Annotated in this window: 49 protein-coding genes and 1 other RNA gene (1 of these 50 only partly in view); 35 read left to right on the forward strand and 15 right to left on the reverse strand. The window is 34.6% G+C overall.

Annotated features, from left to right (window positions below; translation table 11 throughout):
• Positions 1–1,215: the 5' portion of a M23 family metallopeptidase gene (locus tag ACFQ1K_RS09035; protein ID WP_320555256.1), read on the reverse strand. 471 nt of this gene lie to the left of the window's left edge; the window shows 1,215 of its 1,686 coding nt (coding positions 1–1,215); its start codon is at positions 1,213–1,215; its stop codon lies off the left edge, out of view.
• Between the two features lie 178 nt (positions 1,216–1,393).
• Here ACFQ1K_RS09035 and ACFQ1K_RS09040 point away from each other — a divergent pair, with 178 nt between their 5' ends.
• The 4 genes from ACFQ1K_RS09040 to rny all read left to right on the forward strand — a co-directional run bounded on the left by ACFQ1K_RS09040 (position 1,394) and on the right by rny (position 3,804).
• Positions 1,394–1,684: a hypothetical protein gene (locus tag ACFQ1K_RS09040; protein ID WP_320555257.1), complete on the forward strand. Its 291-nt coding sequence runs from the start codon at positions 1,394–1,396 to the stop codon at positions 1,682–1,684.
• A gap of 19 nt (positions 1,685–1,703) precedes the next feature.
• Positions 1,704–1,991, forward strand: a complete 288-nt coding sequence (locus ACFQ1K_RS09045) for a cell division protein ZapA (RefSeq protein WP_320555258.1) — start codon at positions 1,704–1,706, stop codon at positions 1,989–1,991.
• Between the two features lie 60 nt (positions 1,992–2,051).
• Positions 2,052–2,171: non-coding RNA, 6S RNA (gene ssrS / locus ACFQ1K_RS09050), on the forward strand.
• A gap of 55 nt (positions 2,172–2,226) precedes the next feature.
• The gene (rny, locus tag ACFQ1K_RS09055; RefSeq protein WP_320555259.1) at positions 2,227–3,804 is read left to right on the forward strand and encodes a ribonuclease Y; all 1,578 of its coding nucleotides are present in this window, start codon (positions 2,227–2,229) and stop codon (positions 3,802–3,804) included.
• A gap of 55 nt (positions 3,805–3,859) precedes the next feature.
• Here the strand turns inward: rny and xerA are convergent, their stop codons facing one another.
• A complete protein-coding gene (gene xerA, locus ACFQ1K_RS09060; protein ID WP_320555260.1) occupies positions 3,860–4,768 on the reverse strand; it encodes a site-specific tyrosine recombinase/integron integrase in 909 nt (302 codons plus the stop codon).
• A gap of 68 nt (positions 4,769–4,836) precedes the next feature.
• The gene (locus ACFQ1K_RS09065) at positions 4,837–5,211 is read right to left on the reverse strand and encodes a TM2 domain-containing protein (RefSeq protein WP_320555261.1); all 375 of its coding nucleotides are present in this window, start codon (positions 5,209–5,211) and stop codon (positions 4,837–4,839) included.
• 108 nt (positions 5,212–5,319) lie between these two features.
• Here ACFQ1K_RS09065 and ACFQ1K_RS09070 point away from each other — a divergent pair, with 108 nt between their 5' ends.
• From ACFQ1K_RS09070 to ACFQ1K_RS09100, 7 genes are all read left to right on the forward strand, one after another.
• Positions 5,320–6,213, forward strand: coding sequence for a hypothetical protein (locus tag ACFQ1K_RS09070; protein WP_320555262.1), 894 nt, complete (start codon positions 5,320–5,322; stop codon positions 6,211–6,213).
• Between the two features lie 206 nt (positions 6,214–6,419).
• On the forward strand, positions 6,420–6,965 hold the full coding sequence (locus ACFQ1K_RS09075) for a hypothetical protein (RefSeq protein ID WP_320555263.1): 546 nt from the start codon (positions 6,420–6,422) through the stop codon (positions 6,963–6,965).
• A 182-nt stretch (positions 6,966–7,147) separates the two neighbouring features.
• On the forward strand, positions 7,148–7,756 hold the full coding sequence (locus ACFQ1K_RS09080; RefSeq protein WP_320555264.1) for a porin family protein: 609 nt from the start codon (positions 7,148–7,150) through the stop codon (positions 7,754–7,756).
• 269 nt (positions 7,757–8,025) lie between these two features.
• The gene (locus tag ACFQ1K_RS09085) at positions 8,026–8,688 is read left to right on the forward strand and encodes a porin family protein (protein ID WP_320555265.1); all 663 of its coding nucleotides are present in this window, start codon (positions 8,026–8,028) and stop codon (positions 8,686–8,688) included.
• Positions 8,689–8,807: 119 nt separating this feature from the next.
• Positions 8,808–9,302 (forward strand): hypothetical protein, encoded by a 495-nt coding sequence (locus ACFQ1K_RS09090; protein WP_320555266.1) that lies wholly within the window; start codon positions 8,808–8,810, stop codon positions 9,300–9,302.
• Positions 9,303–9,403: 101 nt separating this feature from the next.
• Positions 9,404–9,829, forward strand: a complete 426-nt coding sequence (aroQ, locus tag ACFQ1K_RS09095; protein ID WP_320555267.1) for a type II 3-dehydroquinate dehydratase — start codon at positions 9,404–9,406, stop codon at positions 9,827–9,829.
• The gene (locus tag ACFQ1K_RS09100; RefSeq protein WP_320555268.1) at positions 9,826–10,299 is read left to right on the forward strand and encodes an outer membrane beta-barrel protein; all 474 of its coding nucleotides are present in this window, start codon (positions 9,826–9,828) and stop codon (positions 10,297–10,299) included. The genes aroQ and ACFQ1K_RS09100 overlap by 4 nt, the downstream gene beginning before the upstream one ends.
• A gap of 54 nt (positions 10,300–10,353) precedes the next feature.
• Here ACFQ1K_RS09100 and lpdA read toward each other — a convergent pair whose 3' ends face one another.
• Entirely contained in the window at positions 10,354–11,730 is a 1,377-nt protein-coding gene (lpdA, locus tag ACFQ1K_RS09105; protein WP_320555269.1) for a dihydrolipoyl dehydrogenase, read from the reverse strand.
• Positions 11,731–12,049: 319 nt separating this feature from the next.
• On the opposite strand from lpdA, the gene ACFQ1K_RS09110 reads away from it, so the two are divergent.
• The gene (locus ACFQ1K_RS09110; protein WP_320555270.1) at positions 12,050–12,976 is read left to right on the forward strand and encodes a nuclear transport factor 2 family protein; all 927 of its coding nucleotides are present in this window, start codon (positions 12,050–12,052) and stop codon (positions 12,974–12,976) included.
• Positions 12,977–13,027: 51 nt separating this feature from the next.
• Here the strand turns inward: ACFQ1K_RS09110 and msrB are convergent, their stop codons facing one another.
• On the reverse strand, positions 13,028–13,507 hold the full coding sequence (gene msrB, locus ACFQ1K_RS09115; RefSeq protein WP_320555271.1) for a peptide-methionine (R)-S-oxide reductase MsrB: 480 nt from the start codon (positions 13,505–13,507) through the stop codon (positions 13,028–13,030).
• A gap of 249 nt (positions 13,508–13,756) precedes the next feature.
• On the opposite strand from msrB, the gene glgA reads away from it, so the two are divergent.
• The gene (gene glgA / locus ACFQ1K_RS09120; RefSeq protein ID WP_320555272.1) at positions 13,757–14,962 is read left to right on the forward strand and encodes a glycogen synthase; all 1,206 of its coding nucleotides are present in this window, start codon (positions 13,757–13,759) and stop codon (positions 14,960–14,962) included.
• 5 nt (positions 14,963–14,967) lie between these two features.
• Positions 14,968–16,233, forward strand: a complete 1,266-nt coding sequence (locus ACFQ1K_RS09125) for a glucose-1-phosphate adenylyltransferase (RefSeq protein WP_320555273.1) — start codon at positions 14,968–14,970, stop codon at positions 16,231–16,233.
• A 43-nt stretch (positions 16,234–16,276) separates the two neighbouring features.
• Here the strand turns inward: ACFQ1K_RS09125 and ACFQ1K_RS09130 are convergent, their stop codons facing one another.
• The gene (locus ACFQ1K_RS09130) at positions 16,277–18,463 is read right to left on the reverse strand and encodes a bifunctional alpha,alpha-trehalose-phosphate synthase (UDP-forming)/trehalose-phosphatase (protein WP_320555274.1); all 2,187 of its coding nucleotides are present in this window, start codon (positions 18,461–18,463) and stop codon (positions 16,277–16,279) included.
• Positions 18,464–18,545: 82 nt separating this feature from the next.
• Between ACFQ1K_RS09130 and ACFQ1K_RS09135 the strand changes: the two genes are divergently transcribed.
• From ACFQ1K_RS09135 to ACFQ1K_RS09180, 10 genes are all read left to right on the forward strand, one after another.
• Entirely contained in the window at positions 18,546–20,345 is a 1,800-nt protein-coding gene (locus ACFQ1K_RS09135; protein WP_320555275.1) for a glycoside hydrolase family 15 protein, read from the forward strand.
• A gap of 142 nt (positions 20,346–20,487) precedes the next feature.
• Positions 20,488–22,425 (forward strand): alpha-1,4-glucan--maltose-1-phosphate maltosyltransferase, encoded by a 1,938-nt coding sequence (locus ACFQ1K_RS09140; protein ID WP_320555276.1) that lies wholly within the window; start codon positions 20,488–20,490, stop codon positions 22,423–22,425.
• Between the two features lie 2 nt (positions 22,426–22,427).
• Positions 22,428–24,059 (forward strand): trehalose synthase, encoded by a 1,632-nt coding sequence (locus tag ACFQ1K_RS09145; protein WP_320555277.1) that lies wholly within the window; start codon positions 22,428–22,430, stop codon positions 24,057–24,059.
• A 3-nt stretch (positions 24,060–24,062) separates the two neighbouring features.
• The gene (gene glgB / locus ACFQ1K_RS09150; protein WP_320555278.1) at positions 24,063–25,973 is read left to right on the forward strand and encodes a 1,4-alpha-glucan branching protein GlgB; all 1,911 of its coding nucleotides are present in this window, start codon (positions 24,063–24,065) and stop codon (positions 25,971–25,973) included.
• A 54-nt stretch (positions 25,974–26,027) separates the two neighbouring features.
• A complete protein-coding gene (locus ACFQ1K_RS09155) occupies positions 26,028–26,786 on the forward strand; it encodes a T9SS type A sorting domain-containing protein (RefSeq protein WP_320555279.1) in 759 nt (252 codons plus the stop codon).
• A gap of 188 nt (positions 26,787–26,974) precedes the next feature.
• Positions 26,975–29,398: a glycoside hydrolase family 31 protein gene (locus tag ACFQ1K_RS09160; protein ID WP_320555280.1), complete on the forward strand. Its 2,424-nt coding sequence runs from the start codon at positions 26,975–26,977 to the stop codon at positions 29,396–29,398.
• Between the two features lie 76 nt (positions 29,399–29,474).
• Positions 29,475–30,305 (forward strand): M48 family metallopeptidase, encoded by an 831-nt coding sequence (locus ACFQ1K_RS09165; RefSeq protein WP_320555281.1) that lies wholly within the window; start codon positions 29,475–29,477, stop codon positions 30,303–30,305.
• Positions 30,306–30,374: 69 nt separating this feature from the next.
• The gene (locus tag ACFQ1K_RS09170) at positions 30,375–31,709 is read left to right on the forward strand and encodes an MFS transporter (protein ID WP_320555305.1); all 1,335 of its coding nucleotides are present in this window, start codon (positions 30,375–30,377) and stop codon (positions 31,707–31,709) included.
• A gap of 41 nt (positions 31,710–31,750) precedes the next feature.
• Positions 31,751–32,656, forward strand: coding sequence for a hypothetical protein (locus ACFQ1K_RS09175; protein WP_320555282.1), 906 nt, complete (start codon positions 31,751–31,753; stop codon positions 32,654–32,656).
• 238 nt (positions 32,657–32,894) lie between these two features.
• Positions 32,895–33,491: a DUF4136 domain-containing protein gene (locus tag ACFQ1K_RS09180; protein ID WP_320555283.1), complete on the forward strand. Its 597-nt coding sequence runs from the start codon at positions 32,895–32,897 to the stop codon at positions 33,489–33,491.
• An 84-nt stretch (positions 33,492–33,575) separates the two neighbouring features.
• Here the strand turns inward: ACFQ1K_RS09180 and ACFQ1K_RS09185 are convergent, their stop codons facing one another.
• Genes ACFQ1K_RS09185 through ACFQ1K_RS09200 form a run of 4 tightly spaced genes read right to left on the reverse strand, consistent with a single transcriptional unit; the run spans position 33,576 to position 36,529 of the window.
• Positions 33,576–34,301, reverse strand: a complete 726-nt coding sequence (locus ACFQ1K_RS09185; RefSeq protein WP_320555284.1) for a head GIN domain-containing protein — start codon at positions 34,299–34,301, stop codon at positions 33,576–33,578.
• A gap of 34 nt (positions 34,302–34,335) precedes the next feature.
• Positions 34,336–35,424 carry a hypothetical protein gene (locus tag ACFQ1K_RS09190; RefSeq protein WP_320555285.1) on the reverse strand — a complete coding sequence of 363 codons (1,089 nt, stop codon included), beginning with the start codon at positions 35,422–35,424 and terminating at the stop codon, positions 34,336–34,338.
• Positions 35,402–35,965: a hypothetical protein gene (locus tag ACFQ1K_RS09195; RefSeq protein WP_320555286.1), complete on the reverse strand. Its 564-nt coding sequence runs from the start codon at positions 35,963–35,965 to the stop codon at positions 35,402–35,404. Before ACFQ1K_RS09195 ends, ACFQ1K_RS09190 begins: the two co-directional genes overlap by 23 nt.
• A gap of 12 nt (positions 35,966–35,977) precedes the next feature.
• Positions 35,978–36,529 carry an RNA polymerase sigma factor gene (locus tag ACFQ1K_RS09200; RefSeq protein ID WP_320555287.1) on the reverse strand — a complete coding sequence of 184 codons (552 nt, stop codon included), beginning with the start codon at positions 36,527–36,529 and terminating at the stop codon, positions 35,978–35,980.
• 230 nt (positions 36,530–36,759) lie between these two features.
• Here ACFQ1K_RS09200 and lon point away from each other — a divergent pair, with 230 nt between their 5' ends.
• The 4 genes from lon (at position 36,760) to cmk (ending at position 41,750) form a co-directional block, all read left to right on the forward strand.
• Entirely contained in the window at positions 36,760–39,210 is a 2,451-nt protein-coding gene (gene lon, locus ACFQ1K_RS09205) for an endopeptidase La (RefSeq protein ID WP_320555288.1), read from the forward strand.
• Positions 39,194–39,952, forward strand: coding sequence for a LysM peptidoglycan-binding domain-containing protein (locus ACFQ1K_RS09210; protein WP_320555289.1), 759 nt, complete (start codon positions 39,194–39,196; stop codon positions 39,950–39,952). The genes lon and ACFQ1K_RS09210 overlap by 17 nt, the downstream gene beginning before the upstream one ends.
• A gap of 72 nt (positions 39,953–40,024) precedes the next feature.
• Entirely contained in the window at positions 40,025–41,056 is a 1,032-nt protein-coding gene (gene porQ, locus ACFQ1K_RS09215; RefSeq protein WP_320555290.1) for a type IX secretion system protein PorQ, read from the forward strand.
• A 10-nt stretch (positions 41,057–41,066) separates the two neighbouring features.
• Complete coding sequence (gene cmk, locus ACFQ1K_RS09220) at positions 41,067–41,750, forward strand: (d)CMP kinase (RefSeq protein ID WP_320555306.1); 684 nt, start codon at positions 41,067–41,069, stop codon at positions 41,748–41,750.
• 44 nt (positions 41,751–41,794) lie between these two features.
• Here the strand turns inward: cmk and ACFQ1K_RS09225 are convergent, their stop codons facing one another.
• The gene (locus ACFQ1K_RS09225) at positions 41,795–42,172 is read right to left on the reverse strand and encodes a LysM peptidoglycan-binding domain-containing protein (protein WP_320555291.1); all 378 of its coding nucleotides are present in this window, start codon (positions 42,170–42,172) and stop codon (positions 41,795–41,797) included.
• A gap of 341 nt (positions 42,173–42,513) precedes the next feature.
• On the opposite strand from ACFQ1K_RS09225, the gene rpsA reads away from it, so the two are divergent.
• From rpsA to ACFQ1K_RS09250, 5 genes are all read left to right on the forward strand, one after another.
• Entirely contained in the window at positions 42,514–44,352 is a 1,839-nt protein-coding gene (gene rpsA / locus ACFQ1K_RS09230) for a 30S ribosomal protein S1 (RefSeq protein ID WP_320555292.1), read from the forward strand.
• A 129-nt stretch (positions 44,353–44,481) separates the two neighbouring features.
• Positions 44,482–45,021 carry a bifunctional pyr operon transcriptional regulator/uracil phosphoribosyltransferase PyrR gene (gene pyrR, locus ACFQ1K_RS09235; RefSeq protein ID WP_320555293.1) on the forward strand — a complete coding sequence of 180 codons (540 nt, stop codon included), beginning with the start codon at positions 44,482–44,484 and terminating at the stop codon, positions 45,019–45,021.
• A gap of 14 nt (positions 45,022–45,035) precedes the next feature.
• A complete protein-coding gene (locus tag ACFQ1K_RS09240; RefSeq protein ID WP_320555294.1) occupies positions 45,036–45,965 on the forward strand; it encodes an aspartate carbamoyltransferase catalytic subunit in 930 nt (309 codons plus the stop codon).
• A gap of 3 nt (positions 45,966–45,968) precedes the next feature.
• Positions 45,969–46,301, forward strand: a complete 333-nt coding sequence (locus ACFQ1K_RS09245; protein WP_320555295.1) for a ribonuclease Z — start codon at positions 45,969–45,971, stop codon at positions 46,299–46,301.
• 4 nt (positions 46,302–46,305) lie between these two features.
• On the forward strand, positions 46,306–47,211 hold the full coding sequence (locus ACFQ1K_RS09250) for a ribonuclease Z (protein WP_320555296.1): 906 nt from the start codon (positions 46,306–46,308) through the stop codon (positions 47,209–47,211).
• Here the strand turns inward: ACFQ1K_RS09250 and ACFQ1K_RS09255 are convergent.
• Complete coding sequence (locus ACFQ1K_RS09255) at positions 47,208–47,621, reverse strand: hypothetical protein (protein WP_320555297.1); 414 nt, start codon at positions 47,619–47,621, stop codon at positions 47,208–47,210. The genes ACFQ1K_RS09250 and ACFQ1K_RS09255 overlap by 4 nt on opposite strands.
• A gap of 83 nt (positions 47,622–47,704) precedes the next feature.
• Between ACFQ1K_RS09255 and pdxH the strand changes: the two genes are divergently transcribed.
• Together pdxH and ACFQ1K_RS09265 are read left to right on the forward strand one after the other, a co-directional pair.
• On the forward strand, positions 47,705–48,352 hold the full coding sequence (gene pdxH, locus ACFQ1K_RS09260; RefSeq protein ID WP_320555298.1) for a pyridoxamine 5'-phosphate oxidase: 648 nt from the start codon (positions 47,705–47,707) through the stop codon (positions 48,350–48,352).
• A 189-nt stretch (positions 48,353–48,541) separates the two neighbouring features.
• Complete coding sequence (locus tag ACFQ1K_RS09265) at positions 48,542–49,039, forward strand: CAP domain-containing protein (protein WP_320555299.1); 498 nt, start codon at positions 48,542–48,544, stop codon at positions 49,037–49,039.
• Positions 49,040–49,425: 386 nt separating this feature from the next.
• Here the strand turns inward: ACFQ1K_RS09265 and ACFQ1K_RS09270 are convergent, their stop codons facing one another.
• The 3 genes from ACFQ1K_RS09270 to ACFQ1K_RS09280 form a co-directional block, all read right to left on the reverse strand.
• The gene (locus ACFQ1K_RS09270) at positions 49,426–51,327 is read right to left on the reverse strand and encodes an OmpA family protein (protein ID WP_320555300.1); all 1,902 of its coding nucleotides are present in this window, start codon (positions 51,325–51,327) and stop codon (positions 49,426–49,428) included.
• Positions 51,328–51,339: 12 nt separating this feature from the next.
• Complete coding sequence (locus tag ACFQ1K_RS09275; protein WP_320555301.1) at positions 51,340–52,275, reverse strand: PorP/SprF family type IX secretion system membrane protein; 936 nt, start codon at positions 52,273–52,275, stop codon at positions 51,340–51,342.
• Positions 52,276–52,286: 11 nt separating this feature from the next.
• Positions 52,287–53,376 (reverse strand): gliding motility-associated C-terminal domain-containing protein (locus ACFQ1K_RS09280; protein WP_386134114.1); only part of this gene is annotated, 1,090 nt, incomplete at its 5' end.

Consider the following 53,376-nt stretch of genomic DNA (forward strand, 5'->3'; position numbering starts at 1 on the left):
TATGTGGTCTTCGTGTAAGAAAAGCGTATCGGCACTCACTCTAAAATCTATAGCAACATCTTCATAAACGGTGCTGTCATAAAAGTTAACTGTTACCAAACCAGATTTTAATTCAGTTGGTTGGTTAGCATAAATCAGAGTTTTATTTGATTCGTCTTCAGTACTGGATTCCACAGCTTCATATTTACCTTCAATAGGAATATTTACCCATGTTTCATTACCCTTAAAGTCTCTTATTCTAACTTTATAAACGGAAGAAGTACTGTCTTCAACTGTTATATAACCATTGTCATAGGCGTCTTTGTAAAGACTTAGAGGGTTGTTTTTTTCAATAAATAATTTCTGGATTCTAGATCGTTTAGTTTTTAAGTACTCGTAGTCTATAAGTCTTTTAATGTGTTTTGTTTCATCGAAACTAAAACGTCTAAAATCAATTTCAAGACTTTTATTGCCATTAAAAAAGGTCTGGATGTTATAGACGCCATTATTGTTTGGGGCTAGATCTTGCTTGTCGTAAGACGTCACACCAAAACCAATTTGACCGTAGGCTCTAATTTTTTCAACGTCGTAGTCGCCATTCTTTTGCGGAATAAGACGTAAAGGTACTCGCTCATTTTTGCCATTAATTACAGCATGATTATCCTTGGGATAAGCATAAACAGCTGAAACAAATGGACGCTTCGAGTCTTTAATATCTATACCAAATAGCATAGGGTTTATAGGGCGTTCTTGATTGTCCCTAATTTCAAAGTGCAGATGAGGACCACCTGAGCCACCAGTATTTCCAGAATAGGCAATGACCTCATCCTTTGAGACTAAAAGCTCTTGTGTGCTGGGGAAAACTTCGACCTCGTAACTTTCTTTTTCGTATTGGCATTCCTTGATGTACTTTTCTATACGATCAGAAAATTTTTGCAGATGTGCATAGACGGTCGTGTAGCCATTTGGATGCGTAACATATAAGGCTTTACCATAGCCGTAATGGGAAATTTTTATTCGACTTACATAACCATCTGCAGTTGCATAAACTTTTAATCCTTGTTTTTGTTGAGTTTTTATATCTAGACCCGAATGAAAATGAGCCGATCTAAGTTCGGAAAATGTACCGGAAAGCACTAAAGTGATATCTAGAGGACTTCTGAAATAGTCTTGAGGATATTCAGATTGCGAATAAAGAGAACTGCTAATTAAAAAGAAAAGCAATATTTTTTTCATACGGACTACGATTACGGCTAAAATATCAAATTGCATAAAAAATGCAAACCTTAAATATGTATTATTTTTCTGAACGGTTTAATTTCTAAGTTGTTATGCGAACTAAAAATAATTGTAAAAGAATTGTATTTTTTCAATAGGTATGTTAAATTTGTTTCAACAGTATTGAATTACTTTAATGAGTAAAATAGAAGAAATTGTTGATGCGCTAGAGAATAAAGTCAGCAAGGTTTTGCATAAGCAGGAAGTTTTAAAACAGACCAATGCTAGATTGTCTCAACAGCTTGAAGACCAACAACAAAAACTTCTGGAGCAACAAGAACTTATAGCTTCTTGGGCCGAGAAATATGAAACACTCAAAATAGCAAATTCAATGCTTGGTAGTGACGAAAATAAAAGGGAAACGAAGCTCAAAATAAATGCACTTATTCGAGATATTGATCATTGTATTGCTCAACTCTCGGAATAATGTTGTAAATTTAGACTAGATGTCAGATCAGTTAAAAATTAAACTTTCAATAGCCAATAGAGTGTATCCATTGACTATTAATCCTAAGCAGGAAGAAGGTTTGCGCAAGGCCACAAAAAAGATTGAGGCCATGATTGGTCAGTTTGAGCAAAATTACTCTGTAAGAGATAAGCAAGATGTATTGGCAATGTGTGCCTTGCAGTTTGCAGCTCAGGTAGAGCAAAAGTCGATTGACAAAGAATATGTTAACGAAGAAGTGCAGGAAAAGCTTGAGGCTTTAAATGAGCTTCTGGATCAGCATATCTAGCTCGTACGTTCTTTAAAATACAAAAAGGTTACTGCCTACATTAGTTATATTTTTTGATAAACTCAACGTTAATTCTTTAAAAAGGGTGAGTTTAAATTGTAAAAGCATGCTGCTAATACGTTTGTATTTGGGCAGATCCTTGATCAGTTTGTTAGCCCTAAACTTGTTTTTAAGGAGTTTATACAAAATCAGAGCTGATGTAGGCTTTTTTTATATATTAAACTAAACATAAATCATGGACACTAACACAATACTATATATTGTTGGAGGAGTGGTATTAGGATTAATACTTGGTTATATTATTGCCAAAGCTCTGGAAAAGGGTAAGGCTTCTAAGTTAATTTCTGATGCGGAAAGCGAATCCAAATCAATTTTAAAACAAGCTAAAGCAGACGCTGAGGCTTTAAAGAAAGATAAAATCCTTCAAGCTAAAGAGAAGTTTATTGAGCTCAAAGCTGAGCACGAAAAGGTTATTTTATCGAGAGATAAAAAAATGGCCGAGGCCGAAAAACGAATTCGAGATAAAGAATCTCAGATTTCCAACGAACTATCCAAGGCAAAGAAATCAAATCAGTCCTTAGAAGATAAGATAAAAGATTATGACTTCAGACTTGAGTTTCTGGAGAAAAAGAAGGATGAGATTGAAAAGGCGCATAAAAGCCAAATAAAACAGTTGGAAGTTATTTCCCAATTGTCTGCTGAAGAGGCCAAAGAGCAATTGGTAGAGTCCTTAAAAGAAGAGGCTAAAACGGATGCCATGGCTTTTGTACAAGATCGTATAGAGGAGGCCAAAATGACGGCACAACAAGAAGCAAAAAAAATAATCATCAATACGATCCAGCGTATCGGAACGGAAGAAGCTATTGATAATTGTGTTTCTGTTTTTAACATAGAATCTGATGATGTTAAAGGAAGAATTATTGGAAGAGAAGGTAGAAATATTAGAGCTATTGAGGCCGCAACTGGTGTTGAAATCATTGTTGATGACACTCCAGAAGCCATCATCCTATCTTGTTTTGACTCTGTAAGACGTGAAATCGCTCGATTATCACTTCATAAATTAGTGACTGATGGTAGAATCCACCCAGCTCGTATTGAAGAAGTGGTTAAAAAGACCACCAAACAAATTGAACAGGAAATCATAGAAGTTGGTAAACGTACGGTCATTGATTTAGGAATTCACGGATTACATCCAGAATTAATCAAAATGGTAGGACGTATGAAGTATCGTTCGTCTTACGGACAAAACTTACTACAGCACTCTAGGGAAGTTGCAAAGCTTTGTGGTGTCATGGCTGCCGAATTAGGGTTAAATCCAAAGTTGGCTAAACGTGCAGGTTTACTGCATGATATAGGTAAAGTACCATCTTCAGAAACGGATGTAGAAACACCTCATGCTATTTTAGGTATGCAATGGGCAGAAAAGCATGGTGAGAAACCAGAGGTTTGTAACGCCATTGGTGCGCACCACGACGAGATAGAAATGACGACGTTGTTGTCTCCTATTATTCAGGTTTGTGATGCAATCTCGGGTGCTCGACCAGGTGCAAGACGTCAGGTATTGGATTCCTACATACAGCGTCTCAAAGATCTGGAGGATGTTGCTTTTGGTTTTACAGGTGTTAAAAAAGCATATGCCATTCAAGCTGGTAGAGAATTACGTGTGATTGTAGAGAGTGAAAAGGTATCTGATGAAAAAGCGGCTAGCTTATCTTTTGAGATTTCACAGAAAATTCAAACGGACATGACCTATCCTGGTCAAGTAAAAGTAACAGTGATTAGAGAAACAAGAGCAGTGAATATTGCTAAATAAACGATAACTAACTCAAGTAATGTAAAAGGGTGTTCTAATAACTTAGGACACCTTTTTATTTTCTAGGATGAAACTTATTTAGGACGTCGCTTAAATGCGAGCGGTCTACATGCATATAAACCTCTGTGGTAGTAATACTTTCATGACCAAGCATCATTTGTATGGCTCTAAGATCAGCACCATTTTCTAACAAATGTGTTGCAAAAGAATGCCTAAAGGTGTGAGGAGACACCGTTTTTTTTAAACCAGACTTTGTAACCAAGTTCTTAATAATGGTAAAAATCATGGCGCGGGTGAGCTTATTTCCTTTATAGTTAAGAAACAGAATGTCTTTAGATTTAGGCTGTACATTAATGTGGTTTCTGATGGCTTTCCATATGTCAATATATTTTTTTGTTGACTCACCAATAGGAACAAAACGCTGTTTGTTCCCTTTTCCTGTAACCTTTATAAAGCCTTCATCAAAGAACAAGTCAGAGATTTTCAATTCAATGAGTTCGCTAACACGTAGGCCACAGCTATAGAGGGTTTCTATGATGGCTCTATTGCGTTCACCAAGATTAACTCCTTGGTATTGATAGCTTAAATCAATGGTATTGATTAATAGATCGATATCATCAACAGATAACGTATCTGGAAGTTTTCTACCAATTTTTGGAGACTCAATCAAATCCATTGGATTTGATGTTCTGTGGTTTTCAAAAACCAGATAATCAAAAAAGTTTCTTAAACCAGAAATTAGTCGACCTTGAGAACTAGGGTTTATAGTTTTAGAGATGTTGTAAATAAACTGCTTGATAAGCTCTTTGTCAATCTTCTCTGGTGATACATTAACGTCATGTTCCTCTAAATAGGTAATGAGCTTTTTAATGTCATAGCTATAATTTTCAATGGAGTTATGAGATAATCCACGTTCTATTTGTAGGTAATGTCTATAATCATTGATTGCCTGAGACCATTTCATGGTTAAAAATAAAAAAACACTTTACAATAACAGTAAAGTGTTTTTTTATTTTTTAAGAAATCAGATTTCTAAAAGAATTCGCTTTTAAAATTAGCTCTTGGATAATTCTCAGTGAAGATATCAATAAGATCAATAATCCACCAAATTCCTAATCCACCTAATGTAAGAATAAATAAAATATTCCAACCTATTGGACTTTTAAGGTACCATCTGTGTGCTGCAAATCCACCAAGGAAAAACCAGAGAATTAAGGCAATACCCTTACTTTGTTGACCAGCTCTTGCCACTGGAGTTGTCATTTCTGTAGTTTCGGTCATTTCTTCAGATGAAGTAATATTCTCTGTAGTTGTTGCAGTTACGGCTCTCTTTACAGGGAATGACGCATAAGAAGCACTTAGCGAAAGCATTACAAATAATGCTGAGAAGAATAATTTAATTTTCATAAAATTTTGGTTTAAGTTTAGCCTAAATTAAAAAAAATCTCACAATATTTGATATTTACTTATAAAATGTTAAAAGAAATTCACCTTATCTCATTAAAATTTAAAAGTATGACAAATCGAAAATCAAATCCAAATATCACAAATTTTATAATCACAATATTGTTTGTAGTTGGATTTTGCGGTGGGTCTTGGTCTCAAGAAACATTCATGGGATTTATAAAGATTCAAGATTCACTTTTAATAAAATACAAAGTTGAATTCGAGCAAAAAAACGATAAAATAATTGGTTATAGTCTTACAGATTTTGGTGGAGAACACGAGACAAAGTCAAAAATTGAAGGTTTTTATGACGAAGATAAAAACCTATTATCATTTAAAGAAACAGAACTAATCTATACTAAATCTACATGGGCCGAAGAGGATTTTTGCAATATTCACCTAGAGCCAACGAAATATAGGTGGGGAGGTTCAAAGCTAATGGGAAATTTTAAAGGAAAGTTTAGTGATGGTACTGAATGTATTAATGGTGAAATTGCCATGAATTCAATTGAAAAAATTGATAAAAGAGTTACAAAATTCACAAAGAAACTGAAAAAGTCGCGACGCGTTCCAGATAGTATAAAGCAGAAACTAGATAATATTAAACTTGTAGATACCCTTAATCTAAATATTTTAAAAAAGGATGAAGTCACTTCAATCTTAACCAAAGCCAATTCTGTGAGTTGTACCATTTATGATGGTGGACAAATTGACCAAGATGTTATTACGGTTTATAAGAATGGCAAGATCCTATTGTATAAATACGAAATATCCAATACAAAAAAAGTCATTGAAATCCCATTGGAGGGTAAAACATCTCGAATCACCATAGAATCTAACTCTGTTGGCACAGTTGGTGAAAACACCACTTATATTGAGATTTTTGATGGGATCAATAACATAAAAACCATTACAAACCTCAAAGTTAGTGAAATAACAACAATTGATATTATTAAAAAATGACCCTTAAAGTGGTTTTTTTGGCTCTAATATTAAATATAAAGTCAAATTCAATCAAAAATTGTTAATAACTACTAATTATAAAGTATTAAAATACAGTATTTTAAATATCTATGTTTATAAAATTGTTAATAACTACAGTTAAAATTTTTAATATCTCAAGAAAAAGGTTTTAGTTTGCATTATTCAATTTTAAAACTTAAAAGATTATGAAAAATTTATTCTTAGCTGCTTTTGCAGTTTTCGCTTTTGCAAGTGTTAATGCGCAGGACGAAAGTACTGGTGGTCAAACATCAGAAGGTACTTGGCTTATCGAAGCTAATACTGGTAATGCTATGTTAGGTACTACAGGTATTTACTTTACGTCGTCTGATGGTAATTCTCAATTTAACTTAGGTTTAGATGGAGGATACTTTATCATGGACGATTTAGCCATTAAGGCTGGTTTAGGTTATAATAGTTTTAGCCCAGACGAAGGTGACGGTGTGAGTTCTTTCTCTTATCGTTTAGGTGCAAAATATTATGTGAATAGTATGATTCCTGTTACGTTAGATTTAACAGGCGCTTCAGGTGACGGTGCAGAAAACGGTTTAGGAGAGACACCATTATGGTTAGGAATTGGTGCTGGTTATGCATGGTTTATTGGTGACATGGTTGCAATTGAACCAGGTTTAAGATATAACCATTCTTTAAATGAGGATTTTACTGATGAAGGTGTATTCCAAGTGAATATTGGTTTCACATTGTTCTTTTAAGAATAATTAAATACATAAAAAAACCGAGGCATTAACCTCGGTTTTTTTTGTGCGTTTTGTTTAACGGGTTAATTAAAGTTCTTTTAATCGATAAAATGTAAGAAAATTTAACAACTATAGTTGTTAAGAATGTAAGTAAAAAACTACGTTTGCCATTAATAAACTATTAAAAACAAACACAAATGAAAAAATTATTACTTTCTGCTGCTGTGGCAGTATTTTTTTTAACTAATGTAAATGCACAATCAGATTCAGGTGATTTTACATTAGCACCCCAAGTTGGTTTAAACTTATCAAATTATACAAGTTCTGAGAATTTAAATAATAGAATCAGAACAGCCTTTAATTTTGGTGTAGTGGGCGAATATTACCTTAATGACCGTTGGAGTCTTCGTTCTGGTTTATTTTATGATTCTAAAGGAACTAAAATTAAAGAATCCGGTGAAGAGTATATTGATAAACTCAATTACTTAGCAGTACCAATTCATGCAAACTGGCATTTTGGTTCTAAAAGAAATTGGTTCTTAAATTTTGGACCAACCTTAGGGTTTTTATTAAGTGCTAAGGCAGATACACCTGAGGGTGAGTTTGATGTTAAAGATGAACTTGAAAGTAGTTTTGATATTGGCTTGGGTGTAGGTATAGGTTATAAGTTTAATGTTTCTGAAAACACAGAGCTTTTTATTCAGTACCAAGGCTATAATGGATTTATTGATTTATTTGGTCTTGATGAGTTTAGCGTATTCAATGCAACATCTGCTTTTAACGTTGGAGTAATCTTTCAACCATAGCTTATTCTAAACATTATCAAAAAAACGGTACTGGGTTCTAGTTCCGTTTTTTTTATATCTTATTTTCAGAAAGCAAATAATATTAAAGTTGACTCAAGTATAAATCGTCCCACATAAGAAGTATACTAGAGGTCCAAGGTTTATGACGTCTGAGAGAATTTTTTATATGACTATAACATGTTGTAAAACTGATAGTCGTCATTTCATAGTAATACTAAGGGTTATAGATTTAGTTCATAAATAATATTGAATCAAATACCTAATATATTATGAAAAGACTATTAGTTAGTGCGTTTACGTTCATTTTTGTTTTTGGAACTGTAACTGCACAGGATGAACCTGCTAAACCAATTAGTTTTGGTGCTAAAGCAGGTGTTAATTTTGCGACCATAACTGGTGATGATCTTGGTGATGTAGATGGTAAAACATCATTCCACATTGGAGTCTTAGCGGAGATTCCAATTTCGGACGTATTCTCGATCCAACCAGAATTATTGTACTCTAGACAAGGTGCTAAAGAGTCATATACTGAATCATTTTCTGGTATGACCTTTTCTGAAGATCTTGATATCAAACTAGATTACTTGCTTCTACCGGTAATGGCAAAATACTATGTAACCGATGGATTTAGTATTGAGGCTGGTCCACAAATCGGATTCTTGCTAAATGCCGAAATTGATTATGAATTTTCAGAATCTGGAGATGGAATGTCATTTAACGAATCTGGAACGCTTGATATTAAGGATGCCGTAAAAAGTGTTGATTTTGGATTAAATTTTGGTCTGGGATATAAACTTGATAATGGATTAAACTTCAATGTGCGTTATAACTTAGGTTTAACCGATGGCAACGATGATCCTGAGTTTTTCGATTCAGACGGGGCATTTAAGAATAGTGTAATTCAAATTGGCGTTGGCTATTTCTTTAACTAACAAAATCAAGAAATTTTAAAAAACTGAAGCGAAAGCTCCGGTTTTTTTATGTTTGTAATTATCAGTTGTTTATAATTTTAACTATCTTAGTTATCTATTAATCTTAATCCAAAGAAAATATGAAGAAAATTAAGTTTTTTATTGTATTTGCCATGATGTCAACCTTTGCTCTGCAAGCACAGACGTTTAAAGTGGGTGCAACCATTGGTTTGCCCGCAGCTGATGCAGCGGACATTTCAACACTTGTAGTTGGTCTGGATGCCTATTATTACTTTACTGATATTGACGACACTGTAGAAATAGGTGCTACAGCAGGTTTTAGAAACTTTTTTGGTGATGAAATCGAGGTCTTAGGACAAACTGTTGAGTTTGATGATGCACAATTTGTACCATTAGCAGCAGCAGCTCGTTTAAAATTATTTGGTATTGTTTCTGGAGGAGCTGACATAGGCTATGCTCTTGGAATTACTGATGGTCTTGACGGGGGATTCTATTTTAGACCGGTAGTAGGTATTGATATAGCAGATACAATTGAGTTAAATGCCTCTTACGAGAACATATCGGATGCAGCAAACTGGGGCAATATAAACGTTGGTGTTCTTTTTGAATTCTAACTCTAAAAGATATATTAACTAATAACTAAACCGAAGCATAGTCTTCGGTTTTTTATGTGCTAACCTACCTGACAATAGTCAGGTTTTTCTATCTTTACTTTATGAAGCACATAATCATCATAAATGGCCCCAATCTTAATCTATTGGGTAAAAGAGAACCAGAGATCTACGGTCATCAGACCTTCGAAGACTATTTAGATATCCTTCAATCTAAATACAGTGAATGTAAATTAGAGTATTTTCAATCTAATATTGAAGGGGAACTCATTGATAAACTACATGAGGTGGGTTTTAAATATGATGGTATTATCTTAAATGCTGCAGCCTATACCCATACCTCTGTTGGTATAAGTGATGCCGTAAAAGCTATTGAGACTCCAGTTGTAGAAGTGCATATATCCAATACCTATGCGAGAGAAGACTTTAGGCATGTGTCTTACATTTCGCCCAATGCTAAAGGTGTTATTTTAGGGTTTGGACTCAAAAGTTATGACTTGGCTATAGAAAGTTTTATCTTTTCAGTATGAACAAATTCTACCTTACATTTTTAATAGCTTGTTTTACTGTCTTGGTATCCGCTCAAACGGAATTTGGTGTTAAAGGTGGTTTAAACTTTACCTTTTTTAAGGTTATCGAAGGGGATTTTGGTACCAACCCAGATATAGAAACGGGATATTATGGAGGTGTTTTTGTAGATTTTCCTATAGATAATGGTTTTCATCTACAGCCAGAAGTGTTGTATAAAGGAGTAGGGGATTTTAGATTTTTAAATGCGCCCATATATTTAAAATATGACATTTATGATACGGTTCATATTCTAATTGGACCGAGTTTAAATTATTTTTTTGATTTCTTTTCCAATAAGTTTAAAGTAAGAGCGGACTTAAGTTTAGACTACGACTTTACAACAAAACTAAGCATGCATATGAAATATACTATTGGTTTAGAAGAGTTATCACCTAATGTTTTATTTCTTGGATTAGGTTATAGGTTATAAAAAAAGCGACTCAATCGAATCGCTTTTAAATAATGTATTGTTTATTATTCCCAATTAAAGATGAATTACTTCATCATAGGCATCAGCTACAGCTTCCATAACAGCTTCACTCATTGTTGGGTGCGGATGAACCGCTTTTAAAACTTCATGTCCTGTTGTTTCTAATTTACGACCCAAAACAGCTTCAGCAATCATATCGGTAACACCAGCACCAATCATGTGGCAGCCTAACCATTCACCATATTTGGCATCAAAAATTACCTTCACAAAACCATCTTTATTACCACCTGCACTAGCCTTACCAGATGCCGAGAACGGGAATTTACCGACTTTAATATCGTAACCTTGTTCTTTCGCTTGTGACTCGGTAAGACCAACACTAGCCACCTCTGGTGAGCAGTAGGTACACCCAGGAATGTTACCATAATCTAAAGCTTCAACATGCATGCCTGCTATTTTTTCTACGCAAAGTATACCTTCAGCGGAAGCTACGTGAGCTAACGCTTGACCAGGAGTCACATCACCAATAGCATAATAGCCAGGAATGTTAGTCTGGTAATAATCGTTTACTAATATTTTATCCCTGTCAACAGCAATACCAACATCTTCCAATCCAATATTTTCAATGTTTGATTTAATACCAACTGCAGATAAAACAATGTCCGCCTCTAAAACTTCGTCACCTTTCTTAGTTTTTACTGTAGCTTTAACACCGCTTCCTGAAGTATCAACAGAAGTCACTTCGGCAGATGTCATAATTTTAATCCCAGATTTTTTAAAACTACGCTCTAATTGTTTTGATATTTCGTCATCTTCTACAGGAACAATTTTTGGCATGTATTCTACAATGGTTACTTCGGTGCCCATGGAATTATAGAAATAGGCAAACTCAACACCAATGGCTCCCGAACCCACAACAATCATTTTTTTAGGTTGCTTTTCTAGAGTCATGGCCTGTCTGTATCCAATTACTTTTTTACCATCCTGAGGTAAACTAGGCAACTCACGAGAGCGCGCACCAGTGGCAATTATGATGTGGTCAGCAGAATATTCCTTACCGTCAACGTCAACTTTTTTGCCCGGTTTCACCTTTCCGTAACCTTCAATAACATCAATTTTGTTCTTCTTCATCAAGAACTTTACCCCATTACTCATACCATCAGCAACGCCACGGCTTCGCTTAACAACGGCATCAAAATCGTGTTCAGCATCTTTAACTTTTAATCCATAATCTTCGGCATGTTTAAGGTATTCAAAAACTTGGGCGGACTTTAACAATGCTTTTGTTGGGATACAGCCCCAATTTAAACAAACACCACCAAGACTTTCCTTTTCTACGATGGCCGTCTTAAAACCTAATTGAGATGCTCTAATCGCTGTAACGTAGCCACCAGGACCACTTCCTAATACTATGATATCGTATTTACTCATGAGTAATTTTTTTGTTGAATTTTGAGAGTACGAATTTACGAAACCAAAACGTAATATTAAAGGTTGCTGTAAATTTGTATATCATAATTTACTCTTAACGCTACTTAGGCAATTTCAATTTAAGAATCAAGAATTAAAGACTAAGATTTAAATCGACAATTATTCAACTACAGGAAATGCGTATAATTTGTAAGTAATCATATACAGGACAAAATTATATGTAAGAAAAATAACATATAAAGTGTTGAATATCAGTTTACAAGTGTTAAAATTGGTATTTATTCCATATCTTAAGAGGATAACTAATCAATTATTTATTATGAAAAATTATTTAATCCTTGTCATGATGATGGTGACCTTCATTATGCATCCTCAAAAGAAAAAAAATGGAACAATCTACCAAGATCATCCTGCCATAAAGATGGTAGAAGAAATGCAACAAGCTTTTGTTGAAGGTGATACATTAAAAGTAGCGAGCTATCTTTCAGAAGACTTTAGAGCTTTTAATGGTATGGAAACCGATCCGGATAATGAAGGTATGACCAAAAGTCAATTTGTTAGGTCTTCAAGGGGTTGGAAAAACAACGTAGATTACCTCAGTATTTCCAGGTATGGTGGTTATCCCGATGCACTTGAATATAAAGAATCGGGTCTGTGGGTTCAAACTTGGGACATGCTAAAGGGTGTTCATAAAACTACTGGTGTTAAAATGACTATGCCCATACATCGAATTTTTAAAATTAATGATGACAACAAAATCCAAATGATGATAACCTATGATGATGGAAATGTTTGGACCACCATGCGTGAAGCATTTAATACACGGAAAAATGGGAATTTGTATAACGCACATGAAAATATCAACACTGTAAGAAAAATGGTTCGCGCCTTAGAGCACGGAGATATTGATAAAAGTTTTAGCTATTTCACTGAAAACGCGCGTTTCAGAAACCTAGACATGGAAGAGGGTGAATTTAATACTGTAGAGGAAGAAAAAGAAAATTTTAAAAAAATGGCAGAGGTCTGGGAAATAGAGAGTATTGATGTTGTTGGGTATCCAGACTACTTAGAGTATGAAATTAGCGATACTAAGGTTGTGCAGTCATGGTGGAATATGCGTTTGAAACGTAAGTCAGACGACAAACGTGTTAAAATACCTGTATTACTAATGCATAGATTTGATGATGAAGGTAAAATCTATAACGAAATGGGTTACTATACAACAAGCGCAATGACCGAAGAGTAATAACCTTATTTTGAAATCATAAAAAACCTTCAATCATTGAAGGTTTTTTTATTACTCTGGTTTAAACTTTAGCGCCACTCCATTAATGCAATGTCGTTTGCCAGTCGTGTCTTTTGGACCATCGTTAAAAACATGACCTAAATGGCCACCGCAATTTGCACAATGTTCTTCAGTTCGTGCATATCCAATTTTATAATCTGTAGAGAAAGCAACATTACCTTCAATCTCTCTATCAAAACTTGGCCATCCAGTGCCTGAATCAAATTTATGCTCACTTTTAAATAATGGGGTATCACAAGCAGCACAATGATAAACCCCTTTTTTATAATTTTTGTTAAGAGGGCTCGAAAAGGCACGTTCGGTTCCGGCTTCTCTCAACACGTAATATTCCATTTCGGTAAGCTCGGCTTTCCATTCGGAATCGGTTTTTGTAATTGGAAAGGATTCTTTTTCTTTCGTTTCTTTTTTCTGTGCAGAACCATTACAGTTGCATAAAAACCCTGCAATGACTAATAATAATATCTTTTTCATAGCTTAAAAATACAGTATTTTTACTTTAAGTTGACGTAGAATATGAGCAAACATTACAAAACTTAACTTATTTTTAATATTTAGATAGCAGTTTATGGTATTGCCAAAACCATTATATTTTGTTACTTTACAGAGGCGATTACTTGAGTGCTCTACAGGTTTTGAGTTCTCTAAAAAATGAACTCAAAAAATCAGTTTACATGTTGTTTATCGCCATCATCAGACAATAAAAACTATGAATATTAGCAGATGAAAGCATTATTTCTTACAAGAGAATTTCCTCCTTATGTCTATGGCGGTGCAGGTGTTCATGTAGAATATCTGGCCAAAGAATTGTCGGAATTAATGGAAATTGAGGTTAGGGCTTTTGGCGATCAAGATAAAACCAATGACCATTTACGGATTAAGGGATATCCCTTTGAAGATGGTGTTTTTAAAAATAGTGATAGTAAGCTTAAGTCAATTTTTAAAACTTTGAGTACGGGATTGCACATGAATGCTGATCATGTAGAAGCAGATATTGTACATTGCCATACATGGTATTCTCATTTTGCAGGTATAATGACCAAGTTGTGTTATGGTACTCCATTGGTATTAACCACGCACTCTCTTGAGCCATTAAGACCATGGAAACGGGAACAGTTAGGCAGAGGTTATGATGCGTCGTCTTGGATAGAAAAAACTGCAATTGAAATGGCGGATTGCCTAATTGCTGTATCTGAAGAAACCAAAGAAGATATTATTAAATACTTTGACGTTGACGAAGATAAAATTCAAGTGGTTTACAATGGTATTGACTTAAAAGAGTATGCTGTCGTTAAAGAAACCGATGTCCTTGAAACTTATGGTATCGATAAAGATAAACCATATGTGCTTTTTGTTGGTAGAATAACTAGACAAAAAGGAATTATTCATTTGGTGAATGCCATAAAGTATATAGATCAAGATACACAAATTGTATTATGTGCTGGAGCTCCTGATACAGAGGATATCGCCAAAGAAATGGAAGATGCTGTTGAAGAAGCATCTCAATTGCGTGATAATATATTTTGGATAGATAAGATGCTAGACAAAAAGGATGTTATTCAACTCTATTCGCATGCAGACGTATTTTGTTGCCCTTCAATCTATGAGCCCTTTGGTATTATTAATATAGAGGCTATGGCTTGTGAAACAGCCGTTGTTGCAAGTGCTGTTGGAGGTATAAAAGAGGTTGTAGTAGATGGAGAAACTGGTTTATTAGTTCATTTAGAGCAACAAAAGGAAGCTCCTTTTGAGCCTGTAAATCCAGATCAGTTTTCAAGAGATTTAGCAAAAGGTATTAACCTTGTTATTAGGGATAAAGCGCTTAGGAATAAAATGGCTAAAAACGGTAGACATCGTGTAGAAGAATTTTTCGACTGGAAAGCAATTGCAAAACAAACTAAAGATATATATCAATCATTAATTAAATAATAATAATGTTAAATAATAAAGTCTTAAGTATAATTTTAGGAGGAGGACAAGGTTCCCGATTATATCCCTTAACTGAGAAAAGATCTAAGCCGGCTGTACCTATAGCAGGTAAATATAGATTAGTAGATATACCAATTTCAAACTGCATAAATTCTAGTTTAAAGCGTATTTATGTTTTAACTCAGTTTAATTCAGCGTCTTTGAACAGGCATATAAAGAATACCTATCATTTTAGCTTTTTCAGTTCGGCCTTTGTAGATGTTTTGGCGGCCGAGCAAACTATGAAAAGTGATAAATGGTTTCAAGGAACGGCCGATGCTGTTAGGCAAAGCATGCATCATTTTCTACAACACGATTTTGAATATGCCCTAATATTGTCTGGTGATCAGTTGTATCAAATGGATTACAATGAAATGATTGAGGCCCATATAGAAGCTAAAGCAGATATTTCAGTTGCGACTTATCCGGTTAATGTTAAGGATGGAACTTCATTTGGTATTTTAAAAACGGATGAAAACAATCAAATCACAGCATTTATAGAAAAGCCTTCAGCTGATGTTATTGTAGATTGGAAATCTGATGTCAGTGAGGAAATGAAACAACAGGGTAGGGAATATTTAGGATCTACTGGGATTTACATTTTTAACAAAGATCTTCTTGTTGAATTGATGAAGGATGAAAAAACGGTAGACTTCGGAAAAGAAATTATTCCACAAAATATTGATAAACTCAAGGTAATCAGTTATCCTTTCGAAGGCTATTGGACTGATATTGGTAATATTGATTCTTTCTTTGAAGCTAACTTAGGCTTAACAGACGAAATACCACAATTTAATCTATATGATTTAGATAATAGGGTTTATACCAATGCACGTATACTGCCAACTTCAAAAATATCGGGTACAACCTTAAATAAAGCGGTCATTGCAGAAGGCTGTTTAATTCATGCCGCAACAATTGAACGATCTGTTATTGGAATTAGGTCCAGAATTGGAAAAGAATCGACCGTTATCAATACATACATGATGGGTAGCGATATTTATGAGTCACTGGAGGATATAGAATCCGAAAAGATCGAGATACTAATGGGAATAGGTGAGCGCTGCTTTATTAAAAATGCTATTATTGATAAGAATTGTAGAATAGGGGATGATGTTAGAATAAATGGTGGAACCCACCTAGAAGATACAGAAACAGATACTTATGTGATTAAAGATGGAATTGTCGTCCTTAAAAAGGATGCCGTGATTCCACATGGTACCATCATCTAGCTTGATGTAAACCGTCAAACTAAAATCTATACTTAAAGGGAACTTATATCAATTTTTCAAGTAATTCACGGACGTGTTCTGGATCTTTTATTTGAAATCTAGCTTTGGTTTTCGTAAAACCAACCTTAATGGTGTATGCCCAATCTGGTGCCTCTTCAAACATGTATTCATCTGTCCAGTCATCACCTATTATCGTAATAAAATCATAGTTTTCTTCGGTAAGTAATCGACTAACCACACGGCCTTTGTTAACATTACTGCTCTTGATTTCTATTACCTTATTACCTTGTAAAATCGATAGACCATTGTTGGCCACTAAGCTTGTAAGAACCGTATTTAGCTCCATAGTTCTTATTTTGGCCAATTCTGGATCTGCAGTTCTGTAGTGCCATGCCAAGGAATAATTTTTTGTTTCAATAAATGTACCTGGAGTTCTGTCCACGAAAGTTTCTAGGATTGGCCTAATGTGTTGCATCCAGTCTGTTTTTAACCTTTCTATTGTTTTCCATTCTTTGTTTTCACGTATCCATACTCCATGGTCCGTCACAAGAGTGTAAGGTTTGTCTCCAAACCATCGTTGAAAAGTGGCCTGGTCTCTACCGCTAATTAAAACTAAATCTGTTTTTTCTTGTAATTTATCTAATATTTTGAATAAAGCACTGTCTGGTTTGGCATCCTGCGGGTTATCTTTAAAACCAACCAATGTACCATCATAATCAAGAAGCAAGAGCTTTTTCTTTTTTTCCTTAAAATCTTGGTAAAACTTAGCCTCATAATCACCTGAGAGTTTTTTGGTAACTTTTCCTTGTCTGAGTTTTTTTGTGCCTTCTAAGGCTTTGAAAAATTCAGTAGCCCATTTCTCTACATCGTAACGTTTTAAACGTTTCTGTAGAAATTTTATTCGCGTTTTTTGTTCATCTTGAGGCATGGTTAAGGCTCGTTTTAAAGTTGCTGCAAAATCTTTGTAACTATTAGGGTTAATTAAAAGGGCTTCATTCATCTCTTTCGAGGCACCTGCCATTTCACTGAGTATGAGTACACCGTCACCATTTGTTCTTGTGGCTACATATTCTTTTGCAACAAGGTTCATACCATCTCTAATAGGTGTTATCAGTGCAACATCAGAAGAGATATAAAGATCTATTAAATCATCAAATGGTAAAGACCTGTAGAAGTACCAAATCGGTGTCCAGCTTACGGTGGCAAACTTTCCATTGATTCTTCCAACAAGTTCGTCTGTCTCTCGCTTTAGTTTTTGGTATTGCGGCACATTAGAGCGCGATGGCACAGCAAGCATTACAAGTCTCACATGCTCTTTGTATTCAGGATAATTATCCAAAAAATATTCGAAGGCCTTTATCCTGTTTGGTATGCCTTTGGTATAGTCCATACGATCAATGGACAAAATCAATTTTTTATCTTCCGACATGTGCTCTTCTAGTCGTTTTCTTAGATCAGATTTTTCTATAGAACTTTTTTGGTGTTCTAGAGCAGCATTATAGAATTTGTCATAATCAATACCCATGGGGAACGAATCCACTTTGATTGTACGGTCGTGATAATTAATTTCATTGAATTGAACTTCAAGTCGGAGTATTCGCTTTATTGAACTAAGAAAATGTCGTTCGTAATCATAAGTATGAAAGCCCAATAAATCTGAACCTAGCATACCCTTTAAAATTTCTTCACGCCAAGGAAATGTTCTGAATATTTCGTATGACGGAAAGGGAATGTGTAAAAAGAATCCAATAGTTGTGTTGGGTTTTTGGTCTTTGATGAGTTGTGGTAATAACAATAATTGATAATCGTGTACCCAAACGGTATCACCATCTTCTAGGTTCTCCAAAACTACTTTTGCAAAATTTTCATTTACTCTTTTGTAGGCATCCCATTCATTTTGCTCAAATTCAGTATATTCCATAAAGTAATGAAACAGCGGCCACAAAGCCCTATTACTAAAACCTTCATAGTATTCTTCGATATCCTGCGAGGTAAGTGGAACCGAAACACACTTTTCATTGCGTATTTTGGTTTGTACTTTTTTCGAGAGGTCAGGACTCAAGTCGTTTTCTGGTATACCGGACCAGCCTATCCAAATACCGTTTCCTTCAGAATGAACCGATTTCATTCCAGTAGCTAAGCCACCAACACTAGGGACTATTTCTAATGAGTTCTCTTGTATTGAAACTTGAAGCGGTAAACGATTTGAAACAATTATAGTTTTATTCATAAAGATTATTTGTGCTTATAGATAGGTTTTCGTTAATTTAAGGAGAATAAAAGGTTTTAGAACAAAAAAAACAAAGATTTTGATGAACAATTTGGATTATGGTGTAATTGGCAACTGCAGGAGTGCAGCTTTAGTTTCGAAAAGTGGATCTATAGATTGGTGCTGCTTACCACAGTTTGATTCGCCTTCTGTTTTTGGAAAATTATTGGATGAAAATATAGGTGGTTCTTTTGGGTTTGAGGTTGATGATAGTTATCGTATAAGTCAACAATATATTGAGAATACAGTAGTATTGGTTACTAAATTTAGTAATGGCCTAGACGCATTTGAAGTCAGGGATTTCATGCCTAGATATTATAAGGAAAATGGAGCCTATCACGCACCTCCAGAATTAATACGGTATATTAAGCATATTTCGGGTAAACCAACTGTGAAAGTTATATATAATCCCAAACTTGAATATGCCAAGGGTGAAACCAAAACCTATATAAAGAACGATTTTGTTGTTAGCTTAACCGATAAAGAAACCTATGATACGTTGTTCTTGTATACTGATTTTAATAAAGAGAAATTAGTAAATGGTGAACTATTTGAAATCACATCAGACCACTTTTTATTAGTGGGCTATCATGAAAAACTATTTGTACCAACATTAAAAATGGCATACTTAGAGTATGAGCGTACTAAGGTGTATTGGTTAAATTGGATGGAGCGTACGACGGCTTACAAGAAATACAATCGAGAAATAGCCAGAAGTGTTATGACCTTAAAATTGTTGAGTTATGATAAAACTGGAGCAATTTTAGCAGCGGTAACAACATCTTTACCAGAGACCATTGGTGAGGTAAGAAATTGGGATTATCGATTCTGTTGGATTCGCGATGCTTCAATGGTCATTAAGGTCATGTCAACCTTAGGTCATAAAAATATTGCAAAGCGTTATTTGAAGTTTATCATAAACCTTATGCCAGATAAGGACGAAAAACTTCAAATAATGTATGGTATAAATGGGGAAAAGAAATTGACTGAAGAGTTTCTTGAACATCTATCAGGATATGAAAACTCTAGTCCAGTAAGAATTGGTAATGCAGCTTATAAACAAAAGCAAAACGACATCTATGGTATTCTAATGGATATGATTTACCAATTGCTATTGAATTTTAGTAATGATATAGAGAATGGGGAAGCCTTATGGAATATAACCAAAGGCATTGTTTGGGTGGTTAATAAACACTGGAAAGAACCAGATAAAGGAATATGGGAATTCAGGTCAGAAGACCAGCATTTTACGTTTTCTAAAGTGTTATGTTGGACCGCTGTTGACAAGGCCATTAAAGTTGCCAAATTATTGGGTAAAACTTCAAAATTAGCACGTTGGCAATTACTGGAGGAGTCCATAAGAGAAGATATTATGGTTAACGCATGGAGTGACGACGCTCAAGCCTTTACACAATCCTATGGTTCGGAGGATTTAGATGCCTCTGTATTATTGATGGAGTCCTATGGCTTTATAGATGCCAAGCATCCTAAATATGTGAGTACCGTAAAAGCTATAGAGCGAGAACTGTCCAACGATGGACTTTTATACCGCTACAAAAACAAAGATGATTTCGGATTGCCATCGTCTTCGTTTACGATTTGTACATTTTGGTTTATCAATAGCTTGTATAAAATCGGTGAAGAAAAAAGAGCGGTAAAGCATTTTGAAAAGCTATTATCATATAGTAATCACTTAGGGCTATTTAGTGAGGATTTGGATTTTAAAACCAAACGTTTACTAGGTAATTTCCCTCAAGCTTATTCGCATCTCGCCTTAATAGAAACTGCCATTAATCTTTCTAAGGTTACAAAGGACACAGAAGTTAAGGATGTATTGGCATAAGTTACCTTTTGGTTATCCTTTTTTCAGGTGGAAAATATGTAAAATATGAATTCAAACGATGTAGTTTAATTAACAACATGTAATCTTTTTAAATGTCAATAATGTGTGTTATTTTCGTTATAATTAACCATCAATCCATAGTATGCTAAAACAAGAACGTGTAGTTATAGATGCAGTTAGCCCACAAATTAATTGTGGTGAGTTTTTTATTAAACGTGTTGTCAATCAATATATCAATGTAGATGCTCATGTTCTTGTAGATGGACATGATGTTATAGCAGCTTCGGTATTATATAAGCACGAAAAAGAACGAAAATGGAATGAAGTTAGAATGCATCATGTTGTTAATGATGAATGGAGTGCTTCATTTGTTGTTGAAAAGCAAGGGTTTTATGATTATAAAGTGCAAGGGTGGGTAGATTATGCTCTCAATTGGCAGCATGGCATTGAACGTAAGATAGACGATAATCAACATGTCAAATCTGAGCTTCTAGAAGGGATTACTTATCTTAAACCCATAGTTAAGAAAGCCACAAAAGAAGAACAAGACTATCTAAACTATTGTATAGATTGTTTCCAGAATGAGGAAAAGTATAATGAGGCCATACAAGAAGCACAATCCCATGCGCTTCATGATATTTTCATGAAGTATCCTGAAAAGCACTTGTCTAATGAATCCAAAGTGCTAAGAGTTTACGTTGATAGAAAAAAGGCGCTTTTCAGTACTTGGTATGAATTTTTCCCAAGATCTGCTTCTCAAAATGAAGGTGAGCACGGAACATTTAAGGATTGTGAACGTCTACTGCCAAGAATTGCAGAAATGGGCTTTGATACCTTATATTTCCCTCCGATTCACCCGATTGGAGAAGTTAATCGTAAAGGAAAAAACAATACGACTGATGCAAAAGAAGGGGATGTTGGTTCTGCTTGGGGCATAGGTTCTAAATATGGAGGCCATAAAGACATTCATCCTAAATTAGGGACCGTTGAAGACTTTAAATCCTTAATTAAAAAAGCAAAAGATTTAGGCATTGAAGTGGCCATGGATTATGCCTTACAGGCAGCTCCTGATCATCCTTGGGTAAAAGACCATCCGGATTGGTTTAAGTGGAGACCCGATGGTACTGTGCAGTACGCTGAAAATCCTCCGAAGAAATATCAGGATATCCTTCCTATTTATTGGGAAAGTAAAGATTATAAGAACCTTTGGAAAGAATGCTTGGATGTTTTAATGTACTGGATCGATTGTGGAATCCAAGTATTTAGAGTAGATAATCCACATACGAAACCTTATTATTTTTGGAATTGGATCATTGCAGAAATAAAAAAGCAATATCCAGATGTATTGTTCCTTGCTGAGGCATTTACTAAGCCTAAAGTAATGCAGCAATTGGCTAAGCAAGGCTATACCCAATCCTATACCTATTTTACTTGGAGAAATACAAAACATGAGTTAATGGAGTACATGACAGAGTTGACCCAAACGGATCAGCGCGAATACATGCGACCAAATTTTTGGCCAAATACACCAGATATTAATCCGTATCACTTACAAGGTGCTAATGAATCTAAATATATTCAGCGCTATGTTTTAGCAGCTACCTTAAGTTCTAATATTGGAATTTACGGTCCGGTGTTTGAACAGCAAATCGATGATGCAATCCCAGGTAAAGAAGAGTATTATATGTCGGAAAAATTTGAGGTTAAACATTACAATTGGGATGTTCAAAACAAATTAACGGCTATTATATCTAAAGTCAATACCATCCGTCATCAGCACGAAGCTTTGCAACAAACCAATAATATAAAGTTCTGTCACATAGAGAATAATAATTTACTGGCATATTACAAGTGGAATGACTCTAAAACAGATGAATTACTGATTATTGTGAGTTTAGAACAATACTATTTACAACAAGGAACAGTCCAACTTCCTCTGCAAGATTTAGCAGTTAACGCTGGTCAACAAATAACTGTTACTGATTTGGTTACAGGAAGCAGTTACAATTGGCATAACGAATGGAATTTTATAGAATTGCACCCAACACTTCCATTTCATATATTTAAAATAAACAAATAGAAATGTCTAAGAAGAAGTCTACATCAGTTAATCTTAAAACACCGTACAACTTTGATGTCCAGTGGGAGGAATTGATGGAGAATGAAGATTTTGTTAAAACTTTTCTATCAGACGTTTTAGAAAAATATATCATAAAACAACGTTGGTATGGAGGGAAATCGAGTAAGCTGAAATATATAGAATTGGCTGAATACTTCAGAATTCAGCAAAACGAAGAAGTCTACTACGGCCTTATTTTAGAAGTAAATTTTTATGAGGCATTTTATCAGCATTACTTTTTACCAATCGCATTTGTTTCAGACGAAAGCTTTGCCAATGATGATAGAATTCTTCCGATTAGTATTCAAAATCAAGAAGGTTTTATAATAGACGCCATAAACCTTGAAGCATTTAGGAGGGTAGTTTTTGAGCGCATTCTCAGTGCGGTTCCAAAAGATCGTACACGCGTTCAGTACAAAAAGAGTGCGTTATTTGCAGATTGTGAGTACGAGTCGTCACGATTTATGGGGATGGAACAAAGTAATACATCCATAGTTTACAATGACAAGTATGTTTTAAAATTTTTCAGACGTATTTATGCAGACCGCAACCCAGACTATGAAATGAGTCGCTTCCTATCTGAAAAGAAAGATTTTAAAAACACACCAGCATATTTAGGGAGTATGCAAATAAAAGATCATGAAAATACCAACATTACCATAGCTTTAATGAATGAGTTGGTGCCAAATGAGGGTGATGCATGGGATTATATGCTAAAAGAGCTTCATAAAGTATTTTCAAATTTAGAATATAAAAACATTAATATTGGACGTCTTCCGAAAACGGAACCTTTTGAAAGATTGACCATCAGAGATATTCCTGCACAAATCATTGATTGGGTTGGCCTAAATGTTTTTACAAAAATTCAGGTGCTGGCTAAGCGTACAGCTGAGATGCATATTGCATTAGGCTCTGAGTTTGAAGACACATCTTTTACACCAGAACGTTTTAATGGTGATTATACCGTTTGGTTAAAAAATAGGTTGCTCTATCAGTTTCAAAATAGGTTAAACGCTGTAGAGAACAATCTGCATAAATTAGATGGCTTGGCATTAGAATTAGCCAATGAGTTTTTAGAGCGCAAAAATGAAATTAGAAAGCGGTTTGTCAATTTTGATTGGACCAAACTAAAAGGGGAACGTCTACGAGTTCATGGAGATTATCATTTAGGCCAAATATTGGTAAGAAATGATGATTTTTATATACTCGATTTTGAAGGAGAACCAGAGAGTACCATTAGAGATAGAAAAGTAAAGCAACCACCACTAAAGGATGTAGCTGGTCTATTTAGATCATTCCACTACGCCATATATGCCACTATTTTTAACAATATAGATAAGTATAAGTTTTCACAGGAAGAACTTTTTGAGGCTGGTGAAATTTTATATCAATATTTTATAGGGTTATTCTTGGGAACCTATGTAGTAGAAATTCAGAATGCCAATATAAATATTGGCTACCAGCAAGAACGGATCTTTTTATTAAAATACTCATTATTAGAAAAAGCAGTCTATGAATTAGGATACGAGCTTAATTCTAGACCACTTTGGGCAGTTATCCCTCTAAAGGGAATTTCAAACATTATCAATCACTAATTTATGGCAGAAGTTATAGCTCACAGTTTATTCACCGATTTTGATATTAATTTATTCAAATCTGGTAAACATTATCGTCTTTATGAGAAGTTCGGTTCACATATGACCACAGTAAATGGTATTGAAGGCACTTATTTTGCAGTTTGGGCACCAAGCGCAAAGTCTGTTTCTGTTATTGGTGATTTTAACTTTTGGTTAGAGGGTGACCATAAACTTAATGTGCGTTGGGATGAAAGTGGTATATGGGAAGGTTTTATTCCAGGTGTGGGTAAGGGTAATCTCTACAAGTACAAGATACATAGTCATCATAATGACATCAAGACAGAAAAGGCTGATCCTTATGCAAGACGTTGCGAACTTCCACCCAATACAGCCTCTATTGTATGGGACGACAGCTATAAATGGGACGACAAAAAGTGGATGAAAAAGCGTCAAGCAAACAATGCTATAGATGCCCCTTTTTCTGTGTATGAGGTGCATTTAGGATCTTGGAAAAGAAAAGTTGAAGAAAATCGATTTTTGACCTATGAAGAACTTGCAGATGATCTGGTTTCATACATTAAGGATATGAATTTTACCCATGTAGAGCTTATGCCTATAATGGAATACCCTTATGATCCTTCATGGGGTTATCAATTAACTGGCTATTATGCACCGACTTCTCGTTTCGGATATCCTGAAGATTTTAAGTTATTAGTTGATAAACTACACCAAAATGATATTGGTATTATACTCGATTGGGTGCCATCGCATTTTCCGGAAGATGCACACGGGTTGGGTTTTTTTGATGGCTCTGCATTGTACGAACACCCAGATCGACGAAAAGGGTATCATCCTGATTGGAAGAGTTTAATCTTCAATTACGGCCGTAATGAGGTAAAATCTTTTCTTATTAGTAATGCTATTTTTTGGTTAGACCAATATCATGCAGACGGACTCAGAGTGGATGCGGTCGCGTCAATGTTGTTCTTGGATTATAGTAGGGAAGAGGGAGAATGGGAACCAAACATGTTTGGCGGTAGAGAAAACTTAGAAGCCATTGCATTTATGCGCGAAATGAATGAAGCTGTTTACAGTGCTTTTCCAGATGTTCAAACTATTGCTGAAGAATCGACGTCATTTCCTATGGTTTCAAAGCCAACCTATATAGGAGGCTTAGGTTTTGGAATGAAATGGATGATGGGATGGATGCACGATACATTGCAATATTTTGCAAAAGAGCCTATCTACAGAAAGCATCATCAGAATGATTTAACATTTAGTATGACCTATGCATTTACTGAAAATTTTATGCTGCCTTTAAGTCACGATGAAGTTGTTTATGGCAAACATTCTATTTTAGGACGTATGCCTGGCGATGAATGGCAACGTTTTGCAAATCTAAGATTGTTGTATTCTTATATGTTTACCCATCCTGGAACAAAATTGCTATTTCAAGGAGCCGAATTTGGTCAGAGTGAAGAATGGAATTTTCAGCAAAGTCTAGATTGGCACTTATTACAATATGAACCGCATAAAGGTGTGCAAAAGTTTATTAAAGATTTAAATACTCTTTATAAAACAGAGCCTGCACTATATGAAAAGCAGTTTACAGGCGAAGGTTTTGAATGGATAGATTACAATGATGCAGAAAACTCAGTGTTAGTTTATATTAGGAAAGGGAATGATTCTAAAGATGATTTGGTAATTGCGTGTAACATGACACCAGTACCGAGAGAAGACTATAAAATGGGAGTGCCGAGAAAAGGAAAGCTTAAAGAACTATTTAATAGTGATTTAAAGAAGTATTTCGGATCAGGCTCATACAAGAACAAAATACAGAGTGCAAAAGCAGAACCATGGCAGTTTAGAGACCATTCGGTAACAATAACAATTCCACCACTGGGAATGGTGGTATTTAAATATCAATCATAGTTTTTATGGAAACAAAAACATAAACTTCACATAAACTTTTTAAATTATATTATTATGAAAAAAAACTACATTTTATTCTTTAGTTTGTTAATTTCACTTGCAGGTATGTCTCAAGAAGTACTTACTTTCAGTGGCTATAACGGGGCAGGTACAACAAATATTACAGCTACAACATCTACGGTAAATGACGAAATAACCATAGTGTTTGAAGATTCGGATATCATTAATAACTTATATACTGAAGGACGAACATTTCTATATATTTATGGTGGTTTGGATACTTCTTCAGGAGGTTTTCAAGGTGCACCATCAGATTTTTTTGATAATGCTAGTCAACCCATTGCCACTTTAATTCCTTCAGATACAGACACCAATACAGCACCAAATACCTACAGCATCACGATTAATCTTACTGAAGAATATGCTACAGTGCCAGATGGTGAAACCATATTTGGATATAACCTGATATTTAGAAATGAATTTAGTGCTAATGATGGCAATAGCAATAATCAGAGTCTGGATCTATACATAGATTTGGTAGATGCTCAAAAGGATAGCAGCACACTTTCAAACAATGACAATTTATTCGAAAATAATTTGATTGTAAGTGTTAACGAAAAAGTAGTCTCAATTGAGAGTGGTTTACCTGTAAATTCAGTAGAAATTTATAACATTTCAGGAAAGCGCTTAGAATTACTAAGTACTAATGATAAAAATGTATTAGTAGATTTGTCATCCAAATCAGATGGTATTTATATCATTAAAATAGCGTCAGGAAACAATGTCTCAACACGAAAAATTATAATAAAATAATTTCTTCCACTCAATTTATAATGGGCTTCTATAATGGAAGCCTTTTTTAATACTCTTAAGTCTAATAATCAGATTACTACTGCAACGAAATCGTTTGAGTTTAAAATTAAATTTAAATACTGCGTTTTACACTTTCTAAAGTTCTAATTTTTCCGTTTTTTTACGTGCTTTTTTGAAAAGATGATGATATGATTACAAATACAGAATTAGAAAATAAAGGAAATCAATTTCCTTCAAAAATAATAAGCTTTAGGAAAGATGTAGACAAACTCTATTTTTCAACAGAAAATGATGTTATTCTTCAGTTAACCGTTGTTCGGGATAGTTTGTTAAGGTTTCGGTATACCACAGTTGGTATGTTTGAAAACGATTTTTCTTATGCCATCACCAAATATGCCAGTATAGGTTACAACAAATTAGAAATTGAAGAAAACGAGGATTGCTATGTTGTAATTACATCGAAGTTACGTTGTGAAATTTCTAAGGAAAGTCTTCGTATATCCTTATTTGATGTTAAGGATGGAGTTTTAATTAACCAAGATGAAATTGGATTTCATTGGGAAGAAAGTTACGAGTATGGTGGTAATATCGTAAAGATGAGTAAAGTCTCAAACGATGGAGAAAGTTACTACGGACTTGGAGATAAACCAAACCATTTAAATTTAAAGGGGAAGCGTTACGACAATTGGGTTACGGATTCTTACGCATACGGTAAAGACACGGATCCAATTTATAAAGCCATTCCTTTTTATACAGGGCTTCATCATGGTAAGGCCTATGGTGTTTTCTTTGATAACTCGTTTAGAAGTTCATTCGATTTTGCTCAAGAGCGACGTAATGTTACCAGTTTTTGGGCACAGGGAGGAGAGATGAATTATTACTTTTTCTATGGCCCAAAAATGAATGATGTGGTCGAAAGCTATACAGATCTTACTGGTAAGCCTCATCATTTACCACCGTTATGGGCACTAGGGTTTCATCAATGTAAGTGGAGTTACTATCCAGAAAGTAAGGTTAAGGAAATCACATCTACTTTTAGAAAATTACAAATTCCATGTGATGCCATCTATTTAGATATAGATTATATGGATGGCTTTAGATGTTTTACTTGGAATAAAGAGTATTTCCCAGATCCAAAACGAATGGTTGATGAATTAAAGGCTCAAGGATTTAAGACCGTAGCAATAATCGATCCAGGAATAAAAATAGACAAAGACTATTCTGTTTTTAAAGAAGCATTAGAAAATGATTATTTCTGTAAACGCGCCGATGGACCTTACATGAAAGGTAAGGTATGGCCAGGCGAATGTTATTTCCCTGACTTTACAAACCCAGAGGTAAGAGATTGGTGGTCTGGTTTATTTAAAGAGCTGATAGAAGAAATAGGAGTAAAAGGTGTTTGGAATGATATGAACGAGCCTGCCGTAATGGAAGTGCCCAACAAAACATTTCCAGATGACGTGAGACATGATTATGATGGTAATCCATGTAGCCATAGAAAAGCACATAATATTTACGGGATGCAAATGGCACGTGCCACATACCAAGGACTTAAAAAATATTCATTTCCAAAGCGACCATTTGTGATAACCAGAGCGGCATATTCAGGTACACAACGTTATACATCTACTTGGACAGGTGATAATGTAGCTACTTGGGAACATTTATGGATTGCAAATATACAGGCTCAGCGATTAGCAATGTCAGGCTTCTCCTTCGCAGGAAGTGATATCGGTGGCTTTGCAGAACAGCCACAAGGAGAACTGTTTACACGTTGGATTCAGTTAGGGGTTTTTCACCCATTCTTTAGAGTACATTCTTCTGGCGATCATGGTGATCAAGAACCATGGGCTTTCGATGAGGATGTTACAGATATCGTAAGAAAATTTATTGAGTTAAGATATCAATTGTTACCCTATTTGTATACTGCTTTTTGGAATTATGCCGATCATGGTACACCTATTCTTAAATCGTTAGTGTTATTTGATCAAGATGATGTCCAAACCCATTATAGGACTGATGAATTTATTTTTGGTGAGCAAATTTTAGCTTGCCCTGTTTTAGAACCAAATGCTAAAGGAAGACGAATGTACTTACCTAGAGGAAACTGGTACAATTTCTGGACAGATGAAATTATTAAAGGAGGTAAAGAAATGTGGGTAGATGCAGATATCGACAGTATGCCAATTTTCATTAAAGAGGGTGCTGTTATCCCAAAATATCCTGTTCAGCAGTATGTTGGTGAAAAGGAGATAGAGGAAATTACCTTAGATGTATACTACAAAAAAGGTAAAGAAGTAAGTGAATTATTTAGTGATGCCAACGATGGTTATGATTATACCAAAGGGCGTTACAGTCTGCGCAGTTTCAGTTTGACGGGACGTGATAATGAATTAATAATTAATCAGCATAAGGAAGGTAAGTTTATTACAACATACGAAACCTTTAAAATAAAAATTCATGGTTTACCTTTTGATATTGAAGAAATTCAATTAGACAATGAGATAATTTCCTTAGAGCATTTAAAGTCTAATGGTACAGACTCTTTTGTAGTTGATAAGAACTTTTCGGAGCTTCATATTTTAGGACAAAAAAAGGTGAATTCAAAATGACTTTTCCCACAAAAGAGAGTCATATAATTACCAATAATTTTTCTTATTTTAGTAGAAGAAATTAAAAACCTTAGCCATGACTTTAAAAAAAGGAGTATCAATATTAGGAATCGTAGCCATCGTAGTGTCGTGTGCAACAAATCCTTTCACAGGGAAAAAAACAATGGCATTTGTATCAAATGACCAATTATTTCCTTCATCATTTGCACAGTATAATCAGGTTTTAAGTGAAAGTAAAGTGATTACAGGCACAAAAGATGCTGAGATGATTACACGAGTTGGTCAGCGCATAGCTGTGGCTGCAGAACGGTATTTAAATGCTAATGGTTACCAAGGTTATTTAGATGATTATAAATGGGAGTATAAACTAATTGAATCGGATCAAGTTAACGCTTGGTGTATGCCTGGTGGAAAAATTGCGTTTTATACAGGTATTCTTCCAATTGCCCAAAATGAAACAGGTGTCGCTGCCATTATGGGGCATGAGGTAGCTCATGCGTTAGCTAACCATGGTCAACAACGTATGAGTTCTGGAATCTTACAGCAGGCGGGAGGTGTTGCTGTTGCAGTGGCAACAGGAAATCAAAGTGCTGAAAAGCAGCAAATGTGGATGCAAGCCTATGGTTTGGCGAGTAATGTAGGAGGAATGTTACCTTTCAGCAGAGCACATGAAACAGAAGCTGATAAAATAGGTGTATATTTAATGGCCATAGCCGGCTATAATCCAGACGAAGCAGCAGAACTTTGGAAACGTATGAAAGCAAAAAGTGGAGGAGAAGCACCACCAGAATTTATGAGTACGCATCCAAGCAACGATTCCAGAATCAAGAATTTACAAGAATTAGCACCAAAGGCAAAAGCAGAGGCCGAGAAATATGGTGTGACTTCTTACAGGCCCATAAATTAATATGAGCTTAAAAAATAAATGATTACTTTAGAAGCTGCTCAATTTGAGCAGTTTTTTTATTATAAATATATGAGTGAACTTAAAAAGGGAAGTAAAAAACTACTTCATGCCTGGGCATTTTATGATTGGGCCAATTCGGTTTATCCATTGGTCATTTCTTCAGCTGTTTTTCCCATTTTCTATGGTGCATTAACAATTATTAAAGATGAAGAAACAGGTCAAATTTTAAATGATACAGTCGTTTTTTTGGGATATGAATTTAACAATGATTCTTTAATCAGTTATGTCACAGCATTTAGTTTTTTAATTGTTTCTTTTTTATCACCAATCCTTTCTGGTATTTCTGATTACGTAGGTAATAAGGAAGGGTTTATGAAATTCTTTTGTTATCTGGGAGCCTTGTCTTGTATTGGTCTATATTGGTTTTCTTTAGAAAACCTACTCTTTGGTATGATATGCTATGTTCTGGGGTTAGTAGGGTTTTGGGGTAGTCTGGTATTTTACAATTCTTATTTACCTGATATTGCCTACCCAGAACAACAGGATAAAGTAAGTGCAAAAGGGTTTTCATTGGGCTATATTGGCAGTGTTATCTTGTTGGTGGTTAATCTAGTGATGATTTTGTTCTTCGACACCTTTGGTTTTGAAAGCGAAGCACAGCCTACAAGAATAGCTTTTATCATGGTTGGTATTTGGTGGATATTATTTGCCCAATATACCTTCAAATATTTGCCAACAGGAACTAACGAAGGACACAAAGTAACAAAAACGGTTTTGCTGTCGGGTTTTAATGAATTGAAGAAAATATGGAAGGCCTTAAAGTCAAATAAGATATTAAAACGTTATTTATCAGCGTTTTTTATTTACAGTATGGCTGTACAAACCATTATGATTGCGGCAACCTATTTTGCTGTTGAAGAGTTGGACTGGGGTAAACAAGACTCAACCACAGGATTAATTATTAGTATTTTACTTATACAACTGATAGCTGTTGTAGGTGCTAATTATACAGCAAAACTCTCTAAAAAAATAGGAAACATTAAGGCTTTGATTTGGGTAATTTGTATCTGGATTCTGATTTGTGGTTTTGCATACTTCATAACCACACCAACACATTTTTATGTTACTGCGGCTTCGGTTGGATTGGTAATGGGAGGGATACAGGCCTTATCTAGATCGACTTACAGCAAATTGATTCCTGAAAATACGGAAGACACCGCCTCTTACTTTAGTTTTTATGATGTTTCTGAAAAAATAGGTATTGTAATAGGAATGTTTTTATATGGTTTTATTGCTAGTATTACTGGCAGTATGCGTTATTCAATTTTGTTTTTAATTACCTTTTTCGTCATTGGTCTTATTATTTTGAGTACTATAAAAACCAATAAAATGTCAGAAAGTTAAAAAAGAAACTAATTCTAAAAATTCCTTAACTTTATAGCGCTATGGTTAGGAAAATTTTAATGTTAGTTGTATTTGCCACACTTTTTATGGCAATAAATTGTGATAATGAACCTTATGAAGGTGAAATTATCACTGATGATGACCTCTGTCAAGAGGCTATTGAAACTACAGAAATAGCAGCGCAAAACTTCCTGGTTGCTAATTCAGATAATTATGTTATGTTATGTCTTGTTTATAGAGAGGCATTACTCGATCAAATTGATATTTGTGGTGATGAGGATGGAAGCCTGCAGTTCCTATTGGAGGAACTAGCCAATTGTGACGAAGAATTAGATCCCTGTGAAGAGGCAACTGCGGAAACTGAATTAGCCCGAATAATTTATGAAAGTGCAGCAGGTGAAACTATAGAAGCACTGTGTAATAATTATAAGGAGGCATTACAAAACCAGATTGCGCTATGTGGTGATGATGGTACGTTGCAATCCACTTTAGATGAATTGGGTGATTGTGTCCCTGAGGTAGTGGACGTTGTTGGGACTTGGAAATTAGTGTCTTGGATTACAGACGAACTAAGAGATTTAAATAATGATGGTATTGTTACCAATAATTATTTAGACGATATTGACTGCTATGATAATGAAACTATAGATTTTAATGCCGATGGCACAGGAACCATGTTCTTGAGGTCCGTTGCGGAGTTTACTTTTACACCAACGGCAACTGGCGAAGATTTTTTTACCAACTGTACTGAAATCATGGAAGACAAAACTTTTACATGGACTGAAACCATTAATAGTGTAACCATGTTTTTTACAGATGGCACCAGTTTAAGTCTTTTTAAAAATGGAAACCTATACACCGCCATTGATGACGCTTTTTATGCAGAGAGTACCGTTGATGATTCTGTAATAACAGAACGAATAACTTTTGTATATAACAAGCTTTAAAAACATCCATCGCGATACTCATCTAAAGCTTTAATCAAATTGTCAATTCTTCAAATACCTCAAGTCTACTTGATTTTTTAGTATCATGGACTTTATTTGAATACTGGAGATCTTTTGTAGGTACTCGATTCCCATTAACATAAAAATAACAGTTTATATTCTATTGATAATCAGTTAGCTATTATTTTTGTAAGTACTGGTAAAAATCAATATTCTTTAACTTAATAACTGATATGCTATGAAAACCATCTCAAAAATCTTAGTTTTTTTCGGACTATTAACTTTAGTCAATTGTGCATCAAACGTGACATCAAAAAAGTACACCGATGATGATTTTAAGACGTTTAAGACATTTGCCTATTTGCCTAATACTTCAGTAGAATTAAATGAGTTTAATGCGAAAGTAGATCAATCTATTGAGGAATCTTTAATCGCTACAATGAATACCAAAATGATTGAAAAAGGGTTTTCTGTAGATACTGACAACCCTGATTTATTGGTTTTATTAAGTACATCCAATGAAATAAGAAGTAATCTAAGAGGAAGAAGCAACAACTATTATGAACAGGCACCAACTGATGGCGGCTCTACTTCAGGCAACAGTCCTAATTATGCCTCTGTAACTGCTACAGATTATAAAAGGTATTTTAGAAGTAGTGAAGATGCACTTAATAATCAGCCTTACAAAGAGGGTACATTAATTGTTCAAGTATTTAATAAGACAACCAAGGAACTTGTATGGGTAGGCATGGCAGAAAACTTTAGAGCTCATATTTCAGACCCAACTCTTATGACTCGAATGATAAACGAAATCTTTAAAAAATTTCCTGTTTAATAATTACAGTATGATATTTTATGTAATAAAGAAAGGACAAGTCTTAACTTGTCCTTTCTTCTTTTTTGGTCGAATTATTGGATACTAATTGCTAACGCTACCTGAACCAGCCACTTTAGTATCTTTGCTTTTTGGATTGCCAGAGTAGGTAACATCACCAGAACCAGCAATTCTAACTTTTAAATCACCATCGCAAAATACATTAGCATCTCCAGAGCCAGCGATTTCTACAGAGACATTTACACTGTTTAGATTTGCACCATTAAAATCTCCAGAGCCAGCAATATTGGTCTTTAAGTTGGTTGTTGTACCATTTAATGTCAAATTTCCTGAACCTGCAATGCTGCTTTCTACAGAATTCGTACTGATCCTTAAATCTATATCTCCAGACCCAGCAAGCGAAACATCAAAACTGTCGGCTTTTATAGTACCTGAGTTTTTAACATCTCCAGAACCTGCCAATGATACCGTATTAATGGATTCGTAAGGAATATTAATGACTATGGTTTTTGTAGGTCTAAGATTAATACCCTCTTCAACTTTTACAACTAATTTACCGTCTCTTACTTCGGTAATGATAAATTCTATAAGATTAGAATCACCTTCAATGGTAATATCTCCTTCACTGCCTTCAACTAGTTTAAAGTCCATTGATCCGGCAACACTTATACCATCATACTCACTTGTGGTTCGACTTTCTGTGGTGATATTGCCATTTCCCTTAACTTTTTTCCCTTTTCCCCATTGTGCACAAGATGTTGTAATACTAAGGAGGCATACGGTTAAAGCAATTGATTGTAATAGTCTCATGTTTTTATTGTTTGGTTACTATTCGTTTATTTGATTATTGTTGTTTGAAGCTTACGCTTCCATAATTTGATTTAATTTTCACATAGTTACCAGAGCTTTTAGAACCATGATAACCGTTGTATTTTTTATTTGTAGTGTTTACCTCTTTGTTCGTGAAGTTGAAAGCCTCTGAATCTCTCAATGAGCCATAGCCTAAATCAATATCAAAATCAAAATTGTAATTGCTATCGTAACCTATGGTTATTCCCATATAGTCCGAATCAATATCAATATTCTTGGCCTTTGATGCCATTCTGTCAATCTTTAATGACCCGTAATCGGCTTTTATTTTTACACTTTTATAAACATTACCTAGTCTAAGTGATAAATAGTCACCGTTACCGTTTAGATTATTGATGTTTTCTATCTTCAAAGATCCATAGTCACAATTATACTCTACATTTTCAGCCGCTTCTACAACAGATGTGGTGTAATCTGCATTGATTTTTAAATTTTCTGTTTTGGCGACAGTGTAGCCACTGTAATCTGCGTTTATTCTTCCTCCTTTAATATATTCAAAGTAGCTATTATTGGTATAATCAAACCGAATGTCGTTATTGTCTGATAACAATTCCTTAGTCGTAATTTTACCGTAATCGCACACTATTTTCGCATTACCTTCTAATCTATCCAAATTTATTGCACCATAGTCATTACTAAGATCTACATTTCCAGACATTGGCATTTTTATAATGTAGTTAATCTCTAGTTTAAGATTATTTCGTTTACCCCAATTCCACCAACTTTTATTGTTTTTACCAATTTTAGTAATGGCTGAAACATAATCGTTACTTGAGGAAAATTCCACATCGATGTCCTTTAGGCGATCCTCAACTTTTTCATTATTACTTCCGGTGACTTTAATTGTAATATCAAAATCGATTTTGTTTTGGTCCCAAGTAATAATATCAAGGTTTCCGTAACTATTATTAATTTTTAAGGTCGAATTTGCAGCAACATTAAAGGTTTTTTTAATGTTTCGTTCTTTCGTGGTTTTAATGACCCCTTTACCTGTATTTGCTAATGCGATAAAGGGCATTAGTAAAAAAAGAAGGGCAATTTTAAATTGTATTTTTTGGTTCATCACTGTTGGTTTTTAATTCTTTAATAGTTTCTATTTGTTCTAGAACTGTGTTTAAAACATCTATTCTGTTCTGAAAGTTGTTGATCATCGCATAGATAACACGCTGATCTTGATTACTTTCAGTTAAGTCTGTTTTTAATTGTTGATAGTCGTTTTCTAATAGTTTAATTCGGTTTAAAGCGTCTGTAATAACTTGCTCCGTTAAAGGTGATCGCTCATTGTTTAGTTTTTTTAATTCAGCATTAATCGTTGTTGTAAAGAAATCTTGTGTTTCAGCCATTTGCGGAGAAACACTGGCCAAATCCAAAACTTCAGGTTGCGCATTTATGGTTGTAAACACGCCCAAGCAAATAATTACGGAGGCGGCTATCGCAAAAAAAGGTTTCCAGTTAAGGTTTATAACTTTTCTGTTATTAATCGAAGCAACACCACTAGTACTTAGTTTGTCTAAAAAACGATTCTTATGGCCTATCGCTGGTTCGTCGATATCAAACTTACCTCTAAGGTCTTTAAATAACTCGTCTAAAGTATCTTTCTTCATAATTCTTCAGTTTTAAGCGGTATGCAATAACTTTTTACGTAAACTTTCTTTGGCTCTAGAAATCAACGTTCTACAATTCGCATATGAAATATGCATGATCTCACAAATTTCTTCGTAATCATAGCCTTCAATTAGATGAAGTGTTAACCCTAAACTATAATTTGGCTTTAAGGTCTTCATTGTATTAATGATTTCTTTCACTTTGGCATTTTCCTGGCTATGCTCCTCAATACCGTTGTCATCCTCAACCTTATACATTATGGTTTCTAAAGGAATTTCTTGTTGCTTCAGGGTTTTATTGTGGTAGGCAATACTATTATTAACCACAATACGTTTTAACCATGACCCAAATAATTTGGAATCCTCTAGAGTATCCAGTTTTGTAAAAGCCGTTAAAAATGACTCTTGCATAATGTCTTCAGCTTTATAAGAATCCTTTATAATTCTCAAAGCTGTGTTATACATGGCTTTGTTATATCTGTTGTAAATTTCTAACTGCGCACGTTGATTACAAGATTTACAAAGCTCTAGTAACTGTTCGATATTTTGATTGGTTGGCGACAAAAAAACAATTGCTTTATTCTATAGATAGAAGTTTTGATGCATTGTTACACTTATAACAAAAAAACTTTTAAAATGTTCTAAAGGTAATGGCATAACAATTGAACAAGATTGGATGTGAATAACTTTGAATATCTTCTAATTTACTGATATTCAATATAAAGTTAATTATTAATACATTTAAACAAATGCTATTTTGTTATTATTTAATGACAGAATGGCTTAAAAATAATATGAAGAAATCAAATTTTTTAAGTCTTGACAGTTTGTCATTACAGGATTTTGACGAAAATTCAGAATTAATTCCGTTAATGACACCTGAGGATGAAGAATTAATTAACAATGAATCTTTACCAGAGTCACTACCAATATTACCATTGCGAAATACGGTTTTATTTCCTGGTGTGGTAATTCCAATTACGGCAGGTAGGGATACTTCAATAAAGCTGATAAATGACGCTAACAAAGGAGGAAAAGTTATTGGTGTCGTTGCACAAAAAGATGAGAGTGTAGAAAAACCATCGGTGAACGATATATATAAAACCGGTACAGTTGCACGTATTCTTAAGGTTCTAAAAATGCCCGACGGAAATACTACAGTTATTATTCAGGGTAAAAAGCGCTTTCAGATTAATGAAATCATTTCAGAAAAGCCATATCTAACGGCTACCATTTCAGATTTACCAGAGTCTAAGCCAACAGTAGATAATGAAGAATTCAATGCCATCATAGACTCTATAAAGGACTTGTCTTTAGAGATTATAAAGGAAAGCCCAAATATTCCAACCGAAGCAACCTTTGCCATTAAAAATATTGAAAGCAATTCTTTCTTGGTGAATTTTGTGTCCTCTAATATGAACCTTAAAGTAGAGGAGAAGCAAGAACTTTTAAAGATTAACGATCTTAAGGAACGTGCACTTCAGACTTTAAAGTACATGAACTTAGAATATCAAAAGCTAGAGTTAAAGAACGATATTCAGAGTAAGGTACAGAGTGATATGAGCCAACAACAACGCGAATATTTCTTGCACCAACAAATGAAGACAATCCAGGAAGAGCTTGGTGGTGTATCTTCTGGTGAAGAAATTGAGGATATGAAAGCGCGTGCCAAAGAGAAGCATTGGGATGATAAGGTAAAGTCGCACTTTGATAAGGAATTGGCTAAAATGCAACGAATGAATCCGCAAGTGGCGGAGTATTCGATTCAGCGAAACTATCTCGATCTTTTTTTGGATTTACCTTGGAATGAGTTTAGTGAAGATCAATTTGATTTAAAGCGTGCAAAACAAATTCTAGATCGTGATCATTTTGGTTTAGATGACGTCAAAAAACGAATCATAGAATATTTGGCAGTACTTAAACTGCGCAATGATATGAAGTCCCCAATATTATGTTTGTATGGACCTCCAGGTGTTGGTAAAACCTCACTCGGAAAATCTATTGCAGAAGCTTTAGGTAGGGAATATGTGAGAATTTCTCTCGGTGGTTTGCGTGACGAAGCTGAAATACGTGGTCACAGAAAAACGTACATTGGTGCCATGCCAGGTCGCATTATTCAAAGTTTGAAAAAGGCAGGAACTTCCAATCCCGTATTTGTATTAGATGAAATTGATAAATTATCTTCTGGTCATCAAGGTGACCCATCTTCTGCCATGTTAGAGGTTTTAGACCCAGAACAGAACAATGAGTTTTATGATAACTTTCTAGAAATGGGTTACGACCTTTCAAAGGTAATGTTTATCGCAACGTCTAATAGTCTCAATACGATTCAGCCTGCATTAAGAGACCGTATGGAGATTATTAACGTTACAGGATATACCATTGAAGAAAAGGTTGAAATTGCGAAGCGCCACCTATTGCCAAAACAACTGAAAGAACATGGCTTGGATAGTAAAGCGCTTAAAATTGGAAAACCACAACTCGAGAAAATAGTTGAAGGTTACACAAGAGAATCTGGTGTAAGAGGTTTAGAAAAGCAAATCGCAAAAATGGTAAGGTATGCAGCCAAAAATATTGCGATGGAAGAAGACTATAATGTTAAAGTTACCAATGAGGATATCATCGATGTTTTGGGTGCTCCTAAACTAGAGCGCGATAAATACGAAAATAATAATGTTGCTGGAGTGGTTACAGGTTTAGCCTGGACCAGAGTAGGTGGTGATATCTTGTTTATTGAATCTATTTTATCTAAGGGCAAGGGTAACCTTACCATTACGGGTAATCTTGGTAAGGTTATGCGCGAATCGGCTACAATTGCCATGGAATACATTAAAGCTAACGCTGATAAGTTTGAAATAGACCCTGAAATATTTGACAAGTATAATGTTCACATTCATGTGCCCGAAGGTGCAACACCAAAAGATGGTCCAAGTGCTGGTGTTACGATGCTTACTTCTTTGGTTTCTTTATTTACCCAACGTAAAGTAAAAAAGAGTTTGGCTATGACTGGTGAAATTACTTTAAGAGGTAAAGTGTTGCCAGTTGGCGGCATAAAAGAAAAAATACTTGCTGCTAAACGTGCCAAAATCAAAGAGATTCTTTTATGTGAGGATAATAAAAGGGATATCGACGAAATTAAACCAGAATATCTTAAAGGGTTAACCTTTCATTATGTGAAAGATATGAGTGAAGTGTTGGATATAGCAATTACAAATCAAAAAGTAAAAAATGCTAAAAAGCTTTAAGTTAGTTGTTGCACTGAATCTTTTAATCTGTTCTTCTATTATGGCTTTTAGTCAAGAAGACGGTCAGTTAAAAGATGTTATTTTAGATGGTAAACCTGCAAAACTTAATCTAGTTACTGGCGAAATAACTTTAGTTAATACAAAAGATAAAACCGTAGATACTGGTAATGATGTCTCAGTAAAATCATCCGATACCACGGTTAGTGATTCAATTATAAACCAATTAGAACCTGTTTATCATACTGTAAAAGAAAACGAAACACTTTTAGATATAGCCAATAAATATCAAACAACTTTATCGATATTAAAGGACGCCAACCATCTAGAGACTACTTTAGTTGATGTTGGCCAAAGGCTTAAGGTTAGAAATTTTGAGAGTTTAGAAGATGAGAACGTGAATGATGCACCAACGACAATGTTAAGTCAAGCTGATAGCCATTTCCATATTGTTGAAAAAGATGATACTTTATATAGTTTATCCAAAAAATATGGACTAACAGTTGATGAATTAAAAAGTTTAAACGGCTTAACGTCCAACCTAATTAAGGTAGGACAGGAGTTGCGAATTTCAGACCTAGGCTCACCAAACAATTTATCTAATTCATCCGAATGGATAGTGTCAAAGGGTGATACATTGTATAGTATTGCCAGAAAAAACAAGCTTTCAGTTGAGGAACTCAAATTTTTAAATGGCCTCACGGATACGCTCATTTTAGTTGGACAGATTTTGAAGCTACAGTAAGAATCATATGGCCCAAAAAATAAAAAAATCATATCAGCGTTTTAAGATAGATTTGTTTATTTTGCAAAATCTATGATAAAGAGGGTTACCCAATTCTGTATTATGCTTTTAGCGTTACCGTTGTTTGCACAATTGGGTGGTGAATCTACTTATCAATTTCTTAATCTCGTATCTTCACCTCGACAAGCTGCATTAGGCGGTAAAATCATCACCAATTTTGATCATGACGTTACAGAGGCACTTTACAATCCTGCGTCTATAAATTGGCAAATGCACAATCAATTGGCCGTTAATGTCTCAAGTTTTTTAGGTGGAATTACTTATGGTACTGCAGCATATGCTTACACATGGGATAGACACGTTCAAACCTTTCATTTTGGTGTGACCTATATTAACTACGGAACATTTGATGGCTATGACGTTAATGGAAATTCTACCGGAACATTTAGTGGAAATGAAGCTGCTATTTCGGCAGGCTATAATTATAACATTCCATTTACCGATTTTTATGTAGGCGCCAATGTTAAGGTGATCACCTCTTTGTTAGAGCAGTACAATTCGGTTGGTGGAGCTGTAGACTTGGGCATCATGTATATTAATGAAAAGTTGGATTTTCATGCAGCATTAACCGTAAGAAATTTAGGTACTCAGTTTACAACTTATGCAGGCCAAAACGAACCATTACCTTTTGAAGTCAATTTTGGGATGTCGCAGACCTTAGAAAATGTTCCTATTAGATGGCACTTAACTTTGGAAAATCTTCAAGAGTGGCCAATAGGTGTGTCAAATCCTGCTAGAGCTACAACAGATTTAGATGGAAATCAAACACAAGAAAAGGTTGGCTTTTTTAATAATGCATTACGTCATTTAATTTTAGGTGCCGAACTTTGGCCTGAACGAGGATTTAATCTTAGATTAGGCTACAATTTTAGACGTGCAGAAGAATTAAGAATAGTAGACCAAAGGAATTTTTCAGGGTTATCAGTTGGTGTTGGTATAAGACTTAACTCAATGCGCTTTAGTTATACACATGCCAGATACACAAGTGCATCTAATACGAGTTTTTTCGGACTTCAAATTGATTTAGATGGTAGAAGACGATAAGAACATTACTATGAAAAAAATTGTAATAGCCATAGATGGATTTTCATCAACCGGAAAAAGTACGATTGCCAAGCAATTGGCAAAGAAGCTTAATTACATCTATGTAGATACGGGTGCGATGTATAGAGCGGTAACTTATTATGCCTTACAGCATCATTTAATTGGTGACGATTTTTTTCTTTCAGATGAGCTTATAGAAAGTCTCAGTGAAATAAAGATAACCTTTAAGTTTAATGAGTCACTTGGTTTCTCTGAAGTATACTTGAATGGAAAAAATATTGAAAAGGCTATTAGAACTTTAGAAGTTTCAAGATATGTTAGTCCGGTAGCAACCATTTCTGAAGTCCGTAAAAAATTGGTGGAGCAACAACAATTAATGGGTAAGGACAAAGGTATTGTGATGGATGGTAGAGATATTGGCACTGTGGTTTTTCCTAATGCCGAACTAAAAATATTTATGACCGCTTCTGCCGAAACCAGAGCTCAACGACGTTATAAAGAACTAATTGAGCGAGGTCATGATTTGAGTTACGAAGAAGTATTGGAAAATGTAACCACAAGAGACCGCATTGATTCTACAAGAGAAGATTCCCCTTTAGTTAAAGCTGAAGATGCTATAGAAATTGATAATTCGGATTTAACTATTGAAGAGCAGGTGGAGACATTATTAAAACTAGTAAAATCTAAAATATAAAAAAGCGACCATTAGGTCGCTTTCTTTTTATATTATCCAAGTTTTTAAAGGTTAGGAATGACTAATTCCTGATCTGGATAAATCAAATCAGGATTCTTTAATTTGTCGGTATTCGCCTGAAAAATCTTTTGATATTTAGACGCGTCACCATAATAATGTTTGGCAATTTTCCCTAAAGTTTCACCAGACTTTACGGTGTGTCTTGCGTAAACAGATTCATCCGCAACTTTGATGTCTGCCATAATATCAGAAGGGTTTTCACCTCCAATTTCCTTTATTTTATCCCAAAGTAAATTTTTCTCGTACTGCGTCGCTGCAGTTCCCCAAACTTTTAACTTATCGTTATCGACTTCAACTTTACCATCTTTAATGTTTAGTTGTTCACCTAAATCTAGTACGTCTTGGTATTTAGCTTTAACCATGATTTTTAAGTTTTTTTAAGTATTAATAGTTATATAAATATACCAATTTAAATGCTAAAAATCAGATTTTTTGGGTATCAATTTTGAACTCAATCATAAGACAAAAGAAACAACATTTAGTCACAAATTATTTTCCTTTAGTTTCTATAATCTATTAAATTCTTAATTCCATGATTTATATTAAGAATTGTTTGTTAATTGATTGGAAATGATTAATTTTGCGCTCCTTTTTAGCGGACTTTAGAAAGTAAAAAGGGAAGATAAGATAAATTTTAATTAACTTCTGTAGCATTTTCCGCATCACTTTCAAAATGAAACAGAATACAAATTTTTAATCAGCAATGGCTGAAAACAAAACAAATAACGCTGAGGTTGAAGCAACTGAAGCAAAAACAGTTGAAGCTCCAGTAGTTTCTGAAGCTCAAGCAAATCCAGAAAAATTCTTAAAAGAGTTTAATTGGCACAATTATGAAGAAGGAATCGAAGAGGTAGGTGACAAAAAACTTGCAGAATTTGAAAAATTAGTATCTGAAAACTTTGTTGACACATTAGATGACGAAGTGGTAGAAGGTGAAGTGATCCACATCACCGATAGAGATGCTATTATTGACATCAATGCTAAATCTGAAGGAGCGATCTCTTTAAATGAGTTCCGCTACAATCCAGATTTAAAAGTTGGTGATAAAGTAGAAGTATTAATTGATGTTCGTGAAGACGCAACAGGTCAGCTAGTTTTATCTCACAGAAAAGCTCGTGTTATCAAGGCATGGGATAGAGTTAATAAGGCTCATGAAACTGGTGAAATCGTAAATGGTTTTGTTAAGTGCAGAACTAAAGGTGGTATGATTGTGGATGTTTTCGGAATCGAGGCATTCTTACCAGGTTCTCAAATTGATGTTAAACCAATTAGAGATTATGACCAATATGTAAATAAAACTATGGAATTCAAGGTTGTTAAGATCAACCACGAATTTAAAAACATAGTTGTTTCTCATAAAGCGCTTATCGAAGCTGATATTGAGGAACAAAAGAAAGAAATCATTGGCCAATTAGAAAAAGGACAAGTATTAGAAGGTATTGTTAAAAACATTACGTCTTATGGTGTGTTCATTGATTTAGGAGGTGTAGATGGTTTAATTCACATTACAGATTTATCATGGTCACGTATCAACCATCCAAATGAGATTGTTGAGTTAGATCAAAAACTAAATGTTGTAATTCTTGATTTTGATGAAAATAAATCTAGAATACAATTAGGTCTTAAGCAATTATCTAAACATCCTTGGGAGGCTTTAGGTGAAGACGTTAAAGTTGGTGACAAAGTAAAAGGTAAAGTAGTTGTTATTGCAGATTACGGTGCTTTTGTTGAAGTTGCTGATGGAGTAGAGGGGTTAGTTCACGTAAGTGAAATGTCTTGGTCTACACATTTACGTTCTGCTCAAGATTTTGTTGAGGTAGGTGATGAGATTGAAGCAGTTATCTTAACTCTAGATAGAGAAGATCGTAAAATGTCGCTTGGTATTAAGCAATTAACACCAGACCCATGGACAGACATTACATCTAAATACCCTGTTGGATCAAAGCATACAGGTATTGTGCGTAACTTCACAAACTTTGGTGTTTTTGTTGAATTAGAAGAAGGTATTGATGGTCTGATCTACATATCTGATTTATCTTGGACTAAGAAAATTAAGCACCCATCAGAATTCTGTAACGTAGGTGATAAATTAGATGTTGTAGTATTAGAACTTGATGTTGAAGGGCGTAAGTTATCTTTAGGTCATAAGCAAACTGAGGAAAATCCTTGGGATAAGTACGAAACTGAATTTGCAGTTGGTACATCTCACACTGCTGCTATTACTGAAATAGTAGACAAAGGCGCAACAATAGATTTTAACGAAGATATCGTTGCTTTTGTACCACAACGACACTTAGAGAAAGAAGATGGTTCTAAACTTAAAAAGGGTGAAGAAGCAGAATTCAAAATTATTGAGTTCAATAAAGAATTCAAAAGAGTTGTAGCGTCTCACACTGCAGTATTTAGAGAAGAAGAAGCTAAAATCGTTAAGCAAGCTGTTAAGAAAGCAGAAGCACAAGCGGCAGAAGCTAAACCAACTTTAGGTGATGCAAATGATGCTTTACAGGCACTTAAAGATAAAATGGACGGTAAGAAGAAATAAGAACCCTTCATTTTAAAATAAACGCTAAAGCCTTTCAAGAAATTGAAAGGCTTTTTTAATGATATTATATTAGTTTGAAACTCTGATAATTTATCCTAACTTTGCCTAGCAATAACGTTTGGATACTACATGAGTCAAAAAGTATTACTCAATTCTAAAGAAGTCAATATCACGCTACACAGATTGGCTTGCCAACTTATTGAAAACCACGATGACTTCTCAGAAACTGTTTTAATAGGTATACAACCAAGAGGAAAGTTTTTGGCCGATCGTTTGGCACACATTCTTAAAGAGGACTATAAAATCAAAGACATTAAAATTGGTCACTTGGATATAACCTTTTTTAGGGACGATTTTAGACGAGGGGATAAGCCTTTAGAGGCGAATACTACTGAGATTGACTTTATTGTAGAAGACAAAAATGTCGTGTTTATAGACGACGTCCTATATACTGGTCGAAGCATTCGTTCTGCACTTACGGCTATACAGTCATTTGGAAGACCTAATAATATAGAATTGCTAACATTAATAGATAGAAGATTTAGTAGACACTTACCAATTCAACCTAATTATAAGGGAAGACAAGTGGACGCTATAGATAATCAAAAAGTAAAGGTAAATTGGGTTGAAAATGGTGGAGAAGATGTGGTGTATTTAATTGATAAATAGAAAATTAACTAAGAATGAGTGAACTAAGTGTTAAACACTTATTGGGAATAAAATATCTTACTAAAAAAGATATAGAACTGATTTTTGAAACGGCAGATCAGTTTAAAGAGGTTATTAATAGACCCATTAAAAAAGTTCCTTCACTTAGAGACATCACTATCGCCAATTTATTCTTTGAAAACTCTACACGAACTAAATTATCCTTTGAACTCGCCGAAAAGCGTCTTTCAGCTGATGTTATAAATTTTTCCGCTTCACAATCTTCTGTAAAAAAAGGTGAAACATTAATTGATACAGTTAACAATATCCTATCCATGAAGGTAGATATGGTGGTGATGCGTCACCCAAACCCAGGAGCTGGCATATTTTTATCTCATCATGTTAAGGCTAGTATTATTAATGCAGGTGATGGAGCTCATGAGCATCCTACACAGGCTTTATTGGATTCCTATTCTATAAGAGAGAGATTAGGAAGTGTAAAAGGAAAAAATGTGGTTATTGTTGGCGATATTTTACATAGTAGAGTAGCATTATCTAATATTTATGCGCTGCAACTTCAAGGTGCAAATGTTATGGTTTGTGGCCCAAAGACCTTGTTACCAAAGTACATCAAAGATTTAGGTGTGAAAGTAGAAACAAACTTGAGAAAAGCTTTGGAATGGTGTGATGTTGCAAATATGCTTCGAGTTCAGAATGAGCGAATGGATATTAGTTATTTTCCAACAACTAGAGAGTATACTCAACAATTCGGTGTCAATAAAGAGCTTTTGGATAGCCTAAAAAAGGATATTATAATAATGCATCCAGGACCAATAAACAGAGGTGTAGAAATTACAAGTGATGTTGCGGACTCAAAGCAAGCTATAATTTTGGATCAGGTGGAAAATGGCGTAGCTGTTAGAATGGCTGTAATATATTTATTGGCATCTAAAATAAAACAGTAAGTTATGATTATAGATCGAGACGGTAATATTACGATTATTACACAAGAAAAGGCTTCTGTAAAAACTTTAGTAAATAATATTGAGCAAGCTTATGACAAGTATAAAAATTATCATTTGATAGTTAATTTATCGAGTATTGATAAAATTAAATTAGAAGATATTATAGAATTTCTAAGACTGAGCAACACACATAGATCAGACAAAAAATCGTTCGTTGTTGTTACCGAAAATGCTGATTTAGATCAAATGCCAGATGAAATTGTAGTAGTACCTTCTATACAAGAAGCTTATGATATTATAGAGATGGAGGATATTGAACGTGATCTAGGTTTCTAATATCATGAATCTCACTATTCTTGGCTGTCATAGCGCTACACCACGTACCAATACCAATCCTACTTCTCAAGTATTGGAGATTAAAAATCATATGTTTTTAATAGATTGTGGCGAAGGGACACAAGTAGAACTTCGAAGAAACAAAATAAAGTTTGCCAGAATTAAACATATCTTTGTTTCACACCTTCATGGCGACCATTATTTTGGTTTGATAGGTTTGGTTAGTACGTTTCGGTTGTTAACCAGAGAAACAGAACTTCATATTTATGGTCCAAAGGGTATTAAAGAAGTTATAATATTACAATTAAAACTATCTGATTCATGGACCAATTTTCCATTGATTTTCCATGAATTAACCTCAAATAAGTCTGAATTGATTTTTGAGGATGATAAAGTCGAAGTCTACACAATTCCGCTTAAACACCGTGTTTATACAAACGGCTTTCTATTTAAAGAAAAAGACAACGAACGTAAATTAGATATTAATGCGGTATTAAATGCTAATGTAAATAAAGCCTATTACAGAAAATTAAAACAAGGGGCTGATGTGGTAAATGATCATGGTGTGTTAATAAAAAATGAATTGGTGACAAAAGACCCAGTACCACCAAAAAGTTATGCATATTGCAGTGATACGGTATATAACGAGGATATTATTCCTATCATAAAAGAGGCAACGGTATTATATCACGAGTCCACATTTTTAGATAAAAATAAAAATCTTTGTGAGCGTACGAAGCATAGCACTGCAAGACAAGCTGGTATCATTGCAAAAAAAGCAAATGTAGAAGCACTAATTCTCGGCCATTTTTCTACGCGCTACGATGGCTATGACGGGTTTATATCCGAAGCAAAAGAGGAATTTGATAACGTTTTGTTAGCCCAAGACGGAAAGTCATTTGAGTTTTAATTAAACTCTTTTAATTGCTGCACCCAATTTATAGCTTCACCCAAACTGTGTGCTCTTTTCAAAGGTATTGAGGCCATCTGTTTTTCAATATTGGCATTCATAAAAGAAGAATCTCTGTAGCTAACAATTGACGCTCCAATTAAAATACTATCATCCTTATCAAAATAAGACCAAAGGACTGGATCTATGGAATAAGAATTAACCCGATTAGCAATGTAAGCCAAGGTTTTATGATTGCCATAATGGTTTCTTAATGAGTCTAAAACCGTATTTAATTTATCCCAATTAAAGTGTTCCTCTTCGTTAACTTCCATAATGAAGAAATCATCAGTTAAATACAGGAATCCAAAGTTTAAATCGATTTTTGTATAGTTTAAATGTTTTGAGAAATCAGAATCTTCAAAATGCATGTTAGGGCTATTATTAAATTAAGGGTACCCAAAACTACACTTTTTTTGATATAAACAAAATATTGATATAACTTCGCAAGACCATGGAAAAAGACTTAAGTAACTATAGAAAATCTTACGAAAAAGGTGAACTTCTTTTAGAGAATGTATCAGATAATCCTATTGAATTGTTCAGAGATTGGTTTATGGAGGTGGAGAATCATTTTGATATAGATGAAACTAATGCTATGACAATATCTACCTTAGGATTGGATGGTTTTCCTAAGAGTAGGGTAGTACTCTTAAAAAAATACACCTTTGAAGGTTTTATATTCTATACCAACTACAATAGTGAAAAAGGAAAGGCAATAGAAGCCAACCCAAATGTTTGTTTGTCTTTTTTTTGGCACGCTGCAGAAAGACAAGTCATTATCAAAGGAAAAGCAGAAAAAATTTCTGAAAATTTGAGTGATGGTTATTTTGAGTCTCGCCCTAGAGGTAGTCAACTGGGAGCTTTAGTTTCTGATCAGAGCGAAGTTATTGCTGACAGAAAAGTACTTGAGGATAAGCTAAAGGCATTAGAGCTTCAATACGAAGGTAAGGATATAGACCGTCCAAAATATTGGGGTGGTTATATTGTAAGACCTGTAGAAATGGAATTTTGGCAGGGAAGACCTAACCGATTGCACGATAGGATCCGCTACCAATTGCAAGAGGATTATAATTGGAAGATAGAACGTCTCTCTCCTTGATTATTATCCGATAAAGTGTAATAATCATCGTTTAAAACACTAAAATTTTAGTTTCAACGTGCATTTCATCGATGTTTTACATAAAAAATCGACAAAAGACGTGTTTTTAATCGATTTTAACATTTCTTTAACAAATAGACATAAGTAGGCTGTTAAATTAGTAATCCCAAACCTAAATTTAACCTACTTATGAAAGCTAAAAAGCTAATGCCTTTATTGGCTATCGTTGCCCTCTTAGGCTTTACATCTTGTTCTACAGATAGCGCTGCTGAGGATAAAATAAATTCTATAGAAGTTCCTTTAGCACCAGAAGCCAAGTTAATAGAAATCGAAATCATGGAGCTCATCAATGCCCATAGAATAAATGAAGGTCTAGATCCATTACAGGATCATAGTACAGTGAAAGCTGTCGCATTTACGCATACAGATTATATGGTTGAAGTAAATAATGTATCACACGATAACTTCTTTCAGAGAAAACAAAGTTTACAGCTCAACGCTAATGCTAATATTGTATCAGAGAATGTTGCTTATGGATTTAGCTCTGCTGAGTCTGTAGTTAACGCCTGGTTAAACAGTCCAAGTCATAGAGAAAATATAGAAGGCGATTTTACTGATTTTGATATCTCCGCCGAAAAAAATAATGAAGGTAAATGGTACTTCACTAATATCTTCATTAAGCGTTAGACCGCAATAAAAGTTGATTAATAGCCCCTAAGAGCCATGACGTTAGTCATGGCTTTTTTTGTTGACAAATAAAAATAATATTTAAGGAGATATCTCGCTTCTCATTTTGTCGTTATCATTTCGAATTAGGAATTGCTTAAGGTCTTTTAGGCTATTCATAGATTAAGAAATTGCACAGTATTAAAGTTCGGACAAACCACTGAAATGGTTTTAATCATTCGTTTTTAGATGAGAGTATTCGGATTTTTGTTTCTCTGGTTGAAGTATTGTCTCGGTATGATTTTTATGATGATTTAACAATGTTATAATTAGATTCCGGTCATAGTGGCATTAAAAAAAAGCAAGCCTAAAATAGCTTGCTTTTAAATATAATTTTGAGGGTAAAACTATTCGTTTACAATATAGAAGTAAGAACGTCTGTTTAATTGGTGTTCTTCTTCTGTACATTTTACACCATTAGAGCATTTGTTAAGGAGTTGAGACTCACCATATCCAATTGCACTTTCAATTCTACTAGCATCAATACCTCTAGAAATAATATAATCTCTCGTGGATTTTGCGCGTCTATCCGATAATTTCATATTATATCTATCACCACCACGACTATCGGTATGAGATTCGATTTTAATAATCATCGCAGGATGTTTTCGTAAGACATCTATAATGTTTTCTAACTCGTATTGTGCATCGGTTCTTATATTCCATTTATCAAAGTCAAAGAATATTGGGTTAATGACAATTTGATTATCAACTATCAACGGTTCTAAATTTAAATCAACCCTATGAACGGTTTCATTTTCTGTAGTTGTAGTAATGTTTTTCTGATCATCTTTATAATCTGGCTTACTGCCAACTACCGTATAGGTTTTGTTACAATCTACTGTGAATGTATATTCACCACCATCTTTAGAAAAGTATTCATCTATTACTTTTCCAGTTTCATCAATTAAACGTACCGTAACGCCAGAAAGAATGATATTTGTTTTGCTATCTCTAGCAATTCCAGAAATGATCTCTTTACACTCCTTAGCGTTGAAGCTATAGATGTCATCACTACCTTTACCATTAGGTCGGTTAGAAGAAAAGTAACCACGTTCAGTGTCAGAATTTATAAAAAACGCGAAGTCATCATATCCACTATTGTATGGGGAGCCCATATTTTCTGGCTCATTTCGAATGCCTTTTAAAATATCGGATTTAAAAATATCGAGAAGCCCTAAGTTTAAATGGCCATCCGAAGAAAAGTAGAGTGTATTATCTTTGGCTACAAAAGGAAACATTTCTCGCCCTTCTGTATTTACTTTTTCACCTAAATTTTCAGGTATACCGTAGGTGCCATCATCGTTAATGGTGACGGAATAAATATCAGATTGGCCTAGTCCACCTTCGCGATCAGACACAAAATATAACGTCTTATTATCTGGGCTTAATGCTGGATGACCAGTAGAAAATACGTCATCATTAAACGGTAGTTCCACAACATTAGTCCATTGGTCATTGGCTAGTGTAGCTTTGTAAAGTTTTAAATGTGTTGTTCCTTTTTTGTCATACTTTAACCGATTACGCTTATTAACGTTATCCCTTGTAAAATACATGGTTTTACCATCGTTAGTAATGGCTATTGATGCTTCATGATATTCAGTATTAATATCTTCAGAAAGTTGGGTTACTGAACCATAGTTTACGACTCCATTATCTTCCGAGAGTATAACTTCGTATAAATCTAAAAATGGTTCTTTGTTCCAGCTGTACACTTTTTCATCATCACCTCTAGCAGAGGCAAAGTAGAGCTTGTCCTCAAATAAATAAGATCCAAAATCAGAATTTTCAGAATTTAAAGACAGGTTTTCAACTTTTACTATAACTTCATTTTTTGAAGTCAATTTAGCATACAGATCAACTTCATCGGGATTGTAGCCTTTAAGCCTACTGTCTCCCTGTTGAGCCGCACTCAGCTCTTTAAACCATTTGTCTGCTTCATCGTAATTGCCAATACTTCTTAGCGACTGAATGTATTTATATAGATACTCAGCCTCTATTTTTTTATGTTCCTTTAAGGCCTCTCCATACCAATAAGCAGCTTTTTCCGAGTTTGAGTTGTTGTAGTAGGCATCACCAAGACGCGTAAGGACATGAGCGCTATTATCTCCGTTTTCTACAGCTTTTTCATAAAGTTCAATAGCTTTAATGTAGCCATAATTTTTGAAGAATTTATCAGCTAACTTCGTTTGCGCATACGATAACGAACAGCTAAGTATAAGAGTTATAACTAATAGTCTTGTTTTCATAATGCGTTTCTTTTAGAAGTATCTTGGAGATTTTATACGTTTACTTTTAAATACTTCGAACATCAATAATACTTCGTGTGTGCCACTTGTGTAAGGTCTTATGTCTGATATTGGGTATTCATAAGCATATCCAATTCGCAATTGTTTTGATACCTGAAAATCAGCAATACCACCAATTGCAGCTGCATTTTCATTTATTCTGTAACCTCCACCAATCCAAAATGTTTCATTGAATAAGAAGTTGGCAGAAATATCAAATGATAATGGTGCTCCATTTGTAGCCTTAAGTAATACAGAAGGTTTTAACTTAGTAGTTTCGCTCAAATCGAATACATAACCACCGGTAACATAATAGCTAATGCGTTCCAAAGCAATATAATCTAATTGGCCTTGACGACCATTATTATAATCTGTATTTAAAATTCTAGGTGCTGAAAGGCCAACATACCATCGTTGCGAATGCCAGTATAAGCCAGCTCCAACATTTGGACTCCAACGATTTGAAACATCATTAAAGAATGGGTCATTAACTACTGAAGGATCATTCAATAATTCTTCATCTAGGTTGTAATGTGTAAAACCACCTTTTATACCAAAAGCTAGCTCAGAATTTACACCAGTTCTAATGGTATATGAAAAGTCTGCATAGATGTATGAAAAATTTTCATAACCCAATTTATCATTTATGAATGATAAACCTAAACCAATCTTTTCATTCCTTAACGGAGTATGAACAGATAATGTTTGTGTTTCAGGTCCACCTTCTAATCCAACCCATTGGCTTCTATGCAAACCAACAGCACTAAATGTTTCCCTACTACCTGCATAAGCTGGGTTAATAGAAATGGTGTTAAACATGTATTGCGTAAATTGAGGTAACTGCTGTGCAAAGGTAGAAGACGTACCTAATATTATAATTGCAATACTTAATGATTTAGATAACTTCATCTCGGTTAAGTTTATTTATCAGTTGCTACGTAGATTGGACCAGCAAATGGTTCCAACCCACTATTTCTTAAATTAATAACATAGTAGTAGGTTCCGGTTGGGACTTTTCCAGAGCTTCCTACAGACGAGCCATGAGCGTCGCCATTCCAATCGTTTTGGTAATTATTATTCTTATATATTTCAGCACCCCATCGATTGAAGATTTGTAACTCAATAACAAATCCACAATCTTCGATTCCTGTAATTGTAAAGAATTCATTGTAATTGTCACCATTTGCGGTAACAGTTTTGGATATTACCACATTATCCTTACCACAGGCTAATACAACACAATCATCATCAATAGTCACATTTACTTCAACTGTTGTAGGGCAAGGTCCTTCAGTTATAGTATACATAAAAGTATATATACCAACATCTACAGAGGATGGATCGAATAAACTCCCATCAATAGTTGCATTTCCAGAAACTACACTCCATGTGCCATTCATATCAAAATCACCAGATAATAAATCGAACAGATCAAATTCAGCATCAAGTACACATCGACTTGCATCAAATGCATTAATGATATTACTAATTTCAACGTTAACATTCTGAGTGAATGTAGCAACATTACCACAATCATCTGTCACAGTCCAGGTTCTTATGATTGTATAATCTTCAAAGTCATTTGCTTGAGTTGTATCTTCACTAAAGGAAACCTCTATGTCATTAGAACATGCATCCTCAAAGACTAAATTAGGGACTTGAGGAATATCATCACATGAAGCTGTCACATTTTCATCAAGAGGAGTCACTAAGGTCGGAGCCGTTGTGTCTTGTACTGTTATGATTTGAATGTGAATAGTATCATTACCACAGGCATCAATTGCAGTCCAAGTACGTTCTATTATGTAATCGCCGACACATGCTCCATTAGTAATTTCTTCTTCAAAAGTTACCGTAGCCGTACCACAGTTATCAGAAGCCGTTAAGGTCTCAGCAGTAGGTACCGCATCGCACTCAACAGTTACATCAGCAGGAAGTGCTTCGTTAAATGTTGGAGCCACAGTATCCTGAACGGTAATGGTCTGTGTATGCACGGTCTCGTTACCACAG

It is taken from the genome of Winogradskyella aquimaris (assembly GCF_042676105.1).
Classification (GTDB): Bacteria; Bacteroidota; Bacteroidia; order Flavobacteriales; family Flavobacteriaceae; genus Winogradskyella; species Winogradskyella aquimaris.

Bases quoted from the DNA above. Each gene is read 5' to 3' on its own strand.
- ACFQ1K_RS09040 (WP_320555257.1), top strand. From the start codon at position 1,394: ATGAGTAAAATAGAAGAAATTGTTGATGCGCTAGAGAATAAAGTCAGC.
- ACFQ1K_RS09045 (WP_320555258.1), top strand. From the start codon at position 1,704: ATGTCAGATCAGTTAAAAATTAAACTTTCAATAGCCAATAGAGTGTAT.
- rny (WP_320555259.1), top strand. From the start codon at position 2,227: ATGGACACTAACACAATACTATATATTGTTGGAGGAGTGGTATTAGGA.
- xerA (WP_320555260.1), bottom strand. From the start codon at position 4,768: ATGAAATGGTCTCAGGCAATCAATGATTATAGACATTACCTACAAATA.
- ACFQ1K_RS09065 (WP_320555261.1), bottom strand. From the start codon at position 5,211: ATGAAAATTAAATTATTCTTCTCAGCATTATTTGTAATGCTTTCGCTA.
- ACFQ1K_RS09070 (WP_320555262.1), top strand. From the start codon at position 5,320: ATGACAAATCGAAAATCAAATCCAAATATCACAAATTTTATAATCACA.
- ACFQ1K_RS09075 (WP_320555263.1), top strand. From the start codon at position 6,420: ATGAAAAATTTATTCTTAGCTGCTTTTGCAGTTTTCGCTTTTGCAAGT.
- ACFQ1K_RS09080 (WP_320555264.1), top strand. From the start codon at position 7,148: ATGAAAAAATTATTACTTTCTGCTGCTGTGGCAGTATTTTTTTTAACT.
- ACFQ1K_RS09085 (WP_320555265.1), top strand. From the start codon at position 8,026: ATGAAAAGACTATTAGTTAGTGCGTTTACGTTCATTTTTGTTTTTGGA.
- ACFQ1K_RS09090 (WP_320555266.1), top strand. From the start codon at position 8,808: ATGAAGAAAATTAAGTTTTTTATTGTATTTGCCATGATGTCAACCTTT.
- aroQ (WP_320555267.1), top strand. From the start codon at position 9,404: ATGAAGCACATAATCATCATAAATGGCCCCAATCTTAATCTATTGGGT.
- ACFQ1K_RS09100 (WP_320555268.1), top strand. From the start codon at position 9,826: ATGAACAAATTCTACCTTACATTTTTAATAGCTTGTTTTACTGTCTTG.
- lpdA (WP_320555269.1), bottom strand. From the start codon at position 11,730: ATGAGTAAATACGATATCATAGTATTAGGAAGTGGTCCTGGTGGCTAC.
- ACFQ1K_RS09110 (WP_320555270.1), top strand. From the start codon at position 12,050: ATGAAAAATTATTTAATCCTTGTCATGATGATGGTGACCTTCATTATG.
- msrB (WP_320555271.1), bottom strand. From the start codon at position 13,507: ATGAAAAAGATATTATTATTAGTCATTGCAGGGTTTTTATGCAACTGT.
- glgA (WP_320555272.1), top strand. From the start codon at position 13,757: ATGAAAGCATTATTTCTTACAAGAGAATTTCCTCCTTATGTCTATGGC.
- ACFQ1K_RS09125 (WP_320555273.1), top strand. From the start codon at position 14,968: ATGTTAAATAATAAAGTCTTAAGTATAATTTTAGGAGGAGGACAAGGT.
- ACFQ1K_RS09130 (WP_320555274.1), bottom strand. From the start codon at position 18,463: ATGAATAAAACTATAATTGTTTCAAATCGTTTACCGCTTCAAGTTTCA.
- ACFQ1K_RS09135 (WP_320555275.1), top strand. From the start codon at position 18,546: ATGAACAATTTGGATTATGGTGTAATTGGCAACTGCAGGAGTGCAGCT.
- ACFQ1K_RS09140 (WP_320555276.1), top strand. From the start codon at position 20,488: ATGCTAAAACAAGAACGTGTAGTTATAGATGCAGTTAGCCCACAAATT.
- ACFQ1K_RS09145 (WP_320555277.1), top strand. From the start codon at position 22,428: ATGTCTAAGAAGAAGTCTACATCAGTTAATCTTAAAACACCGTACAAC.
- glgB (WP_320555278.1), top strand. From the start codon at position 24,063: ATGGCAGAAGTTATAGCTCACAGTTTATTCACCGATTTTGATATTAAT.
- ACFQ1K_RS09155 (WP_320555279.1), top strand. From the start codon at position 26,028: ATGAAAAAAAACTACATTTTATTCTTTAGTTTGTTAATTTCACTTGCA.
- ACFQ1K_RS09160 (WP_320555280.1), top strand. From the start codon at position 26,975: ATGATTACAAATACAGAATTAGAAAATAAAGGAAATCAATTTCCTTCA.
- ACFQ1K_RS09165 (WP_320555281.1), top strand. From the start codon at position 29,475: ATGACTTTAAAAAAAGGAGTATCAATATTAGGAATCGTAGCCATCGTA.
- ACFQ1K_RS09170 (WP_320555305.1), top strand. From the start codon at position 30,375: ATGAGTGAACTTAAAAAGGGAAGTAAAAAACTACTTCATGCCTGGGCA.
- ACFQ1K_RS09175 (WP_320555282.1), top strand. From the start codon at position 31,751: ATGGTTAGGAAAATTTTAATGTTAGTTGTATTTGCCACACTTTTTATG.
- ACFQ1K_RS09180 (WP_320555283.1), top strand. From the start codon at position 32,895: ATGAAAACCATCTCAAAAATCTTAGTTTTTTTCGGACTATTAACTTTA.
- ACFQ1K_RS09185 (WP_320555284.1), bottom strand. From the start codon at position 34,301: ATGAGACTATTACAATCAATTGCTTTAACCGTATGCCTCCTTAGTATT.
- ACFQ1K_RS09190 (WP_320555285.1), bottom strand. From the start codon at position 35,424: ATGAACCAAAAAATACAATTTAAAATTGCCCTTCTTTTTTTACTAATG.
- ACFQ1K_RS09195 (WP_320555286.1), bottom strand. From the start codon at position 35,965: ATGAAGAAAGATACTTTAGACGAGTTATTTAAAGACCTTAGAGGTAAG.
- lon (WP_320555288.1), top strand. From the start codon at position 36,760: ATGAAGAAATCAAATTTTTTAAGTCTTGACAGTTTGTCATTACAGGAT.
- ACFQ1K_RS09210 (WP_320555289.1), top strand. From the start codon at position 39,194: ATGCTAAAAAGCTTTAAGTTAGTTGTTGCACTGAATCTTTTAATCTGT.
- porQ (WP_320555290.1), top strand. From the start codon at position 40,025: ATGATAAAGAGGGTTACCCAATTCTGTATTATGCTTTTAGCGTTACCG.
- cmk (WP_320555306.1), top strand. From the start codon at position 41,067: ATGAAAAAAATTGTAATAGCCATAGATGGATTTTCATCAACCGGAAAA.
- ACFQ1K_RS09225 (WP_320555291.1), bottom strand. From the start codon at position 42,172: ATGGTTAAAGCTAAATACCAAGACGTACTAGATTTAGGTGAACAACTA.
- rpsA (WP_320555292.1), top strand. From the start codon at position 42,514: ATGGCTGAAAACAAAACAAATAACGCTGAGGTTGAAGCAACTGAAGCA.
- pyrR (WP_320555293.1), top strand. From the start codon at position 44,482: ATGAGTCAAAAAGTATTACTCAATTCTAAAGAAGTCAATATCACGCTA.
- ACFQ1K_RS09240 (WP_320555294.1), top strand. From the start codon at position 45,036: ATGAGTGAACTAAGTGTTAAACACTTATTGGGAATAAAATATCTTACT.
- ACFQ1K_RS09245 (WP_320555295.1), top strand. From the start codon at position 45,969: ATGATTATAGATCGAGACGGTAATATTACGATTATTACACAAGAAAAG.
- ACFQ1K_RS09250 (WP_320555296.1), top strand. From the start codon at position 46,306: ATGAATCTCACTATTCTTGGCTGTCATAGCGCTACACCACGTACCAAT.
- ACFQ1K_RS09255 (WP_320555297.1), bottom strand. From the start codon at position 47,621: ATGCATTTTGAAGATTCTGATTTCTCAAAACATTTAAACTATACAAAA.
- pdxH (WP_320555298.1), top strand. From the start codon at position 47,705: ATGGAAAAAGACTTAAGTAACTATAGAAAATCTTACGAAAAAGGTGAA.
- ACFQ1K_RS09265 (WP_320555299.1), top strand. From the start codon at position 48,542: ATGAAAGCTAAAAAGCTAATGCCTTTATTGGCTATCGTTGCCCTCTTA.
- ACFQ1K_RS09270 (WP_320555300.1), bottom strand. From the start codon at position 51,327: ATGAAAACAAGACTATTAGTTATAACTCTTATACTTAGCTGTTCGTTA.
- ACFQ1K_RS09275 (WP_320555301.1), bottom strand. From the start codon at position 52,275: ATGAAGTTATCTAAATCATTAAGTATTGCAATTATAATATTAGGTACG.